Here is a 57,671-nt window from a genome sequence, read left to right as displayed (position 1 = left end):
AGGTTGTTCATCACTGCCAGCGTACCGCCGGAAACCAGGCACGCGCCCTTGTTCCACCAATACAGCCCCAGCGCCGTCGGGCACAGGCCCAGGAACAGCAGCACCAGCCACTGCACATCGGTGCTCGGCAAGTGTTGCGCGTTGCCGAACAACAGGAAGGCCGGCAGCGCCACCAGCAACGCGCCGAGGTAGAAGTAGCCAAAGCGTGCGTAATGCGGCAAGTCGCTGGGGTGGCGTGCGACCAGATGGCGGTACAGCACCTGCCCGGCGGCATAGGTGAAGTTGGCCAGTTGCAGCAGCAGGAAGCCCATGAAGAACTCGCCGCTGATGCTGTCGAAGCGAATCACCGCGGCACCGGCCACGGCAACCAGCGCGGCCAGCAGCGCCCAGGGGTTGAAGCGCCGGTTCATGGCGTCTTCGATCAGGGTCACGTGCAACGGGGTGAGGATGGTGAACAGCAGCACCTCTGGCACCGTGAGCACGCGGAAGCTCAGGTACAGGCAGACGTAGGTGATGCCGTATTGCAGCGCGCCGATCAGCAGCATCGAGCGCATGAAGCGCGGCTCGACCTGGCGCCAGCGAGTCAGCGGCAGGAACACAAGGCCCGCCAGCAGTACCCGTGCGAGCACTGCGAAGTAGCTGTCGACGTGCCCAGCCAGGTACTCGCCGATCAGGCTGAAGGAAAACGCCTGGATCAGCGCGACGATTATCAGGTAGCCCATGGTTGCCTCTCGTGAATCAAGGCCGCGACCTTAGCGGGTTGCGGTAAATGAGTTCAACCATGAGGAATGTAGGGGCTGTACCGGCCTCTTCGCGGCTCGCCCGCGAAGAGGCCGGCTAAGGCGCGCTCAAGATTCCAGGCATAAAAAAGCCCGGCCAATAGCCGGGCAGGTACACCCAAAGGAGCAACAACAGGTGTCAGGGTTGGGAATTCAGTAAACCTCAGGCCACCGCCGCCAGCTTGGCCTTGGCCTGGTTGAGGCCCTTCTCGTGGAACTCGCCGCTCATGTTCAGGCCTTCGGCATGGATGAAATCGACATCGTGAATACCGATGAAGGCCATCACCTGACGCAGGTACGGTTCCTGATGATCGCTGCTGGCACCGGCATGGATACCGCCGCGGGCCGTCAGGACGATGGCGCGCTTGCCGGTCAGCAGACCTTGTGGGCCCGTAGGGGTGTACTTGAAGGTGATGCCGGCACGCAGCACATGGTCCAGCCAGGCCTTGAGGGTGCTGGGGATGGTGAAGTTGTACATCGGTGCGGCCATCACCAGAACATCGGCTGCCAGCAATTCATCGGTCAATTCGTTGGATCGGGCCAGGGCGTCCAGCTCAGCGGCGCTGCGCTGTCCTTCGGGTTTCATCCAGCCACCCAGCAGGTTGGCATCCAGATGCGGCACCGGGTTCACCGCCAGGTCGCGCACAGTGATCTGATCGGTCGGGTGGGCGGCCTGCCATTGCTGGATAAAATCAGCGGTCAGTTGACGGGAAACGGAATCCTGCTGACGGGCGCTGCTTTCGATGATCAGTACGCGGGACATGGGGTGCCTCCATCGGAAAATAGGGTTGCGATTCGATGGAGGTGAGATTAAGGCTTGACCTATCGATAAAAAAGCGTAAAAAGTGGGTTCAATCAATCGATTAATCAGTTTATTCCGCACTGCAGCTCAAGGCGATCCGCAGTTTTATGATCTGCCGGTTGAATTTGGCGGTGACATCGACGCTTTTACCGGCCGGTACGTTCACCCGGCGCACTCGCGGCGCTTCCGGGCCATTGCGAAAGGTCACCTTGCACGCCGCCGGGACCTGCCCATAGTTGTTGAGGGTAATGGCGCCAATGTCGTAGGCCGTGTCATAGGCGGTGTAGTCGAGCTTGACCCCGGTCAGCTCTTTCTCCACATCGATGGGATAAGCCATGGCCCCGAGGGGCAGGCACATCAGTATTGCCGCACAACATTTCTTCATCGGCCGCTCTCCTTGAAAGAGCGCAGCTTAGGACAACAGGAGCGAAAGATGAAAGCGCCGCGCGTAACCCTTGACCAGTGGCGAACCCTGCAAGCAGTGGTCGATCACGGCGGGTTTGCCCAGGCCGCCGAGGCCTTGCACCGTTCGCAATCCTCGGTCAGCTACACCGTGGCCCGCATGCAGGAGCAACTGGGCGTGCCGCTGTTGCGCATCGATGGCCGCAAGGCGGTGCTGACCGAGGCCGGCAATGTGCTGCTGCGCCGCTCGCGCCACCTGGTCAAGCAGGCCAGCCAGCTCGAAGACCTGGCCCACCACATGGAGCAGGGCTGGGAAGCCGAGGTGCGGCTGGTGGTCGATGCCGCCTACCCCAGTGCCCGCCTGGTGCGCGCCCTGGCCGCATTCATGCCGCAAAGCCGCGGCTGCCGAGTGCGCCTGCGTGAAGAAGTGCTGTCTGGCGTGGAAGAAGTGATGCACGAAGGCATCGCCGACCTGGCCATCAGCAGCTACAGCATCGGCGGCTACCTGGGCGCCGAGCTGAGCGCGGTGGAGTTCGTCGCCGTCGCTCACCCCGAACACAGCCTGCATCGCCTGGGCCGCGAACTGACTTTCCAGGACCTGGAAAGCCAGTTGCAGGTGGTGATCCGCGACTCCGGCCGCGCGCAGCCACGCGACGTCGGCTGGCTGGGCGCCGAGCAACGCTGGACCGTCGGCAGCCTGGGTACCGCCGCCACCTTCGTCAGCAGCGGCCTAGGCTTTGCCTGGCTACCCCGGCACATGATCGAGCGCGAACTGCGCGAAGGCGTGCTCAAGCCTTTACCGCTGGATCAGGGTGGCAGCCGCCATCCACTGTTCTACCTTTATTCGAGCAAAGAGAAGACCCTGGGCCCGGCTACGCAGATTCTCATCGACCTGCTGCGCAATTTCGACACCGCGCCACTGGACGTGCCCTTCGCAGCCCCCCCACAAGCCTGAGAGGACCGCGCCCATGGCCTATTTCGAACACGAAGGATGCGCACTGCATTACGAGGAATATGGCCAAGGCGAACCACTGGTGTTGCTCCATGGCCTGGGCTCCAGCTGCCAGGACTGGGAGTTGCAAGTGCCGGAGCTCAGCCGCCACTACCGGGTGATCCTCATGGATATCCGCGGTCACGGCCGCTCCGACAAACCCCGTGATGGTTACCAGATCGCTACCTTCAGTGCCGACCTGCTGGCCCTTCTGGAACACCTGCACACAGGCCCCGTGCACTTCGTCGGCCTGTCCATGGGCGGCATGGTCGGCTTCCAGTTTGCCGTCGATCACCCGCAATGGTTGCGCAGCCTGTGCATCGTCAACAGCGCCCCGGAGGTCAAGCGCCGTACCCGCAGTGACTGGGTATGGTGGCTCAAGCGCTGGGGCCTGGCGCGCGTCCTCAGTGTCGAAACCGTCGGCAAGGGCCTGGCCGAGCGGCTGTTCCCCAAGCCCGAGCAAGCCGACCTGCGGCAAAAGATGGCCCAGCGCTGGGCGCGCAACGACAAACGCGCCTACCTCAAGAGTTTCGACGCCATCGTCGACTGGGGGGTACAGGAACGCATCGGGCAGATTCACTGCCCTACCCTGGTGATCGCCGCCGACCACGATTACACCCCGATACAACTGAAACAGCGCTATGTCGCCCTGATGCCCAACGCCAGGCTGGTCGTCGTCGACGATTCCCGGCACGCTACGCCCCTCGATCAACCCGAGGTCTTCAACCAGACCCTGCTGCAGTTCCTCGCAGCCGCCTCCACCTCTCAAGGATCTTTGAGCCCATGCTGAAAAAATTCCTGCTCACCGCCTGCTCAGTCGCCTTCGCCACCAGCGTCATGGCCTCCGACAAGACCCCGCACGTTCTGCTGGACACCAGCTTCGGCCAGGTCGAAATCGAGTTGAACGCCGAGAAGGCACCGGTCAGTACGAAGAATTTCCTGCAATACGTCGACAGCGGTTTCTACAACAATACGATTTTCCACCGGGTGATCCCCGGTTTCATGGTTCAGGGCGGCGGCTTCACTGACCAGATGGTGCAGAAGAACACCAACGACCCGATCCAGAACGAGGCCAGCAATGGCCTGCTGAACACCCGTGGCACCCTGTCGATGGCGCGCACCTCGGACCCGAATTCCGCCACCAGCCAGTTCTTCATCAACGTGGCCGACAACGACTTCCTCAACCCGGGGCGGGACCGTGGCTACGCCGTGTTCGGCAAGGTGACCAAGGGCATGGAAGTGGTCGACCAGATCGTCAATTCACCGACCACCATCAAGAAAGGCATGCGCGATGTACCGGCGGACCCGGTGTACATCAAGTCGGCCAAACGCATCGACTGACCGCAGGCTTCACAGGGACGTGAAACCGCCTGAGGGCAGGATGGAAAAGGAGTGTCGTTACCCATGCTGTACCGCCGTTTCGAGCAACTGATCGACATTTTTCGCGAAGCCCCCAGCGAGTCGCCGCCGACCACCGTGTGGCCGTTCTACCTGTACTACCTGCGTCAGGTGTGGCCTAGCTTCCTGGCCTTGCTGGTGGTCGGCCTGTTCGCCTCGCTGATCGAGGTGGCGATGTTCAGCTACCTCAGCCGCATCATCGACCTGGCCCAAGGCACGCCCAACGCCAACTTCTTCAGCGAGCACAGTGGCGAACTGATCTGGATGCTGGTGGTAATCCTGCTGCTGCGGCCGGTGTTCTTCGGCCTGCACGACCTGCTGGTGCACCAAACCATCAACCCCGGCATGACCAGCCTGATCCGCTGGCAAAACCACACCTACGTGCTCAAGCAGAGCCTGAACTTCTTCCAGAGCGACTTCGCCGGGCGTATCGCCCAGCGCATCATGCAGACCGGCAACTCGCTGCGTGACTCGGCCGTGCAGGCAGTGGACGCCCTCTGGCACGTGCTGATCTACGCCATCACCTCGCTGGTGCTGTTCGCCGAGGCCGACTGGCGCCTGATGCTCCCACTGCTGTTGTGGATCGTCGGCTATATCGCCGCGCTCTTCTACTTCGTGCCAAGGGTGAAGGAACGCTCGGTAATCTCTTCCGACGCACGTTCCAAGCTGATGGGGCGTATCGTCGATGGTTACACCAACATCGCCACCCTGAAGCTGTTCGCCCACACCGATTACGAACAGCAGTACGCACGCGAAGCGATCCGCGAACAGACCGAGAAAACCCAACTTGCCTCGCGCGTGGTCACCAGCATGGACGTGGTCATCACCACCCTCAACGGCCTGCTGGTGGTGACCACCACCGGCCTTGCACTGTGGCTGTGGAGCCAATCACTGATCACGGTGGGCGCCATCGCACTGGCCACCGGCCTGGTGATCCGTATCGTCAACATGTCGGGCTGGATCATGTGGGTGGTCAACGGCATCTTCGAGAACATCGGCATGGTTCAGGATGGCCTGCAGACCATCGCCCAACCGGTCACGGTCACCGACCAACCCAATGCGCCGCCACTCAAGGTCAGCCGCGGCGCGGTGCGTTTCGATGACGTCGACTTCCATTACGGCAAAGCCGCCAACGTTATTGAAGGGCTTGACCTGGACATCCGCCCAGGCGAAAAGATCGGTTTGATCGGCCCGTCCGGGGCGGGCAAGTCGACCCTGGTCAACCTGCTGCTGCGCCTTTACGACGTGCAAGGTGGGCGCATCCTCATCGATGGCCAGGACATTGCCCAGGTGAGCCAGGCCAGCCTGCGCGCACAAATTGGCATGATCACCCAGGACACCTCGCTGCTGCACCGCTCCATCCGCGACAACCTGCTGTATGGTCGCCCCGGCGCCAGCGAGGCTGAGTTGCTCGAAGCCGTGCGCCGGGCCCGCGCCGACGAGTTCATCCCGCAGCTGTCGGACGCCCAGGGGCGCACCGGCTTCGATGCCCATGTGGGTGAGCGCGGGGTGAAGTTGTCGGGCGGCCAGCGCCAGCGCATCGCCATCGCCCGAGTACTGTTGAAGAACGCACCGATCCTGATCATGGACGAGGCCACTTCGGCACTGGACTCGGAAGTGGAGGCAGCCATTCAGGAAAGCCTGGAGACGCTGATGCAAGGCAAGACGGTGATTGCCATTGCCCACCGGCTTTCGACCATTGCCCGCATGGACCGGCTGGTGGTGCTGGACAAAGGGCGGATTGTCGAGAGTGGCAGCCACAGTGAGCTATTGGAGCAACAAGGCTTGTATGCCCGCCTGTGGCACCACCAGACCGGGGGGTTTGTCGGGGTCGACTGACACCTGCTCCGGCCTCTTCGGCATACCCCCTCACCCCTTCCCGCTCCTGCAGCAGAAAATCCTCCACCGCCCGCCGTAACCCCGGGTGCAGCAGGTAATGCCAGGACCGCGTCAACACCGGCTCGAACCCACGAATCAGCTTGTGTTCGCCCTGCGCCCCGGCATCGAAACGCTGCAAACCTTCGGCAATGGCAAAGTCCATACCCTGGTAGAAACACGTCTCGAAATGCAGCCGGTCGAACGCGTCCAGACAGCCCCAGTAACGGCCAAACAAACTGTCGCCACCCACCAGGCTCAACGCCATCGCCACATCACGCCCACCCTGGCGCGCCATGACCACACGCACAGCCTCGGGCATCCGCTCGGCCAGCATGCTGAAAAACTCGCGTGTCAGGTAAGGTGCACGGCGGCGCACCGCATAGGTGTTGGCATAGCACAAGAAGACGAAATCCCACTGCGCCTCGTCCAGCTCATCACCGCGGTACCAGCGGAAATCGATGCCCTGCCCCACCACCTGCTCGCGCTCCTTGCGCATTTGCTTGCGCTTGCGCGAGCTGAGGCTGTCGAGAAAGTCCTGGAAGTCGCGGTACCCTCTGTTTTGCCAGTGGAACTGGCATCCCAGGCGCTCCATCCAGCCTGGCAGGCCAGCCAACTGCGCGTCCAGCGCCGGGTCGGTGAAGTTGATGTGCGCACCCGACAGCCCGCCTTTGCCCAAGTACTCCGGCAGCGCCTGCAGCAACAGCAGGCCATCGGCAGGGTCGCGGGTGAGCAGGCGCGGCCCGCTGACCGGGCTGAACGGCACGGCACCAAGCAGCTTGGGGTAATAGGCGATACCAGCCCGCTCACAGGCATCGGCCCAACCATGATCGAACACATACTCGCCAAACGAGTGCCACTTGCGGTACGCCGGCAACAGCGCCCGCACCTGTCCGTCACGCTCCAGCACCAGGTGCTCGGCGGCCCAACCGGTATTGCGCGTCACGCTGCCGCTGTCCTCCATGGCACTGAGAAACGCATGGCGCAGGAACGGTTGGCCGGCCGGCACCAGGGCATCCCAGGTGGCCGCCGGAAGATCACGCAAATGGGCAAGGCTGTACAGGCTGGTCACGGTGTCGGCTCGCAATTCGAAGGCCTTCAGTATCCCCAAGGACGGCCCGGCACTCAAATGACGAACGCCGGGCTGATCCTTTTATTCTCAATTACTTAACAACAGTGCCACTAATTAGACATTAATCTGTCATTGCCCCCCGCAATACTTGCGCCTGTTTTCCGGAACCCCAGAACCTGTCTATTCAGGCCCTTTCCGAAGACATGCCAACGCAGGGGCAGGCGCTTGAGCCTCCCCCATTTTTTTCAGTAGGGAGAACCTTATGCGTCTTGTTTCTACACTTACCGGAGTGAGCCTCACCGGCATGATGCTGGCTCTGAGCGCCCCGGCCAGTGCTGCTGTCGACGCCAAGCTGCTCGAAATGCTCCGCGCCAATGGCTCGATCAACCAGGCGCAGTACAACGAACTGCAGGGCGACCTGGCAAAAGAAACCAAGGAAAAGGCCGACCAGAAAGCTCAGTCCGAACGTATGAGCTCCTTCGAACAAAAAGTGGCATGGGCCGCCAAGACCCAGATCAAGGGTGACGTGCGCCTGCGTTACGAAGACGTCAACGTAGACAATCCGATCTCCCGCAGTGGTAACCAGGACCGTGAGCGCGTGCGTGCCCGTGTCGGCTTCTACAGCGAGATCAACCCGCAGGTCGACGCCGGTGTGCGTGTGGCCACCGGCAGCAGCGCCGATGCCCGCTCGACCAACCAGAGCCTGGACAACTACTTCGAGAAGAAATCGCTGTGGGTCGACCTGGCCTACCTCGACTGGCACCCGACTGCGGTGCCGAACCTGCACCTGATCGGCGGCAAGATGATGCAGCCATGGGTGAGCATGGGCGACATCATCTGGGACAGCGACATCAACCCGGAAGGTGTAGCAGCTACCTACAAGACCAACCTCGGCCCGGCCGAAGTGTTCGGCAGCATCGGTCACTACAACCTGAAGGACAACGTCGACGGCGACGGCGTGCAGTTCAAGCACGACGCACAGCTGTACGCGGCCCAGCTGGGTACCAAGTTCAACGCGGCTGACACCGTCAAGGTTACCGTGGGCGGCAGCGTCTACGGCTACGACAACGACAAGGCCTCGGCAGCCCTGCGCTCGCTGGGCAACACCACCGACGAGTTCAACCTGGTGGAAGGCTTCGGTCAGGTCGACTTTACCGGCTTCGCCATCCCACTGTCGGCTTACGGCCAGTTCGTCAAGAACACCGAAAGCACCGATGGCAAGGACAAGGCATGGCTGGCCGGCCTGAAGAGCAAGATCGGCGCCTGGAGCCTGGACTACAACTACCGCGACGTGCAGCGTAACGGTGTCGTCAGCCTGTTTACCGACTCTGACTTCGGTAACGGCTTCACCGGTTCCCGTGGCCACAAGTTCAAAGTGGGTTACGAAATCGACAAGAACTTCGCCCTGGGCGCGGCCTACATGATGGCCAAAACCGACTATTCCAACCTGCCGAACAGCGATGCTGACGTAGACACCCTGCAGGTCGACCTGGAAGCCAAGTTCTAAGCTGCAAACGCCTCTGCTTCACCTGAAGCGGGAAATGCCGACCCCATCCGGCGTTTCCCGCTTTTTTTGCCTGTAAAATTGTGGGGGCCATTCGCAGCACAAGGCTGCTCCTACAGGGGATCGCGATTCCCTGTAGGAGCAGCCTTGTGCTGCGAATGGGCCGCGTTGCGGCCCCGACAATCTCGGACCAGCACGCAATCAGCGTTTGCGCAGGATCACGCTACCAATCGAATACCCCGCACCGAACGAGCTCAAAACACCCAGCGAGCCCTTGGCCAAATCATCCTGGTACAGGTGGAAGGCAATCACCGAGCCCGCCGAGCTGGTGTTGGCGTAACGGTCGAGAATAACCGGTGCATCCTCTTCGGCCACCTCACGCCCCAGCAGCTTCTTGACGATCAGATGGTTCATGCTGAGGTTGGCCTGGTGCAACCAGAAGCGCTTCACGTCGCTCGGTTGCAAGCCATTTTCCTGCAGGTGCTCACCGATCAGCTCGGCCACCTTCGGGCACACCTCGCGGAACACCTTGCGGCCTTCCTGGATGAACAGCTTGTCCGCTGCGCCTTCGCCTTCTTCGGCCGCACGGTTGAGGAAGCCGAAGTTGTTGCGAATGTTGTTGGAGAACTCGGTCCACAGCTTGCTGCTGACGATGTCGAACTGGTGCGCCGAAGTGGCCTTGTCGGCACGCTCGAGCAACACCGCGGTGGCAGCATCACCAAAGATGAAGTGGCTGTCGCGGTCGCGGAAGTTGAGGTGACCGGTGCACACCTCTGGGTTGACCATCAGCACCGCTCGCGCCTGGCCCAGGGCTACGCTGTTGGCCGCGGTCTGGATACCGAAGGTGGCCGACGAGCACGCCACGTTCATGTCGAAGGCAAAGCCCTGGATGCCCAGCGCCTGTTGCACTTCGATGGCGATGGCCGGGTAGGGGCGCTGCAGGTTGGAGCAGGCGACGATCACTCCATCGACATCCGCAGCCGTACGGCCGGCGCGCTCCAGGGCCTGGCGGGCGGCGGCCACGGCCATTTCGCAGAGCACTGAAGGTTCATCGTTGCTGCGTTCCGGCAGGCGCGGCTTCATGCGCTGCGGGTCGAGGATACCGGCCTTGTCCATGACAAAGCGGCTCTTGATACCCGAGGCCTTTTCGATGAATGCCGCATCGGACAGCGGCGCCGCTTCGACTTCACCGCGCTCGATGGCAGCAGCGTTGTCCTGGTTGAACTGCTGCGACCAGGCATTGAAGGAAGCCACCAGTTCTTCGTTGGAAATGCTCTGGGCCGGGGTGTAAAGGCCGGTGCCGCTGATCACGACGTTATGCACGGTCGTTCCTCTGGTCAAAGGCCATCGCCACAGGGCGCTGGCTGGAAATATGACAGGATAATGGCACTTTAGTGCCAATTTAGGGACATACGCTCACCCAGTGGGAGCGGGCGTGCCCGCGAAGGGCCGCAAAGCGGCCCCAAACTCACTGAAGTGTGCCACAAATCAAGGAAGTTAGCCTTCCACCTGGCCCCATTGCTTGCTCAAACGTTTGTCGGAAATCGGCACCTTGGTCCCCAACTGCTGGGCAAACAGCGACACCCGATATTCCTCCAGCCACCAGCGGTACAAGGCCAACTGCTCATCGCGCTTGCCTTCCTGGGCATGCTTGTCGGCACGGGCCTTGTACTGCGCCCACAAGTTGGCCAGCTCGCCGCTCCACACCCGGTCCTTCTGTACCTGCGCACCCAGCTTCTCCAGGCGCAGTTCCACCGCCTTGAGATAACGCGGCAGCTCCTTGAACCAGGCCCCGGGCGATTCGCGCACGAAGCCCGGGTACACCAGGTTGCCCAGTTGCTGCTTGATGTCGTTCAGCGCCACTGCCTGGCTCAGGTCGATCTTGCCCTTGAAGCGCTTCTGCAGCCCATGCCACAACTTCAGCACTTCCAGGGTCTGGCGCGCCAGGCGCTCGGCATGCTCGGCCCAATTGCCGCGCTTGCGCTCGGCCAGCCCGGCCAGAGCCGCGCCATCACGTGGCAACGGTTGCTCGCCTTCGAGGATGCAGCTGTCCAGGCTGGCCAGCAGGATGTCTTCGACCAGTGCCTCGACCCGGCCCATGTCACGGTACAGCAGGCCCAGTTCGGTCAGCCCCGGCAGCTTGCCGCGCAGGAACTTGGCCGGCTCGGCCAACTGCTGCAGCAGCAGCCGCTGCAACGCACGGCGGTGCTGGAACTCGGCTTCGGCCTGGGTCGAGAAACGTCCTTCCCGCACAGTGCCGTTGTCTTCCACCAAGGCCGGGTAAACGGTCATCGACAGGCCGGCGATCTTCTGCTGGGCGGTCTGCTTCACTTCGCTGAAGGCCTTGGCCTGCACCGGCTGATCACTCTTGGCATCACGCGGCACAGCCAGCGCCGCCTGGCTGGCAGCGGCAAAACGCGCAGTCAGCTCGGCCAGGTCGCGGCCTTCACCCAGGAACTTGCCCTGGCCATCGACCACTTCGATGTTCATGCGCAGGTGGCCTTCGACCAGGTTGACCGATTCGTCCCAGGCCTCGTCCGACACGCGCGCACCGGTCATGCGCAACAGCTCCTGGCCCAAGGCCTGCGGCAGCGCCCCTTGGCCGAAGCTCATGCGCGCCAGCGAAGCCTTGACGAAGTCCGGCACTGGCACGAAGTTCTTGCGCAGGGCCTTGGGCAGGTTGCGCACCAGCGCCACGCACTTGGCTTCCAGCAGGCCTGGCACCAACCACTCCAGGCGCTCGCCGGGCAGGTTCGGCAACAGCGGCGCCGGCACCCGCACGGTTACGCCGTCACGCGGGTGGCCGGGCTCGAAGTGGTAGCTCAGCGGCAGGCGCAACTCGCCCACCTGCAGGCTGTCGGGGTACTGCGCGGCGGTGACTTCGCTGGCCTCGCGCGCCAGCACGTCTTCCTCGCGCATGATCAGCAGGTTGGGGTCCTTCTGACTGCCCATGCGGTACCAGCTGTCGAAGGTCGCGGTCTGATGGATTTCCGCCGGCAGACGCGCTTCGTAGAAGGCGTACAGCGTTTCTTCGTCAGCCAGGATGTCGCGCCGGCGAGCCTTGGCCTCCAGCTCGTCGAGTTCTTCGAGCAGGCGCTTGTTGGCCGCCAGGCACTTGGCCCGCGACTGGATTTCGCCACCCACCAGGCCTTCACGGATAAACAACTCGCGCGAGGTCACCGGGTCGATCGGCCCGTAGTGCACCGGCCGCCGGCCAACCAGAATCAGCCCGTAGAGGGTGATCTGCTCATAAGCCACCACCTGCCCGCGCTTCTTCTCCCAGTGCGGTTCGAAATGGTTCTTCTTGATCAGGTGGCCGGCCAGCGGCTCGATCCAGTCCGGTTCGATCCTGGCCACCATGCGCGCATACAGCTTGGTGGTTTCGACCAACTCGGCAGCCATTACCCACTGCGGGCGCTTGCGCCCCAGGCCCGACGACGGATGCACCCAGAAGCGCCGCTGGCGGGCACCCTGGTAGTCGCCTTCTTCGGTCTTCTGGCCGATCTGGCTGAGCAGCCCGCTGAGGATCGCCTTGTGCAGCTTCTGGTAGTCGGTCGCCTCCTTGTTCACCGTCAGCTGCAGATCGCGGCAGATCAGCGCCAGTTGGCGATGGGCATCGCGCCACTCGCGCAGGCGCAAGTAGTTCAGGAAGTGCTTGCGGCACCAGTTGCGCAGCGGGTTGGCGGTCAACGCCTGGCGCTGTTCCTCAAAGCCACGCCACAGGTTGACCAGCGCGGCGAAGTCGGAATCCACGTCCTTCCACTGTGCGTGCGCCTGGTCGGCGGCCTGCTGGCGCTCTGGTGGGCGCTCGCGCGGGTCCTGCACCGACAGCGCACTGGTGACGATCAGCACTTCCTGCAGGCTGCCCAGGCGCGCACCTTCAAGCAGCATGCGGCCCAGCCGCGGGTCGATCGGCAAACGCGCCAACTGGCGGCCGATTGGCGTCAGCTGGTTTTCGCGGTTGACCGCCGACAGCTCCTGCAACAGGTTGAAGCCGTCGCTGATGGCCTTGCCATCCGGCGGCTCGATGAACGGGAAGGCATCGATTGCGCCCAGGCGCAGGTGCAGCATCTGCAGGATCACCGCCGCCAGGTTGGTGCGCAGGATCTCCGGGTCGGTAAACGCCGGCCGGCCGTTGAAGTCCTCCTCGCTATACAGGCGCACGCAAATGCCCGGTTCGACCCGGCCGCAACGGCCTTTACGCTGGTTGGCGCTGGCCTGCGACACCGCCTCGATAGGTAGGCGCTGGACCTTGGCACGGTAGCTGTAGCGGCTGATGCGCGCGGTACCGGTGTCGATCACATAGCGGATGCCTGGCACCGTCAGCGAGGTTTCGGCGACGTTGGTGGCCAGCACCACGCGGCGCCCGGTGTGCGGCTGGAAGATGCGCTGCTGCTCGGCCGGCGACAGCCGCGCGTACAGCGGCAAAATTTCGGTATGGCGCAGTTGCGCCTTGCGCAGGATCTCGGCGGCATCGCGGATCTCCCGCTCGCCTGGCAGGAAGATCAGCACATCGCCCGGGCCCTTGCCCTCGCTGCGCTCGTGCTGCGCCAGCTCATCCAGGGTGGCGAGGATGGCCTGGTCGACGGTGAGGTCGTCCTCGATCTGGTTGCCCTCTTCGTCCTGCTCGCTGGTCAGCGGGCGGTACCAGGTTTCCACCGGGAAGGTACGCCCGGACACCTCGATGATCGGCGCGTCGTCAAAATGCTTGGAGAAGCGCTCCAGGTCGATGGTCGCCGAAGTAATGATCAGTTTCAGGTCCGGCCGACGATGCAGCAACGTCTTCAGGTAGCCGAGCAGGAAATCGATGTTCAGGCTGCGTTCGTGGGCTTCGTCGACGATGATCGTGTCGTAGCGTTCGAGGAAGCGATCGTGCTGGGTCTCGGCCAGCAGGATACCGTCGGTCATCAGCTTGACCAGGGTGTTGGCATCGCTCTGGTCCTCGAAACGCACCTGGTAGCCGACCAGCCCGCCCAGCGGCGTGCCCAGCTCTTCGGCGACCCGCGCCGCCACGCTGCGCGCGGCAATCCGGCGTGGCTGGGTGTGGGCGATCAGCCCATGGCTGCCACGGCCCAGTTCCAGGCAGATCTTCGGCAGCTGGGTGGTCTTGCCCGAGCCGGTTTCGCCAGCGATCACCAACACCTGGTGTTCGGCCAGGGCCTTCTTGATTTCGTCACGCTTGGCGGCGATCGGCAGGTTGTCGTCGTAGCGCACGGTCGGCACGCTCTGCTGACGCGAGGTGACCTGGGCGCAGGAGGCCTGGACCTTTTCCACCCACTGCGCCAGCTTCGCCTCGTCGGGGCGCTTGCGCAGTTCGTGCAGTTGCCGGCGCAGGCGATGGCGGTCGGCAATCATGGCGTGGTCGAGGTTTTGCAGCAGTTTGTCGATGGCGTGGTCAGTCATGGGGCTTTTTAGTGATGCAGGTGAGCCTGCTTTTTCATGATCGGCATTCGGAAAGTTGGGCGATTGTCGCAGATTTGCCGGTTTTCTGCTGCTTGTGCCGGCCCCTTCGCGGGCTTGCCCGCTCCCACAGAGCCCCCACAGGTTTCAGCCCTGATGGAATCCTGTGGGAGCGGGCAAGCCCGCGAAGAGGCCAGCAGCAACAGCACAAATGTTTAGTCAGGTACGATGTAAAGGTTGCCATTCACTGCTTTAATCAACCTTACCGCGCATGTGAGTATCAAAGGCATGACTCCCGCCCAGCCCATCGCCCCACCCTCGTCCCGCCCTTCGCTACCGAAGGCCCGGAGCCGTGCCGGGGAAAATCCGCTGGTGCACATCATCCTCGCCTTCTGGGCCCTGTGGCACTGCCGCCACGCGCGCCCACCGGACACTTCGCTCACGCCAATGTAACCAAACCCGGCCTGCATCTGGCCGTTTGACTCAGCTGGGCCGCCTGCTTGCGCGGTGGCCCTGTGCGCCCGTGAGCGAATTCATCATGCACTTTGCACCCGTAGAGCAGGCTACCCGTTTCCTGGCCGACAACCCCGATATCGAGCTGTTCGAACTGTTCATCCTCGACGCCAACGGCGTACCACGCGGCAAGCTGCTGCACCGCGAGGAACTGCTGGCCGTGTACCAGACCGGCCGGCCACTGCCCAGCACCATCCTCGGCCTGACCCTGAACGGCGACGACGTAGAAAACTCCGGCCTGGTGTGGGACGTCGGCGATATCGACTGCCGCGCCTACCCACTCGACGGCAGCCTGGTACGCCTGCCCTGGCGCCGGGTGCCAACCGCCGCCGTGCAGGTGAGCATGCACCCCAGCGAGGGCCTGCCGGCCAGCATCGCCGACCCCCGCCATGTGCTGCTGCGCACCATCGACGCGCTGAAGGCCGACGGCTACCACCCGGTGATGGCCTGCGAGCTGGAGTTCTACCTGCTCGATCAGCAGCGCGATGCCCAGGGTCGCCCACAACCGGCGCTGGACAACGATGGCGGGCGCCCACGCAGCACCCAGGTCTATGGCCTGCGCGAGCTGGAACAGATCGAACCCTTCCTCGCCGACCTGTACGCCGCCTGCAAGGCCCAGGGCATTCCTGCGCGCACGGCCATTTCCGAGTACGCCCCCGGCCAGGTGGAAATCACCCTTGAGCACGGCGATGCGCTGCAGGCCATGGACCAGGCCGTGCGCTACAAGCGCCTGGTAAAAGGTGTGGCACATGCCCACGGCATGCAGGCCTGTTTCATGGCCAAGCCGTTCGCGCAATTGGCCGGCACCGGCATGCACATGCACCTGAGCCTGGCCGACAGCGCCGGCAACAACCTGTTCGCCAGCGAGGACAAGGCCGGTACCCCACTGCTGCGCCAGGCGGTGGCTGGCATGCTGCGCCACCTGCGTGACTCGCTGCTGTTGTTCTGCCCCAACGCCAACTCGTTCCGCCGCTTCCAGGCCAACAGCTATGCGCCCCTGGCGCCAACCTGGGGCGTGGACAACCGCACTGTGAGCCTGCGCGTGCCAGGCGGCCCGGCCAACAGCCGCCATGTGGAACACCGTATCTGCGGCGCCGACGCCAACCCTTACCTGGCTGCAGCGGCGATCCTCGCTGCCAGCCACCGGGGCATCCGCGAACAGCTGGACCCGGGCGCACCGGTTGAAGGCAACGGCTATGCCCAGGCCACCGAACACCTGCCCACCGACTGGCTGACCGCCCTCGACGCCCTGCAGCATTCCGATTGGGCCCGCGAAGCCTTGGGCGGGGACTTCCTAGGCGTGTACCTGAAGGTCAAGCGCGCCGAGTACCGCCAGTTCATGGCCGAAGTCAGCGAACAGGACTGGCGCTGGTACCTGCACCAGGCCTGAGCCCCTACATAACAAGGAACACCCATGAACGCAGCATTGAACAAAGGCCCGGCGCAACGCGCACCGTCCTACTACAGCGCCTCCCTCAACGACCACACCGAGTACCCGCAGCTCAAGGGCACGGTGCAGGTGGATGTGGCCATCATCGGCGGCGGCTTTACCGGCGTGGCCACGGCGGTGGAGCTGGCCGAGCGTGGCCTGAAGGTGGCCATCGTCGAAACCAACCGCATTGGCTGGGGCGCCAGCGGGCGCAATGGTGGCCAGGTCACCGGCAGCCTGTCGGGCGACGAGGCCATGCGCTCGCAGATGCGCAACCAGCTGGGCAGTGAAGTCGATGATTTCATCTGGCACTTGCGCTGGCGCGGGCACCAGGTGATCGAACAGCGCGTGGCGCGCTATGGCATCGATTGCGACCTCAAGCGCGGCCACCTGCATGCGGCGATGAAGCCCTCGCACATGACCGAGCTACGCGCCTTCGAGGCCGAGGCACGTCGCCGTGGCATGGGCGAGCAGGTGCAGTTGCTTGACCGCGCGGCTGTGGCCGAACACCTGCAAAGCCCGCTGTACCTGGGTGCATTGAAAAACCTGCGCAACTTGCACCTGCACCCGCTCAACCTGTGCCTGGGCGAAGCCCGTGCCGCGCACAGCCTGGGTGCGCTGATTTTCGAAAACTCCGAAGTGCTGGACATCGTCCACGGCCCGCGTCCGGCGGTGGTTACCGCCCATGGCCGGGTGGAAGCACGCCAGGTGATGCTGGCCGGCGATGTGTATCACAAACTGGAAAAGCGCCAGCTCAAGGGCAAGATCTTCCCGGCCATGGGCGGCATTGTCACCACCGCGCCGCTGGGTGAGTTGGCCGAGCAAATCAACCCGCAGGACCTGGCGGTGTACGACTGCCGCTTCGTGCTCGACTATTACCGCCTGACCGCCGACAAGCGCTTGCTGTTCGGCGGTGGCGCCAACTATTCGGGCCGTGACTCACGGGATATCGAAGGCGAACTGCGCCCGTGCATCGAGCGCACCTTCCCGGCATTGAAAGGGGTGCCGATCGAGTTCCAGTGGAGTTGCGCCATGGGTATCGTGGTCAACCGCATCCCGCAGCTGGGCAAGCTGTCGGACAACGTGTGGTATTGCCAGGGCTATTCGGGGCACGGCATCGCCACCAGCCACATCATGGGCGAGATCATGGCCGAGGCCTTGACCGGGACGCTGGAGAAGTTCGACACCTTCGCCCAGTGCAAGCATGTGCGAGTGCCGATGGGGGATTTGCTGGGGAATCCGCTGCTGGCGGCGGGGATGTGGTACTACCAGATGCTTGAAAAACTGCGCTGATTTCACAGACCACATCGCGGGCAAGCCCGCTCCTACAGGTTAGCGCAATACCTGTAGGAGCGGGCTTGCCCGCGATGAGGCCAGCCTAGATTCAGAAGATCAGGCGATCTTCTTCAGGCCTTGCTTCTTCAGTTCTTCATCGCGCAGCTCACGGCGCAGGATCTTGCCCACGTTGGTGGTCGGCAACGATTCGCGGAACTCGATCAGGCGCGGGACCTTGTAGCCGGTAACGTTGGCACGCATGTGCTCCATCACCTGCTCCTTGGTCACGGTCATGCCCGGCTTGACCACGATGAACACCTTGATCACTTCCCCCGACTTCTCGTCCGGCACACCAATGGCTGCGCACTGCAGCACGCCTGGCAAGGCTGCCAGCACATCCTCCAGCTCGTTGGGGTACACGTTGAAGCCCGAGACCAGGATCATGTCCTTCTTGCGGTCGACGATACGCATGTAGCCGTCCGCCTGGATCAGGGCGATGTCACCGGTCTTCAGCCAGCCTTCGCCGTCGAGAATCTCGGCAGTGGCGTCTTCGCGCTGCCAGTAGCCCTTCATCACCTGCGGGCCCTTGACACACAGCTCGCCCACTTCGCCAAGCGGCAGCTCGTTGCCGGCGTCGTCGATGATCTTGCACAGGGTCGACGGCACCGGAATACCGATGGTACCCACCTGGTTGGCCTCTGCCGGGTTCACCGCCGCCACGGGGCTGGTTTCGGTCATGCCGTAGCCTTCGCAGATAGCGCAACCGGTAACGGCCTTCCAGCGCTCGGCCACGCTCAGCTGCAGGGCCATGCCACCGGACAGGGTGATTTTCAGCGCCGAGAAGTCCAGGGCACGGAACGCCTCGTTGTTGCACAGGGCAACGAACAGGGTGTTGAGGCCGACAAAGCCGCTGAACTTCCACTTGCCCAGTTCCTTGACCATGGCTGGCAGGTCACGCGGGTTGCTGATCAGCACGTTGTGGTTACCGATCAACATCATTGCCATGCAATGGAAGGTAAAGGCGTAGATGTGGTAAAGCGGCAGCGGAGTGATGAGGATTTCGCAGCCTTCGTGCAGGTTCGAGCCCATCAGCGCCCGGCACTGCAGCATGTTGGCCACCAGGTTGCGGTGGGTCAGCATGGCGCCCTTGGCCACGCCTGTCGTGCCGCCGGTATATTGCAGCACCGCCACGTCGTTGGCCTGCGGGTTGGCCTCGGTCACCGGCTGGCCCTTGCCCAGCGCCAGGGCGTCGTTGAAGCGCACGGCCTGCGGCAGGCTGTAGGCCGGCACCATCTTCTTCACATACTTGATCACGCTGTTGATCAGCAGGCGCTTGAGAGGCGGCAGCAGGTCGGCCACTTCGGTGACGATGACGTGCTTGACCTGGGTCTTGGGCACCACCTTCTCGGCCAGGTGAGCCATGTTGGCCAGGCACACCAGGGCCTTGGCGCCGGAGTCGTTGAACTGGTGTTCCATCTCCCGCGCGGTATACAGCGGGTTGGTGTTGACCACGATCAGCCCGGCACGCATGGCACCGAATACCGCGACCGGGTATTGCAGGACATTGGGCAGTTGAACGGCGATGCGGTCACCCGGCTTGAGGTCGGTATGCTGCTGCAGCCAGGCGGCAAATGCCCCCGACAACGCATACAACTCGCCATAAGTGATAGTCTTGCCCAGGTTGCTAAAGGCCGGTTTGTCGGCAAAGCGTTGGCAGGATTGCTTGAGTACTGCCTGGATATTGGGGAATTCGTCAGGATTGATTTCCGCCGTAATCCCGGCTGGGTACTTATCCTTCCAAAAATTTTCGATCATGGAAGCCCACTCCTTCAGCAACAGCGAAGTTCGATTCACGCGTCGATGCGCTTATTATTGATATGAGATGACGGTTCGTTGCAAACCGGATCACCTGAAAGCGGGCCGAGAGTAACAGCTTTGCCTGGGGTCGCCTAGAGGCCAAAACAGGCCTCACAGTCACAAAAATGACTCAATGAACAATACAAGTCATTTTTAGAGTTTTTAACCAAAATGTCGCAGATCAGGCTGTAATCGCCTTGTTAGAGCGGCTTTAAAGCATTCGCGGGCAAGCCCGCTCCTACAACGGCCGGTGTAGGAGCGGGCTTGCCCGCGAAGAAAGCAACTCGGTATCAAGCTATATCGCGCAATTCCCGCCGCAGAATCTTGCCCACCGGCGTCATCGGCAACGATTCGCGCAGCACGATGTGCTTGGGCACCTTGTAGCCGGTGAAGTTGGCCTTGCAGTAGGCCTTGAGCTCATCCACGCTCAGGCCGCTTTCGCGCGGCACCACGAACAACTTCACCGCCTCGCCGGAGCGTTCGTCCGGTACGCCGATGGCGGCGCAGTTGGCGACCTTGGGGTGGCCCATCACCACGTCCTCGATCTCGTTGGGGTACACGTTGAAACCCGAGACGATGATCATGTCCTTCTTGCGGTCGACGATGCGGGTGAAGCCGTCCGGGTCGATCACCGCAATGTCACCGGTCTTGAACCAGCCTTCTGCATCCAGGGCCTGGGCCGTAGCCTCGGACTGCTGCCAGTATCCCTTCATCACTTGCGGGCCCTTGATGCACAGCTCGCCGCGCTCGCCCAGTGGCATTTCGTTGCCGTCATCGTCGATCACCTTGAACGCGGTACCCGCCACCGGGATGCCCACCGTACCCAGGCGCGCCAGTTCGCCGTAGGGGTTGGTGCTGGCCACCGGCGAGGTTTCTGTCAGGCCGTAGCCTTCGACAATGCGGCATCCGGTAAGGTCTTCCCAGCGCTCGGCGGTGGCCTTGACCAACGCCGTGCCACCCGAGTTGGTGACCTTCAGCGCCGAGAAGTCCAGTTGCCGAAAACCAGGGTGGTCCATCAGTGCAACGAACAGGGTATTGAGCCCCAGCAGCGCGGAGAAACGCCACTTGCCCAGCTCCTTGATAAAGCCGGGAATATCCCGTGGGTTGGTAATCAATACGTTGTGGTTGCCGGTAACCATCATGCACATGCAGTTCGCGGTAAAGGCATAGATGTGGTACAGCGGCAGCGGCGCGATCATTACCTCCTGGCCGTCCTTGAGCAGCTTCTGCCCATCGGGGCCGTGCTGGGAGAAGCAGGCCAGCACCTGCAGCATGTTCGCCACCAGGTTGCCGTGGGTGAGCATCGCGCCCTTGGCCAGGCCAGTGGTGCCGCCGGTGTACTGCAGCACGGCGATGTCGCTGAGGCTCAGCGACACCGGCTTGAGCGACAGCCCACGGCCCTCGCGCAGCACCTGTTTGAAGGAGACCGCCTGGGGCAATTGGTAGGCTGGCACCATCTTTTTCAGCTTGTCGACCACGGTGTTGATCAGCCAGCCCTTGGCAGTGGGCAGCAGGTCGCCCATTTTCGCCTCGATCAGGTACTCGATGCCGGTATCGGGCAGCACCTCCTGCACGCGCTTGCCGAACATGTTCAGGTACACCAGCGCACGCGCGCCACTGTCCTTGAACTGGTGGCGCATCTCGCGCTCGGTGTACAGCGGGTTGGTGTTGACCACGATCAACCCGGCGCGCATGGCACCGAACACGGCGATGGGATACTGCAGCACGTTGGGCATCTGCACGGCGATGCGGTCGCCCGGCTTGAGGTCGGTGTGCTGCTGCAACCAGGCAGCGAAGGCTGCCGAATGGCGCTCCAGCTCGGCATAGCTCAGGGTCACGCCCAGGTTGCTGAACGCCGGGCGGTCGGCAAAGCGCTTGCAGGAGCGTTCGAACACCTCGACGACCGAGGCGTAGGCATTGATGTCGATGGTGGAAGGCACGCCCGCCGGGCGCTTGTCATTCCAGAAGTCGGCTTGCATTTATTATTGTTCCTCTGCCTGGACCTGCACTGCGTCCTTTAGTCCTTTACCTGATCGCCTGCTGGCGAAAAGGCGTTGATCCGACGTTAGCAGGTAAGCCCAAGGTGGCATATACGCCAAGTGCCGCCATTAACATTGTGAATCTTATTTGTGCCCTTCCTGCAATCCGGCCGGTTGTGCATACACTGTTCGGGTATCCGTGCGCACAAGGACCCGCCATGCCCCACGACGCCTTCTGGCTGCCCGCCAGCGAGCACTGCAGCCTGTACGTGCACCAATGGTTGCCAGCCACACCGGTAAAAGCCGTGGTCCTGCTGGCCCATGGCATGGCCGAGCATGCCGGGCGCTACCAGCGCCTGGGTCAAGCCTTGAGCGAGGCTGGCTTTGCCCTGTTCGCGGCCGACCAACGCGGCCACGGGCGCACCGCCGAATTGGGCAACCTCGGCCTGTTCGCCCGCCATCATGGCTGGAATGCCGTGGTCAACGACCTCGGGCTGCTGGCCCAGCACATCGGCCAGCAGTACCCGTGCACGCCGTTGTTCCTCTTTGGTCACAGCATGGGCAGCTACATCGCCCAGGCTTACCTGCTGCACCATAGCGCCAGCCTGCACGGGGCGATCCTCAGCGGCTCCAACTACCAGCCGGCGATGCTGTACCGTGTGGCGCGGCAGATTGCACGGCTGGAAGCCTGGCGCCAGGGGCCACTGGGCAAGAGTGCACTGATCGAATGGTTGTCGTTCGGGTCGTTCAACAAGGCCTTCAAGCCCAACCGCACAGCATTCGACTGGCTCAGCCGCGACCCGGTCGAGGTCGACCAGTACGTCGACGACCCGTTGTGCGGCTTTCGCTGCAGCAACCAGTTGTGGCTCGACCTGCTGCAAGGCTTGGCGCAGATCAGCCAGCCGGGTAACCTCGCGCAGATCGATCCCAACCTGCCGATGCTGGTGATCGGTGGAGAATGTGATCCGGTCAGTGCCGGCAAGCGTCTCACCCATCTGGCCGACGCCCTGCGCGCGACCGGCAATCGACATGTACAGCTGCGCGTCTATCCTGAAGCGCGGCATGAAGTACTCAACGAAACCAACCGTGACGAGGTCACCGCCGATATTCTCGGCTGGCTTGAACAAGCGCTGGCCCTTGGCCGCCCTGTGCGCAGTGAATGATAGCCGCCCTCGCCCAACGCTTAAGGAAGCACCGATGTCCCAGGTCACCAACACGCCTTACGAAGCCCTCGAAGTCGGCCAGAAGGCCGAGTACAAGAAGTCCGTTGAAGAACGCGACATCCAGCTGTTCGCTGCGATGTCCGGTGACCACAACCCGGTTCACCTGGATGCCGAGTTCGCCGCCAAGAGCATGTTCCGCGAGCGTATTGCCCATGGCATGTTCAGCGGCGCACTCATCAGTGCTGCAGTGGCCTGCACCCTGCCTGGCCCAGGCACCATCTACCTGGGCCAGCAGATGAGCTTCCAGAAGCCGGTGAAAATTGGCGACACCCTGACCGTGCGCCTGGAAATCCTCGAGAAGTTGCCCAAGTTCAAGGTGCGCATCGCCACCAATGTGTACAACCAGAACGATGAGCTGGTCGTGCAGGGTGAGGCCGAAATCCTGGCACCGCGCAAGCAACAGACCGTCGAACTGGTGTCGCCGCCGAATTTTGTGGCTAGCTGAAAACTGATTTAGCCAGTACCGGCCTCTTCGCGGGCAAGCCCGCTCCCACAGGGACCCCACAGCATGCAGCCTTGGCGCGATCCTGTGGGAGCGGGCTTGCCCGCGAAGAGGCCGGTATAGCCAACATCACTCGATGAGTTTCAGCCGCTGCTCGATATACCGCCGCTCCGGCGCTTGCCGGGTCAAAGCCAGCGCTTGTCGCCAGGCCGCACGCGCTTGCTCCACCTGCCCCAGCTGGTAATGAAATTCGGCACGCGCCGCATGCGCCAGGTGATAATCCTGCAATTCCCCCCGCGCCAGAATCCCCTCGACTTCGCGCAGGCCAACCTCCGGCCCATCCCGTTTCGCCAGCGCCACCGCCCGGTTCAACTCCACCACCGCCGATGGCCAATGACGCTGCAACACGTCGTACAGCCCAACGATCTCTGCCCAATCCGTCTCTTCAGCTGTCGCCGCTTCGGCATGCACAGCAGCAATCGCCGCCTGGATGGTATAGATACCGAACGCCCGGCTCTGCAGCGCCTGGCGCACCAGCTCACAGCCTTCGGCAATGTGCTGCCGGTTCCACAGGCTACGGTCCTGCTGCTCCAGCACCACCAAGTTGCCCTGGGCATCGGTACGCGCCCCCTGCCGGGACGCCTGCAGCAACATCAAGGCCAGCAGGCCAACCGCTTCCGGGTCGGGCAGCAACTGCACCAACAGCCGGGCCAGGCGAATGGCTTCATCGCTCAGGTCCTGCTGCAGCAGTGCCTCGCCCGATGACGCCGAATAGCCTTCGTTGAACACCAGGTAGATCACCCGCAACACGCTTTCCAGGCGCTCCGGCAGCTCATTCAGCTCTGGCACCTGGTACGGAATGCCAGCGTCGCGGATCTTGGCTTTGGCGCGGACGATACGCTGGGCGATGGTGGCCGGGCTTTGCAGGAATGCCCGGGCGATCTGCTCGGTGGTCAGGTCGCAGACTTCGCGCAGGGTCAGCGGTACCTGGGCATCGGCCGACAGTGCCGGGTGGCAGCAGGTGAAGATCAGCCGCAAGCGGTCGTCCGCCAGCAGTTCCTCTTCACTGGGGTCCTGCGCCTGGCCTTCCAGCAGCATGCCGAGGTCTGCCTGGGAACGATCGAAACGGGCGCGCCGGCGCAGCGCATCGATGGCCTTGAAACGCCCGGTAGAGACCAGCCACGCGCGCGGGTTGGCGGGGATACCGTCGTGCTGCCAGCGCTCGACGGCAATGAAGAAGGCATCGTGCATGGCCTCCTCGGCCAGGTCGAAATCACCCAGCAGGCGGATCAACGTCGCCAGGATGCGCCTTGACTCGCCCCGGTACACGGCCTCGACTTCGGCGCGTACCTGCGCCAGTGCCGTCATCAGTCGGGCATCCGTTGGGTCACCACTTCCACCAGGCGGTCCAGGCTTTCTCCCCAGCCTTGGTGGAAGCCCATTTCTTCATGGGCCCGGCAGTCAGCGGCATTCCAGTGCCAGGCACGAGCGGTGTAGCGGGTTTTGCCGTTTTCCTCGTCAAAGCTGATCACAGCAGTCATGAACGCCTTGTCCGACGGCACCCAACCGGGGCCGAAGGCATCGGTGAACACCAACCGGCGTGGTGCGGCAATTTCCAGAAATACGCCTTGGTTCGGGTACTCACTGCCATCCGGCGCCCGCATCAGGGTGCGAAACAGGCCGCCGGCCCACAACTGCATCTCGCACTCCGGGGTGGTCATACCGTGCGGCCCCCACCACTGCATCAGCCACTGGGGTTCGGTCCAGGCCCGGAACACTTTGGCCGGTGGTGCGTCGATCAGGCGGCTGATGGACAACTCGTGTTGCGCTTGCGCAGTGGGTGCAAGGCTCATGCTGGTTGTTCTCCGTAGCGGTCAGGGTTGCAGTTCGCGCACCGGGCGCACCTCGACACTGCCGACCCGTGCGGCAGGGATGCCCTTGGCGATGTTCAGTGCTTCGTTGAGGTCGCGGGCCTCCACCAGGTAAAAGCCGGCCAGTTGCTCCTTGGTTTCGGCGAACGGGCCGTCGGTCAGGCTCATGTGCCCGTTGCGCATGCGCACCGTGGTGGCCGTTTGCACTGGCTTCAGCGCCTCAGCCGCCAACATGCGCCCGGAGCCGTGAATGGCTTCGGCGTAGGCCATGCACTCGGCGTCTTCCGGGCTGTCGGGCAGGCTGTGCAGCAGCCCTTCGTCACAATAGACCAGGCACAGGTATTTCATGGTCGCCTCCAGGGCATTGGCAAAGTGCGTTTGGCGATAACGGCTCAGGGCTTGAGATCGAACAGGGCTTTTTGCGTTTCCATGTCGAAGGGCGCCGACCAATGTTCGTGGATCACCTGCCACTGTCCACCTTGACGACGATAGCCCACGGTGGCACGCATGAAGCCGCACTGGCTTTCGTCATCGCCCGGGCCGCAGCGGTTCAACCAGTGGGCCAGGGCCAGGTCGCCAGCGGCGTGTACGGTGAGTTCGGCGCACTCGAAGACCATGGGGCCGGTGCACATGCCCATGCACATTTCCCAGTGCTTGGTGTAGGGGGCCTTGCCTTTGAATTGCAGGGACTGAATGGCATCGAAGGCGACGATGTCATCGGCATAGGGGGCGGTGATGTTGGGGATGTCGCGATCGCGCACGGCCTGCATCCAGCGCTCGATCAGTTGGCGGATTTCGGTTTCGGCTGCGGTGCTCATCGGGGTTCCTCCGACAGTACATAGGGTGTTGACATGCGCTGCAGCATGCCTTCATCCATGGTCGAATACAGGTCGGAGGATTCGACAAAAAGAAGAAATTATTCTGTAACCGTGACGGTTGAGTACCAGCCAGAAACAAAGAAGCAGCCAGGTTCAGGCCATTGCGGCTTGTTCGAAGACTTCATCCGCCCACTGGTTGAGGCTTTTGCCGGCAGCACGGGCAGCGACGCTTGCGGCAGCATGAACTTCGGGCCGTATACGCAACATTACTTTGCCTGAGGCGGGCTTTTCCGGTGCAATGCCCTGCTCTGCACAATCGGCCAGGTAATCTTCCAGCGCATCGCGAAACGCTTCATGCAATTCAGGCACCGAGCTTGCGTGGAAGCTGATGATGTCTCGCATGCCGAGCACACGGCCAACGAAGATGTCGTCACGCTCGTCGTACTCGATACGCGCGGCGTAGCCTTTGTAGCGCATGCAACTCATGTCCTGACTCCTGCCCGCAAGAGGAATTCGCGAGCCTCTTCAATCTGATACCGCTTGGCTTCTTTGCCTGGATGAGGCCGGTGACACCTCCAGGACTGGTCAGCAAGCACTAGCTTCACCCTGGAACCCTGACGCTCCAGCACCTGACCGCCAAGATGGATCACCAATGCCTCAATCTCGGAGAACGCCAACGACACCGTGGTCGGCGTTCGGAAAATAGCGTCGAGAATTTTGCGGTATCGAGTGTTCATCGAAAAATGCTATCAAATTAAGATAGCACTTTTTCCTCGATATTCATTCAGGATTTTTCTTTGCATGCAGCGCGGTCAAGCAAATGGCCTACCGCCAACAACCCGGCGATAGGCCGTCAACCTCAGACAAGAAACTGATCAGCCCTGCTGGCAACCCTCACCCATGGCCCGGTACTGGATGGTGTGCACCTGGCCCTGGTGGTCTTCGTAAGTCATGGTCGCAGGTACCACCTCGCAGACATTGGGGATGGTCGACAGGTTGATCACCCGTTTGATGTCCAGGTTCATGGAGTAGTCGTACTGCTGGGCCACAGGCTGGCTGGAGACAGGTTTGACCTCATCGGCAAGGGCGAACGAGGACATACCGACCAATGCAAGAATCAGTAATGGTTTCATGTGGGTTTGCCTTTTGAGCATTCAAGCTGATCGATTGACTTCTATTGCCGTATTCGGCGCGGAGAAGTTGCCATCTACGGTGAAGATGGCACGAAGTACCGATCCCGCTTCGTACTGCCAGGGGGGATGAGTAAAATTCTACTCCCGGCCAGCAATAGTTGAACCCCGGAGTCGGATATTCACCCTTGCCGGTTTTGCAACAATCTGCGACAAAATGGCCGCAAATCATCAGGCCAGAGCCTTTGGCCACGTTTCAGGGTAGGGCTGACCATTTCTGAAAATTTATGCTGTTCGAAACTTTCGGACACAGAACGCCGGCTGCTGGACCACTTTTACCGCCAGCACGGCTCGCGCATGCGCGCGGCAAGCGACGCCGAACTCTGGGTCGCCAGAGCCCCAGTCATCATCGCCGGGCTGAGCCTGAGTGCGGTGAATGAGGGATTCTGGCTGACCGGCCTGTTCGTCGACCCGCAGCGGCGCAGCCAAGGGGTGGCCGCGCGGTTGGTCGAAGCGGCGCTGGCGCAGGTTGACGGGCCTGTCTGGCTGTTCTGTCATCCCGACCTTGCCCCCTTCTACCAGCGCTTGGGGTTCGACCTGGCCGGACAACTGCCAGAAGCCCTGGCCGGCCGCCTGCAACGCTACCAGCGCAGCAAGCGCCTGGTAGCCCTGCAGCGAGGTCAGTCGTCGCCGACTTCCAGCCCGGGGAACAGCACCTCGGTGTAGCCAAACTTGGCAAAGTCCTGGATACGCGATGGGTACAGCCGGCCGATCAGGTGGTCGCACTCGTGCTGCACCACCCGCGCATGGAAGCCGTCGGCAAAGCGGTTGATCGGCTTGCCCTGGGGGTCGATCCCTTCGTAGCAGATATGCTTGAAGCGCGGCACCACGCCACGCAGGCCGGGCACCGAGAGACAGCCTTCCCAACCATCCTCGACCTCGCTGGAGGTCGGCGTGATAACCGGGTTCAGCAGAATGGTCTGCGGCACCGCCTCGGCATCCGGGTATCGCTCGCTGCGCTCGAAGCCAAAGATCACCAGTTGCAAGTCGATGCCGATCTGCGGCGCGGCCAAGCCCACACCACCCACATGGAGCATGGTTTCGAACATATCGTCGATCAGTTGCTGCAGCTCGGCAGTGCCGAGCATGTGTTCGGGCACTGGCGGGGCGATGCGCAGCAGGCGTTCGTCGCCCATCTTGAGAATGTCACGGATCATCGGGGGTTCGGCTCGACGGTATGAGGCTCGCTCGGTTTCGGGTGCTCGTGGCCCAGTACCGTCAAGGTTTCCTTGGGCTTTTCCCCGTCGAAGTCTTTTTCGCCCGGGTTCTTGCCTTCGGCGGACATGTGCTCGATCACCGCATTCATTTCGGCGCCTAGCAGCAGCACGGCAGCCGAGATATAGAAATACAGCAACAGCACGATGATTGCACCAATGCTGCCGTACATGGCGTTGTAGTCGGCAAAGGTCTTCACGTAGTAGGCAAAGCCCAGTGAGGCCACGATCCACACCACCACCGCCAGCACCGAGCCTGGGGTGATGAAGCGAAACTTCTGTTTCACGTCAGGCATCACGTAGTAAATCAGGGCCACCGCCACCATCAGCAGAATGATGATCACCGGCCAGCGCAGGATGGTCCACAGCGTGACGATGAACTCCTGCATGCCGACCTGAGCAGCGATCCACTCCATCACCTGGGGGCCAAGTACCATCAGCGCAGCGGCCGCCAGCAACATGCCGGCCAGGCCCACGGTGTAGAAGATGGACAGCGGAATGCGCTTCCATACCGGGCGGCCTTCGGGCACGTCGTAGGCAGCGTTCATGGCGCTCATCATCAGCCGCACACCGGCCGAGGCGGTCCACAAGGCGATGACGATACCTACCGATAACAGCCCGCCCTTGGACTGCTGCAACTGGTCGATCACCGGGTTCACCTGCTCCAGCGCCTGGGGCGGCAGTACCAGTTCCGACTGCAGGCGCAGCCAGGAAAAGAAGTCCGGCAAGTGCAGGAAACCGATCAAGGCAATCAGGAACAACAGGAAGGGGAATAGCGAGAACAGCGCCTGGTAGGCCAGCGCTGAAGCATAGGTGGACATCTCGTCGTCGAGGAATTCCTTGACGGTGCGTACCAACACGCGGTGCAGGGGCAGGCCGCGCAGGTCGGGGAAAATCATAGCGTCTCCTTTCGCCGCTTGATCGTTACAACAGGTAAGTCTAATAGACCCTGCCCGTGCTGTGCTGCTCCCGGCCGTACTACAAGAATTTGCTTACAACAGCACCAACCCGTTCGCGGGCTTGCCCGCTCCCACAGACACCGCACAAACCTGAAGTCTCGTGCAGTACCTGTGGGAGCGGGCAAGCCCGCGAAGAGGCCAGTACAGCCCACTCAAATCAAGGCTTTTTAACCGCATCCTTGACATTGCCCTTGATTTGCTGGGCCTCGCCTTTAAGTTCCTGCGCCTTGCCCTCGGCCCGCAGCTTGTCGTTGTCGGTCACCTTGCCAATACCCTGTTTCACGTTGCCAATCGCTTCGTTGGCCAGGCCTTTCGCTTTGTCTTTAGTACCGCTCATGGCAAAACTCCTGCAAATGGGGACACGTGAACCGTGTCGACAGTTGGTGGACCCAACGCTTTCATCAGGAGTTTCAACGAATTTCCCTTGCATGAGCCGAGCGGTAAATCTGCGACGCGGGTTCGCCGGTAAAGCACCGGCCTCTTCGCGGGCTTGCACAGGCACCGCGAGTGACAAACCTTGCCCAGCCCGGTGCCACCCCTCACAATGCAGGCCTTCATAGCGTCAACCCGCAGGAACCTGCATGAAACTCGACAAACCCGCCGCCATTGCCCGGCGCAACGAAGCATTGGCCCGGCCGGTGCTGACCAGCAGCAATACCTTGTTCGCCATCCTCGACCGCAAGCGCAACCTGTGGTGGTTCGAAGTGCCGGTGGCGCTGCTGCGCAAGGGCCAGCCCGACTGGGTCAACCTGCTGCTGCACACCCCTGAAAGCGATGAGTTGCAGCACCTGAAGGTACCCGTCAACTTCCTGCGTGCTCACCAGGAGCAGATGGAAGTGCGCAACCCCGGCAAGCGCCGCTCCACCATCAGCCTGGCCCTCAGCGCCGACCGCGACTCGCTGCTGCGCGACACCCGCCCGGGTGGCGAGCAGCTGGACTTCCGTACCTTCGTGCAGGCCTGATCAGGCCTTTTCGATCCGATCGTCATGGATGACGATCAGGCCCTGCTTGAACAACCCGCCAATGGCCTTCTTGAAGTTGCCCTTGCTGACGTTGAACAGCTTGCTGATCAACGCCGGGTCGCTCTTGTCGCATACCGCCAACACCCCGCCTTCGGCCTCCAGGCGCGCCATGATCTGCTCTTGCAGGGTGTCCGCCAGGGCGGCGCCGACCGGCTGCAGGCTCAGCGAAATCTTGCCGTCCGGGCGCACTTCCTTGATGAAGCCCTTCTCATGCATGCCCGAGCGCAGGAACTTGAACACCTCGTTCTTGTGGATCAGGCCCCAGTGGCGGTTGTTGATGATGGCCTTGAAGCCCATCGGCGTTTCGCCGGCCACCAGCAGCTCGACCGGTTGGCCAACCTTGTAGTCGGCCGGGGTGACGTCGAGGTAGCGGTCCAGGCGCGAGGTGGCGGTGATGCGCCGGGTGCGCTTGTCGAGGTAGACGTGCACCACGCAGTAATCGCCGATCTTCAGCGGCCGCGCCTCTTCCGAGTACGGCATCAGCAAGTCCTTGGACAGGCCCCAGTCGAGGAAGATACCGGCGCCGTTGATGTCCTTGACCTTGAGGCTGGCGAACTCACCCACCTGCACCTTGGGCTTCTCGGTGGTGGCGATCAGTTGGTCTTCGCTGTCCAGGTAGATGAACACGTTCAGCCAGTCATCGACCTCGGTCTCGGCGTTTTTCGGGATGTAGCGCCCAGGCAGCAGGATCTCGCCATCGGCGCCGCCATCCAGGTACAGACCGAAGTCCACGTGTTTCACGATTTGCAAACTGTTGTAACGCCCAAGCAGAGCCATTTCCGATGATCCTCAAGACAAGGGGGTTATTTTCCGGATAGACATGGGGTGGTGTCAAAGCTTCCGGACGGTTGCCCCTGTGCCATTGGCGATTTGGGCTTGCCGATGGAAGGAAACCGCCATTGCCGCACCGCAGTGGAACCGTGCGGCTACCCTTACGTCTACCCACTGGCCGCCACTGCAAGGAACAGCACATGCCGCAACGCCTGTCCAAAGCCCTGCTTATCGCCATCGGCTTCGCCCTGGTCGCCTGCAGCCGCATCGACCTGGCCTACCGTAACCTCGACCGCCTGGTGCCTTGGTCGCTGGGCGATTATCTGGACATGAACCGCGAGCAGAAGGCTTTGCTCGACGACCGGTTGAAGGAACACCTGGCCTGGCATTGCAAGACCCAGCTGCCCGGCTACCTCGACTGGCTGGACCGGGTACGCGGCATGGTAGCCGACGACCAGGTAACCGACCAGGCCCTGCAGCAACGCACCCGCGAGGCCCGCGAAGCAATTGGCCGGGTCGCCGAGGAAATCACCCCGTCGGCGACCGAGCTGCTGCGTGGCATGAGCGACAGCCAGGTAGCGGAAATGCGCGAAGCTTTCCGCGACGACATCAGTGAGCGGCAGAAGCAGTATGTCGATACCCCACTGCCGAAACAGATCGCCCGCCGTACCGAGCGTATGGAAAAGCGCCTGACACCCTGGCTTGGCGAGCTGACCCCGGTGCAGAAGCAACGTGTGCGGACCTGGTCCGAGGCATTGGGCGACCAGAACCGTGAATGGATCGCCAACCGCGCCCACTGGCAGCAGCAATTGCTGCTGGCGATGAACCAGCGCAACGATGCCAGCTTCGAGCCGCGCCTGGCGACCTTGTTGCAGCGCAAGGAAAGTTTGTGGACACCGGCGTATAGGTCGGCCTATCAAAATACCGAGCGGCAGGCGCGCAGCTTGCTGGTGGACCTGGTGCAGCAGAGCACCCCGCAGCAGCGGCGGTTTCTGCAGGAAAGGCTGGGCAAGGTGCGGACTGATTTCAGTGAGCTGAAGTGTTTGAAAGGGTAGTTGTGGACAGCAGGATCACCGCCCCTTGCGCCGGTAAGGAAACACATCGATCACCTTCCCCTCGCGTATCGCCGCCTGCAGCCCTTTCCAGTAATCCGCGTCATACAATTCCCCATGCAAGCGGCTGAACAACCGCCGCTGGCCCATATCGGCAAACAGGAACGGCGGAAACTCCTCGGGGAATACGTCATGCGGCCCGATGGAGTACCACGGCTCGCCCGACATCTCGTCCTCCGGGTAACGCGGCGGCGGGATGTGGCGGAAATTCACTTCGGTCAAGAAGCTGATTTCGTCATAATCGTAGAACACCACCCGACCATGGCGGGTAACGCCAAAGTTCTTCAGCAACATGTCGCCGGGGAAGATGTTCGCGGCCGCCAGTTGCTTGATGGCCAGGCCGTAGTCCTCCAGCGCCTCCAGCACCTGGGCCTCGCTGGCCTGCTCCAGGTACAGGTTCAACGGCGTCATGCGCCGCTCGGTCCAGCAGTGGCGGATCAGCACGGTGTCACCCTCCAGCGCCACGGTCGACGGTGCCACTTCCAGCAGCTCGGCCAGGCACTGCGGCTCGAACTTGCCTAGCGGGAAGCGAAAATCGGCAAATTCCTGGGTATCGGCCATGCGCCCCACACGGTCGACGCTTTTCACCAGCCGGTATTTGTCGATCACCGTGGCCCGGTCGACGGTTTTCGACGGCGAAAAACGGTCCTTGATGATCTTGAACACCGTGTTGAAGCCCGGCAGGGTGAACACGCTCATGACCATACCACGCACCCCTGGCGCCATGACGAAGCGGTCATCACTGTTGGCCAGGTGGTTGATCAGCGCCCGGTAAAACTCCGACTTGCCGTGCTTGTAGAAACCGATCGAGGTGTACAGCTCGGCAATGTGCTTGCCCGGTAGGATGCGTTTGAGGAAATTGACGAACTCCGCCGGCACAGGCACATCGACCATGAAGTACGAGCGGGTGAACGAAAAGATGATCGACACCTCGGCCTCGTCGGTGATCAGCGCATCGGCCTCGACCCCATGGCCTTCGCGGTGCAGCAGCGGGATCACCAGCGGCCACTGCTCATCGCTGTTGTACAGCCGGCCGACCAGGTAGGCGCCCTTGTTACGGTAGAGCACCGGCGAAAACAGCTCCAGCGCCAGCGTCGGGTCCTTGCACACCCAGTCCGGCAGGCTTTCACGCAACTGTTCTTCAAGGCGCGACACGTCGCTTTCAAGATCACCATAGGCAAATGCGTAATCGGCGAAGATCGCCCGCAACAGCGCCTTGAGGCTGCCAGCAGGGCAATAAGTACGGGTTTGCGTCGCACGCTCGTGGCTGCGGATCGACGGCCGGGTGGTGTGGATGAACATGCAGCCGTCGCTGATCTGGTCATGGCTGAACAAACTGCAGAACAACGAGTTGTACCAGGTCTCCGACAGTTCATCGTCCAACCGTGGGTCGATCAGGCGTATATAGGCGCTTTTCACCAAAGGCCACTGCTCGACCTCCAGCAACACCTCGTCATCGAAGGCATCGCGTAACCAACCGTTGACCTCGCCGACCTTCTGTTCATAAAGGTTGATCCGCGTGGCGGCGGCTCGCTGGATATCTTGCCAACGCGCCTGCTCGAAGCGCTCGCGGGCGCCGAGGGTAATGCGGCGAAAATGCTCGCGGTAGTCGTCGAAGCCATCGAGGATCATCCGGGCGATCTCGCCGGCAGGCCAGTGCTGGGTCATTCGGTGAGCCTCGGTGCAGTGTTGAAATACAGAGCTTAGCCGCCCCCGCACAGTATGGGTTACCCCCATACCCGGGTAGGAGCAGCCTTGTGCTGCGAAGAGGCCCGTACAACCAGTAGAGATGCATGGGCAGTACCGGCCTCTTCGCAGCACAAGGCTGCTCCTACAGAATTTACACCGCAAGAAAGCGCAAGAATCCCCCCGCCCCCTGGCGTACACTCGCGCCCCTGCCCTGCTTCTGGAGACCGTTGTGAGCCCCATCGCCCTAGCCCGTCTGCTGACCCTTGCCGCCGTCTGGGGGGCGAGCTTCCTGTTCATGCGCATCATCGCCCCCGAGCTGGGCACGGTGCCGACGGCATTCTTCCGTGTGTCCATCGCCTGCCTGGGCCTGGTCGCCATCGTCGCCGCCGCCCGCGTGCGCTGGGACTTCCAGGGCAAGCTCGGCGCCTGCCTGGTGTTGGGCATGATCAACTCCGGTATCCCTGCCACCTTCTATTCCGTCGCCGCTCAGGTACTGCCGGCCGGCTACTCGGCGATTTTCAACGCCACCACGCCGCTGATGGGCGTTCTGATCGGCGTGTTGTTCTTCCGTGAGCCCATGACCCTGCCAAAGCTGTGCGGCATCTTCCTTGGCCTGTTCGGCGTCGGCATCCTCAGCGGCGCCGGCCCGGTGGCGCTGGACATGGCCCTGCTGCAAGGCGCCCTCGCCTGCCTGGCGGCCACCACCTGCTACGGCTTCGCCGGGTTCCTCGCGCGCCGCTGGGTCAGCGGCCTGGACAGCCGCCTGTCGGCACTGGGCAGCATGCTCGGCGCCACCTTGATGCTGAGCCCGCTGTTCGCCTGGAGCGCGCTCAGCCAGCCACCCGCCAGCTGGGGCGGCTGGCAAGTGTGGCTGTCGTTGCTGGGCCTGGGCCTGCTGTGCACGGCATTCGCCTACATCCTGTACTTCCGCCTGCTCGAAGAAATCGGCCCGGTGAAAGCCAGTACCGTGACCTTCCTGATCCCGGTTTTCGGCGTATTGTGGGGGGCATGGCTGCTGGACGAGCCGCTGTCGATGGCGCACCTGTACGGCGGCCTGCTGATTGGCCTGGCCTTGTGGCTGGTGCTGCGCCCGGCGCGCAACTAAAGCGGGGTGGTGGATGAACAGTGCGTACAAGAAGGTCCTGTTCCGCCTGGAGCAGGACGCCAACGGCTACCCACCGGCCTCGGTCGAGGGCCTGTGGGCCAAGGCCGTGGAAGGCGGCTATGCCGTCGACAACATCCCCTTCCATGTCTACGGCATCGCCCCGGGCGACGTGATCGCCACCCGTGAAGACCAAGGCGAAACCTGGTTCGCCGAACTGCGTTACAGCAGCGGCAGCTCGGTGTTCCGGGTGGTCGTCAAACCACCGGAAACGCTCGACCAGGTACGCGCAGCCTTGCAGGACTTCGGCTGCAACTGCGAAACCGAGCAGGCCGTGAAAATGCTGGCGGTCGAGGTCCCGCCGCAACGCTCGCTCGACACCCTGCTCTACTACCTGCTCACCCAGCGCGAGGCCGGCCTGCTGGACTTCGAGGAAGGCGTACTGCGGCACGCCATCCCCGAAGAGTTCCGCTAAGGCCTACGCCTCGGCCAGACGCGCCGCGGGCTTGCGAAACACGAACAGCAGGCCCACCACGATCAGCCCCATGCCCAGCAGGCTGAGCGGTGCCAAGCGGTTACCGAAGATCAGGAAGTCCATCACCGCGGTCACCGCCGGCACCAGGTAGAACAGGCTGGTGACGTTGACCAGGTTGCCTTTGGCGATCAGCCGGTACAGCAGCAAGGTTGCCAGCAGCGAGACTACCAGCCCCATCCACAGCAGCGCCCCGACGAAGCCGCCGGTCCACGCCACCTGCAGCGGTTGCAGCGGTGCGAACAGCGCGCACATGGCAAAGCCGGCCAGGTATTGCAGCGGCAACGTGCCCATGGGGTTGTCGGTAATGCGCTTCTGCAGGATCGAGCCAACGGTCATGCTGAGCAGTGCCAGCAGGGCGAACAGCATCCCCGCCAGCGACACTCCGCCCAGGTTGATGCCTTGATAGACCACCATGATCAAACCGCCCAGCCCCAACCCCAGGCCGAACAGACGGCTCCACGAGCGCTGACGCTCCATCAGCACCACGGTGAGGATCGGTTGTACCCCCATCACCGTGGCCATCACGCCAGGGGTGACGTGGGTGTTGAGCGCCAGCAAGTAGAAGATCTGGTAGGCGCCAAGCAGCACACACCCAGTACCCAGGGCGCGCAGAATGCCCCCGCGCGTACGCGGCCAGCGCAGCCCCAGCAGCGGGCCGATCAGCAGCAGGCCGGCCAGGGCCAGCGCCGAGCGCAACAGCAGGAAGGCGAACGGGCTGGCATGTGCCAGGCCCAGCTTGGAGACGATCGCCCCGCTGCTCCACAGCAGGACGAACAGGCTGGTAGTGGCCGCCGAGGCCACGGATGCTTTGCTAAAGACAGACATGTGTTGCCACCTGATAGTAGGCAGATAAGCCAAACGGACGGCGTGCGCTTCAGCGAGGGAAGTAGCCGACCGTGTTCAGTAGGTTGCGTGTGCGAAAGGGTGCGGCCAGAGGCCGATCAGCCCAGCACGACCACGCAATGAGGCGGAGCTACGCCGCCTACGACGCCACTGACAGGTGGTGGGTAGTGACTGATCATGACCGGCTGCTGGCAGCCACGCACGACCATGCCCGCGACTGGCGCGATGGCAAAGCCTGTGGTGGAAGGGTTGGCTGGCATGAACAGGTCTTCGGGAAGAGAACAATGGGCTGGACTATAGCCCGGTAGCACATGGCTGGCAACTACTGCCCAAGACCTTCTGCGGAGCGCGAAATCTGGGTTGATCCATTTTCACAAGCTGGCGCGATCCCTGTGGGAGCAACTGTCTTGTGCTGCTTGTGCCGGCCTCTTCGCGGGCTCGCCCGCTCCCACAGGGATTGGGCATGCCTTGAGGTAAGCACTGAACCTGTGGGAGCGGGCATGCCCGCGAACACCGGCGCAGCCGGTGCCATCCACCGCGTCGACTGCTTCGCGGGCTCGCCCGCTCCCACAGGGATCGCGCCAGCCTTCAGGTATCGTGCAAGACGGTGCCCACACTGCTACTGGTTAATTTTCCACCGCCTCGGCTCGTCTGAATGCGAAACGCAGCACGCATTCACCCGTTTCGAGGATCACCGATGAACGTATGCACCTGGCTCTACCGGCCAGCCCAGATCACCTGCCTGCTGCTGGTCAGCGCCTACGCCCACGCCGCCAAGCCCGGCGAGGTGTTCAAAGACTGCAAAGACTGCCCGGAGATGGTCGTGCTGCCCGCCGGCAGCTACGTGATGGGCGCCCCCGACGACGAAGTCGGCCGCCAGCCCGACGAAGGCCCGTTGCACACCGTGACCTTCGCCAAGCCGTTCGCCATGAGCCGCTACCAGGTCACCGCCGGCGAGCTGGATGCCTATATCAAGGCCACCGGTACCGTCATCAAAAGCGGTGACGAGCGCCCCGGTCGCTGGTGCGAGGCCAGCAAGCCGAGCTACAAGCAAGGCCCCCGCCAGCCAGCGGTGTGTGTCGACTACGACGAAGTGCAGGCCTACACCCAGTGGCTGGCCAAGACCACCGGTAAACCCTACCGCATGGTCAGCGAAGCCGAGCGCGAATACGCCGCCCGCGGCGGCTCCACCGGGCCGTTCCCGTTCCCCTTCGACGAGCCGGGCAAGTACGAAATCAGCAAGCACGCCAACACCTACGGCCCCCGCGATGGCTACACCTACACCGCGCCAGTAGGCAGCTACCCGGCCAATGCCTTTGGCATGTACGACATGCACGGCAACGTCTACGAGTGGGTTGCCGACTGCTACCACGAAAGCTACGAAGGTGCCCCCAGCGACGGCAGCGCCTGGATCCAGGACCCCACGTGCATCCGCGCGCACATGCGGGGCAACGACTGGGGCGAGCCGCCGATCTTCTCGCGCTCGGCCAACCGCAACGACCGCCTCAAGACCACCCGCGGCGACTTCCTCGGTTTTCGCGTAGCACGCGAATTGTGAAGTTGTGACGCGGTTAACGCAGTGGCGGTGAAAAATACAGCCAATAAGAATCGTTCCGGTTTTTCACAGTTGCTGCGTCACATACCTGACATAGAAAAAAACCCCTCTGCCAACGAGACCGCAACAGATGTCCAAGTCCTTGCCCGGCCCGCTCAACCCGCTTGCCAAAGCGTTACTGATCCGTCATTCCCTTCGTCCCCGTCACGCGCTGTCGCGCGCTGGCCTGGGCCTGGCTCTGTCCACTGCGCTGGTGGCGCAGGTGCAGGCACAGGAATGGACCTTGGATATTCCAGCACAGTCGATGAACTCGGCGTTACAGGCGCTGGCCAAGCAGACCGATACCCAGTTGCTGTATAGCCCGGAGGACATCAGCGGGCTTCGCTCCAGCGCGCTGACAGGCCGACACGACCTGCAGTCTTCGTTGCGGATTCTGCTGCAAGGCACAGGACTGCGTTATCAGATCGATGGCAATACCGTGACGGTAACTGCCAGCTCCGCCGCAAAGGACGGCCAGGTCGAGCTCTCGGCGACTAACGTTGACGGCGCAGGGCTTGGAGCAACGACCGAGGGCACTGGTTCCTACACCACCGGTGTGACCAGTACGGCCACCAAGATGAACCTGTCGATCCGTGAAACGCCACAAACCATCAGCGTGATCACTCGCCAGCGCATCGAAGACCAGCAGCTCAACAGCATCACCAGCGTGTTGAACCAGACGCCTGGCGTGACCATGTCCCAGGATGGCGGGCAACGCTACAACATCTACTCTCGCGGTTCCGCGATCGACACCTACCAGATCGATGGTGTCACCACCACCCAGGAAAACCAGACCCGCAACATGCCCAGCACCCTGCTGGACACCGCCATCTACGATCACATCGAAGTGGTGCGTGGCGCCACCGGCCTGATGACCGGGGCCGGCAACCCCAGTGGCGTGGTCAACTTGATCCGCAAACGGCCGACCCGCGAGTTCCAGGCCCACGTTCAACAGGGTTTCGGCTCCTGGGATTACTACCGTAGCGAAGCGGATATTTCCGGGCCGCTGAGCGAAAACGGTGGTATACGCGGCCGGTTCGTTGCGGCCAAGCAAACCAACAACAGTTTCCGCGACTGGTACAGCGAAGACAAAGAAGTGCTTTACGGCGTGCTCGAAACTGACCTGGACGATGCTACCCTGCTGCGCTTCGGCATCGACTACCAGAAGCTGAAAGTCAAAGGCTCGCCGGGCGTTCCGCTGCTCTACACCAACGGCCAGCAAACCAACTTTTCCCGTTCCACCTCCAGCGGTGCCCGCTGGTCGTTCGACAACTATGATACGACCAACTATTTCGTCAACCTGGAGCATGTGTTTGCCAACGACTGGCAGCTCAAGTTTGCCGCGAACTATATGGACTCCGAGCGCGATGAATTTTTTGGCTCGGTCCTGACCGCCACCAACCGTGCGTTCCTCGACCAGGAAACAGGCATGGCGAATTTCAACCGCTACCGTGCCATCACCCCGCAGAACCAGACCGGGGTAGATGTGACCTTGCAAGGTCCGTTCGAGCTCGGCGGCCGCACCCATCAGTTCATCACTGGCTACAACTACCAGAACTACAACAACCACCAAGACGGCTTCGAAAGCAGCCCCACCACCGCGAACTTCTACACCTGGGACAACTACCTCGAGCGCCCCAAAAACAAACGTGGCGAAATTGAAGACCGCTTCAACATCGATATCCGCCAGAGTGGCAGCTATGCCGCCTTCCGCTTCAACGTGATGGACGATGTGAATGTGATCCTGGGGGCGCGGGTATCTGATTACCGCTACGACTACTTCTACACCTGGAGTGATCCTTACACCATGAAGAAGCATGGTGAGGTTACGCCGTATGCCGGTATCACTTACGACCTCACCCCCGAACAGACGCTGTATGCCAGCTACACCGACATCTTCAAGCCACAGATCAGCGAAGACCGCAGCGGGAAAATGCTTGATCCGGTCATTGGCAGCAACTACGAAGTTGGCTGGAAAGGCGAATTCTTCGGCGGACGCTTGAATGCGAATGCGGCGCTCTACCTCATTCAACGAGAGAACCTGGCCGTCCAGGACGGCACCGTGCTGGACACCGACCGCACGGCCTACAAGGCCGAAAAAGGCGAAACGAAAGGTATCGACCTGGAAATCAGCGGCGAAATTCTGCCGAACTGGAATGCCCAAGCCAGCTACAGCTATTCACGAACCGAGAACCCGGACGGCGATCGCCTGCTGACTCAACTGCCCATGGACTCCATCCGGCTGTGGAACACCTATCGCTTTTCCGGCGCTTGGGAGAAGTTGACCGTCGGCGGGGGTGTCACTTGGAACTCGGGGATCTCGCTTTACTACCCCAAACCCTACTACAGCAAGATTACCCAGGATGACTACACCGTGGTCAGCCTGATGGCACGCTACAAGGTGAGCGAGCATATAACGGCTACGGCGAACCTCAACAACCTCTTCGATGAGAAGTACTACTCGGGTATCGGCGGCAGTGTCGGCCACTATGGTGACCCTCGCAACGCCTCGCTCAACCTGCGTTACGATTTCTGATCCGCACTCCCTGCCACTTCTCCTCCTCTGCAGCGGCGTTACGCGACAAGCGTAACGCCGCTTTTCATTGGCGCCGGGCTTGAAGCGTTGCCCCCGGTTAATCCCGCCCTGAACGACATCGCCCCGGGCCGGCAGTATCAGACCTGCCAGCCCGGGGCGATGTTCAATGACGCGTGGTCAGTCTGCCTGCCCCCCTCATTCGATCATCGTATCCTCCGCCAACCAGTGCATCGCTAGCCCCTCGATCACTTCGGTGTGCTTGAGAATGTCGTAGTGCCCGGCTTCGACCGCATGGCTTGCGTGCGTGGCAAAGGTCCACGCTGGATCGGCAGCCCGGCCAGCCCACCAGCAGGTCGCCAGGGCCTTGGTCCGAGGCAAGCTGGTCAACTTCAGCGACAGGGCTTTCAGACGCATCGCAACATCGAAGGTATGGGCCAATTCCGCGCTGTCGATATCGGCGTACAACGACTGCCCGGCTTGATCTGCACGAACCTGCTCGACGATCTCCTGAAGCACTGTGACATCGGTACCTACCGCGATTGCTGGCACCACCAGCTGGTGCTTGGGCACGCCCAGCAGCACACTGAGGAAGCCCTGCAGATCGTCTGTCCAGTCCTCGGTCATCTCATCATGCAGCGCACAAGGTACGAAGCTGTCGACCAGGCCAAGCAGCGTCACTGCCTGGCCCTGGCGCTCCAGCTCCTGGGCGACCAGCACGGCCAAGGTTCCCCCCAGCGACCAGCCTGCCAGGCGGTACGGCCCCTCTGGCTGCTTCTGGCGGATGTACTGGGCATAGTCGATGGCCATCGCCTGCAGCGATTCGTCTTGCCATGCGCGGTCAAGCAGCATGCGGCACTGCACGCCATAGACACTGCACACACCCTCCAGGCGACGCGCCAGTGGCTCATAATCGAACACCGTACCGAAGCCTGCGTGCAGGCAGAACAACGGCGTGGCGTTGGCGATACGCGTGTTGAGCAGCAGCACAGGATCAAGGCTGACTTCAGCCTCCGAGTAGCCCGACAACTCAGCGATGGTCGGCTTGGCCATCACGTCTCGCAACTTCAAGTCCAGCTGCAAACCGCTGTGCGCGCGCACCTTGGAGAGCATTTTCAGCACCCGCAGCGAATCACCGCCCAACTCGAAGAAGTTGTCTTCGATACCCACCTCTTCAACACTCAACACTTCCTGCCAGATCTGCGCCAAGGCCTGCTCGGCCTCGTTACGCGGCGCCACGCGCTGCCGCTGTGCGATGAAGTCTGGTGCTGGCAAGGCATTGCGGTCGATCTTGCCATTGGGCGTCAGCGGCATGGCGTCAAGCAGTACCAGTTGTGTCGGCACCATGTAGTCCGGCAGTTCGGCTCGCAGGGCCTCACGCAACTGGGCAGGCGTGTTAGCCACACTGCTGCTGACCACATAGCCAACCAGTTGCTTGCCCGTGGCGGTATCTCGCGCCACCACCACGGCATCACGGATATCGGCCAGGTTGCGCAGGCGTGCCTCGATCTCGCCAGGCTCGATGCGGAACCCGCGAATCTTCAATTGGTTGTCCAGCCGGCCAATGAAGTCGAGGGTGCCATCGGCACGACGGCGCACACGGTCACCGGTACGGTAAAGGCGCGCACCTTCAGCGAATGGGTCGGCAACGAAGCGCTCGGCGGTAAGCGCCGCACGCTGGTGATAACCCCGGGCCACACCTTCGCCACCGATGTACAACTCACCTGCCACCCCATCGGGCAGCGGGTTGAGATCCTGGTCGAGCACCTGCAAGGTACGTTGGCCAACCCGGTCGCCAATCGGTGCATACACCGCCTGGCAGGACTGATCGGCCGCGACCTTCCACAGCAAAGGTGTGACCACTGTCTCGGTAGGCCCGTAACCGTTGGTCAGGTACTGTGGCCGCAACGTACGCTTGACCAGTTCGAACAGGGCATCGGGCACCGCGTCGCCGCCAAAGCAGTAGATGCGCACCGGCGGTGCAGCCTGTTGCTGGCTCTCGCCAAACTCGGCCAACTGTTGCAGATAGGCCGGCGGGAAGCAGGCGATATCGATGCGCTGCTCATGCAGCACTTGCCAGGTTTCCTCCGCCGTCCACAAGCGGTTGCCGCGGATCACCAGGCAACCACCCGAGGACAGCGTCGACAGCCATCGCTCTTGCGCACCGTCGAAAGCGAACGACATGAACAGCAGTTCGCGCGTGCGCTCATCCATTTCGTAAAGCTGAGCAATGGCCTGGCAGTGCATGCGGATCTGCCCATGGCTGACCGCAACGCCCTTGGGCTTGCCCGTCGAACCCGAGGTGTAGATCAGGTACGCCAGGTTGTCGTCCAGCACCTCGGCCTGCGGCATGCTGGCACTCAGGCCAGCCAGCTCCAGGCGGTCAAGTTCGACAATGTGCCCAACCGCGTCGAAGCGCTGACGCAAGGTACTGCTGGTCAGCAGCAGATGCATGGCCGAGTCTTCGACGATCCATTGCAAGCGTTCCTGCGGATACTCGATATCCAGCGGTACATAGGCCGCACCCGTCTTCATCACCGCGAGGAAGGCGACAATCACCTCCACCGAGCGCTCCAGGGCAATACCGACGGTGGTCTCCGGCTTGGTCCCCAGGGCGATCAGGTGATGCGCCAGGCGGTTGGCGCGCAGGTCAAGCTGCGCATAGCTCAGTTGCTCATCGCCACACACCACGGCCACAGCATCGGGACGCAGACGGGCATGCTCGGCGATGTGCTGGGCCAGGCGCGGAGCATCCGCAGTGTCTGCCACCAGGTGGTTACGCTGGCACGCCTGCTGAACTTGCTCTGGGGTCAGCATATCCAGGCTGCCCAAGGTGGCTTGCGGGTTGTCCAGCATGCCTTCGAGCAGGCGTTCGAAACTGCCGCGAATAACGGCGGTAGCCGCTTCGCTGAAGCAGTTGCGCAAGTACATGAACTCGACCGAGAAGGTATCGTTGAGCAGCACTGCCAGGTCCATGGCATAGTTGGTTACACCGCGCTCGGCCACTGCACCGAACTGCAGAGCGTCACCGCCGCCATCGTGCAAACGATCGTCCAGTGGGTAGTTCTCGAACACGATGATGCTGTCGAACAGCGGTTGCCCAGGGCGCCCGGCCCAACGTTGAACATTCGACAATGCCGCATGTTCGTGGTCACGCAGTTCGAGGTTGTAGTCCTGCAGTTGCTGCAGCCAGTCGCTGACGCGCCAATGCGCAGCCGGTGCCTGCACGACAGGCAAGGTATTGATGAACAAGCCAAGCATGTTGTCCACCCCAGGCAGGTTCGCCGGCCGACCGGCCACGGTAGCGCCGAAGCAGACCGTCTGCTGCCCGCTGTAGCGTTGCAGCAGCAGCAACCAGGCGGCCTGCACCAAGGTATTGGGCGTGACGCGCAGGCGTTGCGCCAGATTACGCAGGCGCTGGGTGCGCTGGGCATCCCAGTGCAGGTAGAGCGCAGCATGCCCTGACAAGTTGGCATCCGGCCGCGGCGATAGCGCCTGCTCCAGCAGGGTCGGGCTTTCGAGGGCGGCAAGTTTTTGCGTCCAGAACGCCTCCAGCTCAGCCTGAGGTTGCGCCTGGAGCCAGCGAATGTAGTCACCGAAGCGCGGTACACGCGTGTCCAGCGCCTGCCCGTGATAAGCCTGGAACACCTCGCCCAACAGGCGCGAGTTGCTCCAGCCATCCATCAGGATGTGATGGCGGGTCCAGATCAGTTGCATGCGCAGGTCATCCAGGCGCACCAGCGTGACCCGCATCAACGGCGGCTGCGCCATGTCGAAGGCCTGCTCGGCGTCAGCGTCGATCAAGGCCTGCAACGCCTCGGCCTGGTCGTCACGGTGCCGCCAGTCGAGCACGTGGATCGGCAGCTCGACATGGCGATGAACGATTTGCAGCGGTTGTGCCAGTTGCGCATCGGAGCAGAAGCCCGTGCGCAGGATGTCATGCCGCGCCACCACTTGCTTCCAGGCCTCGGCGAAACGTTGGATATCCAGGCCGTCGACCGTTACCGAGGTCTGGTTGAGGTAGAGCGCCGCGTCCCCACCCTGAGCGCTGTAGAACAGCATGCCTTGCTGCATCGGTGACAGCGGGTACACATCGTCTATCTGTTCCCTAGGCACCGGCAACCGCGCAAGCTGCGCCTCGGTCAGGCCTGCCAGCGGCGCTGGCTGTGTGCTTGCGACCTGGTCGCTGGCAACGTGTTCGCCAACCTCGGCAACAGCAGCCAACTGCTCCACGGTCTGGTGCTGGAACAATTGTTTGGGCGTGAACAGGATGCCCGCCTGGCGCGCGCGGCTGACCAGCTGAATCGAAATGATCGAGTCACCACCCAACTCGAAGAAGTTGTCGGTAACCCCGACTTGCGCCACTTTCAAAACGCCGGCCCAGATTTCCGCCAGCTGCCGCTCGAGCGCATTGCGCGGAGCCACATACTCGCTCTGCGCTTGCGCCTGATCGATACTCGGCAGGCGCTTGCGATCGAGCTTGCCACTTGGGGTCAGAGGCATGTGTTCGAGCAGCATCAAGTAAGTCGGCACCATGTAGTCCGGCAGGCTATCTTTCAACGCCTGTTTCAATGCCGCTGGCAAGCCCTCCTGATCAACGGCTTCGTCCTCGGGGACCACATACCCGCACAGTTGCTTGACGCCCGCATGATCGACCGCGATGACGGCGGCCTGGCGCACATGTGGGTGCGCTTGCAGGTGTTGCTCGATTTCGCCCAACTCGATGCGGAATCCCCGCACCTTCACCTGATGGTCGGCCCGACCACGGTACGCCAGTTCACCCTGCTCGTCGAAATACCCCAGGTCGCCGGTACGGTACAGGCGCGCGCCGGGTGTTTCAGCCAACGGGTCCGGAATGAAGCGCTCGGCGGTCAGCGCTGGGCGCTGGTGGTAGCAACGTGCCAGGCAGCCTTCACCACCGATGTACAACTCCCCCGGCACGCCGATTGGCGTCGGCGACAAGCCGTCATCCAGGGCGCGCATGATGCGCCCGGCCAATGCCCGGCCAATCGGCACACCGCTCTGCGCCGCTGGTACCTGCGCCAGCCGCGAGCAATCGTAGGTGGTTGCGACGACGGTGGCTTCGGTGGGGCCGTAGGTATTGAGCAGGCGTACCTGCGCCGGCCCATCCTCCAGCCATGCCTGCAGGCCGTCCAAGGCGACGGCTTCACCGCCGACGTGAATCTGCTTCAACTGGCCATAGGCGTGCGCAGGGCGACGATCCAGCGCCAGCAAGCGCCAGTAAGCCGCTGGCAGGTCAGCCACGGTAATGCCATGGTGGATGACTTGCGCGCTGAAGGTGTCGGTGTCCCACAGGTGTTGATCACGCATCACCACGCAGGCGCCACGCGACAACGGCGGGAAGAACTGCTCGATGAACCCGTCGAAGCTGAACGTGGCGAACTGCAGCACCCGGTCCTGCGGGGTCAACCGCGAGTAGCCACTGGCGACTTCACAGAACACCGACAGCGCCTGGTGAGCAATTGCCACACCCTTGGGCATGCCCGTGGAGCCTGAGGTGTAGATGACATAGGCGAGGCTGTCGAGGGTAACCGTGCAAGGTAGCGGCTGGTCACTGAACCCTTGCAGCCACTGCTCATCCTGCTGCAAGTCGATGCACGGCAGGCCATTGGGCAATGGCATACGCGCCATGGACTGCGCGTCACCCAGCAGCAGGCCGATGCCGCTGTCCTCGATCAAGTAGGCCAGTCGATCCTGCGGGTATTCCGGGTCCAGCGGCACGTAAGCCGCGCCGGCCTTGTGGATAGCAATCAACGCCACGGCCAGCGCAAGGCCACGCTCGGCGGCAACCCCCACCAGGCTGTTGGCGGTAACGCCACGCGAAACCAGAAGGTGTGCCAGGCGATTGGTGCGCAGGTCCAGCTCGCGGTAAGTCAGTTGCTGCTCACCGAACACCAGCGCCGTCGCGTCGGGGCGTTCGCCTGCCTGCGCCTGGAACAACTGGTGGGCGCACTTGCCGGAAGGGGTAATGGCTTCGCTACGGTTCCAGTCTTCCAGCAGCAGCTGGCGCTCGGCATCCCCCAGCAAAGACAGCTCACCGAGCGCCGCGCTGGCATCAACGATCAGCGCCTGCAGCAAGTGGCCGAAGTGTTCGGCCACGCGCTGAATTGCCGCGTCGTTCCAATTGGCCCGGTTGTGGCTGTACTGGATAGCCAGCGTGTCACCCAGGGTGGCCGCCAGGGTCAGCGGGTAGTTGGTCTGCTCCAGGCTGGCCACCTGGCCGAAGCGCAAGCCATCGGGCGCACCCTCCTGCAAGGCCTGCGAAACCGGGTAGTTCTCGAACACCAGCAAGCTGTCGAACAGGGCTTCACCGCCCAAGCCGGCCCAGCGCTGTACCTCGTTCAAGGGGGTATGCTCGAACTCGCGCAAGGCCAGGTTGCAGTCTTGCACCTGGGCGATCCATTCGGCCACGGTCTGCTCGCTGCGCGGTGCACCCACGACCGGCAGGGTATTGATGAACAGACCGATCTGCTCTTCCACCCCCGGCAGGTCCGCAGGGCGCCCCGCCACGGTGGCGCCAAAGCACACGGCAGGTTGCCCGGTATAGCGTTGCAGCAACAGCAGCCAGGCCGACTGCACCAAGGTGTTGACCGTGACCCGGTTGGCACGCGCAAAACTGTCGATACGCTGGGTCGTCGCGCGGTCGAACACCTGGAAGTGCTCACCCTGGCCTGGCTGTGGGGCAGCGTTTGAACGTAGCACCTGAGCCAGTCGGGTCGGTTCTTCCAGCGGTGCCAACTGGCCTTTCCAGAACGCTTCGGTGGCCGCTGCGTCCTGGCGCTGCAGCCAGGCGATATAGTCGCGATACGGCGCCGCCGACGCCATTACCGGCTGCCCGGCGTAACGCTGCAATACCTCGCCCAGCAGGCGCGAAGTGCTCCAGCCATCCATCAGGATGTGATGGTTGGTGTAGATCAGGTGGTGGCTGTCATCCGCCGTGCGCACCAGGGTAAGCCGCTGCAACGGTACTTGGTCCAGTGCGAACCCGGCTTGCCGGTCGCCATCGGCCAAGTCTTGCAGCGCCTGCTCCAATGCCGGTTGGCCACGCCAGTCGTGCTCGGCCAGCGCCTGCTCGACGTGCTTGTGTACCACTTGCACGGCCTGGTCGAGTTCACCTTGCCAGATGAAGCCACTGCGCAAGATCGCATGGTTATCCACCGCAGCCTGCCAGGCCTGGCGGAAGCGCTCCACGTCCAGCCCGTGGACATCCACACGCAGCTGGTTGATATAGTCGCCGGACTGCTGTTCATAAAGGGTATGGAACAACATCCCCTGTTGCATCGGCGACAGCGGGTACACATCGGCAATCTGTTCGACCGCCACAGGCAGGTTGTCCAGCTGCGTTTGGCTAAGGTCTGCCAACGGGAAGTCCGAAGGTGTCACCCCACGGTGCTGCGGCTGACGGCAATGGTCGATCAGCAGCGCCAGTTCCTGCGCATAGTCATCGGCCAGCTGCGCAATGGTGGATTCATCGAAGATATCCCGGCTGAAGCTCCAGCCCAGTTTCAGTTCGCCGCCATACACCTGCCCGTTCAGCGCCAACAGGCTGCCCAACGGCGCATCTTCATCCTGGGTGGCACCGGCGTATTCCTTGGCCGGCAGCAACAACCCCGCGTGCTGGTCGAAGCTGGCGTCGAACTGGCCAAGGTAGTTGAACACGATTTCGCCACGTGGCAATGCCGCCAGCGTTGCCTGTGCTTCAGCGTTGCCCAGGTAGCGCAGCAGCCCATGGCCAAGCCCTTTGTTGGGCACCGCGCGCAACTGCTCCTTGATCGTCTTGAGTGATTCGACCAGGCCGGCCTGCGGGCTGAGCCGCACGGGGTACATGCTGGTGAACCAGCCCACGGTGCGGCTCAGGTCGACGCCCTCGAACAGGTCCTCACGGCCGTGGCCTTCCAGGCGTACCAGCACCTCGCCGCGTCCGGTCCAGCGGCTGATCACACGGGCCAGCGCGGTCAGCAGCAAGTCGTTGATCTGCGTGCGGTAGGCGGCAGGTGCCTCCTGCAGCAGTTGCCGGGTCAGTTCACGGTCCAGACGGGTGCTGACCGAAGTGACATGGCGCTCCAGGTTGCGGCCTTGTGGGCGGTCGCACGGCAAGGCATCGCTGCTGCCTTGCAGTTGCGCCGTCCAGTAGCCCAGTTCGGCCTGCAGGGCTGCGCTGGTCGCATAATCCTGCAACTGCTCGGCCCAGGCTTTGAACGAGGTGGTCTTGGCTTGCAGTTTCAGTGGCTGGCCGCTGCGCATCGCCTGGTAGGCCTGCTGCAGGTCCTCCAGCAGCACACGCCAGGAAACACCGTCCACCACCAGGTGATGGATGACCACCAGCAGGCGCTGGCTGCCATCGGCACACTCGGCCAATACCGCCCGCAGCAGTTGCCCCTGTTGCAGATTCAGGCTGCGCTGCGCTTCGCTGGCAAGCGCTTGCAATGCCTGGGCATCAGCCACCTCACGGTGCCAGAGCACTTCGCTGTCGGCTTCGCTGAACGTGCCCGACCAACCGGCATCACCCTGCTCGAAACGCAGGCGCAATGCATCGTGTTGCAACACCAGCGCCTGCAAAGCCTGGGCGAGCAACGTGGGCTGCAGCGGCTCGCTCGGCACCAGCAGCACAGACTGGTTCCAGTGGTGGCGCTGCGGAATCTGCGCTTCGAAGAACCACTGCTGAATCGGCAGCAATGGCAGGTTCCCGTTGACGGGCCCTTGTTCGATTCGTGTGCTGGCCGCACGCCGGGCTACCGCCGCCAAGGCCTGCACCGTCTGGTTCTGGAAAAGCTCTTTGGGGGTGAACTGGATATCCAGCTGGCGTGCTCGGCTGACCACTTGGAGCGAAATGATGGAGTCACCCCCGAGCTCGAAGAAGTTATCGCTCAAGCCGACCTTGTCCAACTTCAGAACATCGGCCCAGACGCCGGCAATCTGCTGCTCCAACACACTCTGCGGCGCGACGTACTCACCTTGAAGAAGGCTGGCATCCGGCTTTGGCAGGGCCCTGCGGTCAAGCTTGCCATTACCCGTCAGTGGCAGGCTGGGCAAGAACAGCATATGGGCCGGTACCATGTAGTCCGGCAGATTGACCCTGAGCGCCTCGCGCAAGGCCTCACGCAATGGCGCCTGCGCCTGAAGGCTATCGCTCACCGCCGCATCGGCAGGCACCACATAGGCCACCAACTGCTTGCCGCTCGGGCCATCCTGGGCCAGCACCACGGCCTGGCGCACCGGTTCGAGCTCCTGCAGACGCGCCTCGATCTCACCCAACTCGATACGGAAACCACGAATTTTCACTTGGTGGTCGATACGCCCAAGGTATTCGATCACCCCTTCCTCCGCGTAGCGCGCCAGGTCGCCGGAGCGGTACAGGCGCCCGCCCTGCTGATCGAACGGGTTGGGCACGAAACGCTCGGCGGTCAAGGCAGGGCGGCCATGGTAACCACGTGCCAGGCCGTCCTGGCCGATCATCAGTTCGCCCTGGCTGCCCGGTACCACCGGGTTCAATGAGCCGTCGAGCAAATACCAGCTCAGGTCCGGTATCACTTCACCAATCGGGCTGCTGCCGACATTTTTCAGGTCGTCGCGGTTGATCGGCCGATAGGTCACGTGCACCGTGGTTTCGGTAATCCCATACATGTTGATCATGCGTGGCTTGCAATCACCGAAAACGTCGAACCATGGCTTGAGGCTGCTGACATCCAGCGCCTCACCACCGAACACGACATGCCGCAACGCCAGCTGGCTGCCCGCGGCAGCCGCCTCGCAGGCAATCGGGATCAACTGCTGGAACGCCGATGGCGTCTGGTTGAGCACCGTCACCTGTTCGTTCGACAGCAAGGCGTGGAAGTCCTGCGCAGAGCGCGCCACATCCTTCGGTACGATGACCGCCCGGCCGCCATACAGCAGCGCGCCGTACAACTCCCATACCGAGAAGTCGAAGGCATAGGAGTGGAACACCGTCCACACGTCGCTGGCATCGAACTGGAACCAGTCTTGAGTCGCGGCGAACAACCGCAACACGTTATGGTGCGTCAGCAATGCACCTTTGGGTTTACCGGTGGAGCCGGAGGTGTAGATCACGTAGGCCAGGTTTTGCGGCGACATCGCCACACACGGGTTCTCATCGCTGTACCCGGCAAGCACCTGGTCATCCAGGGCTACGCAGCGAAGGCCAGGTGGGGTTGGCAGACCATCACGCAGATGCCCCTGGGTCAGCAGCAGGGCGATGCCGCTGTCTTCGAACTGGTAGGCCAGACGGTCCTGGGGCGATTCAGGGTCCAGCGGCACGTAAGCGCCACCCGCCTTGAGGATGCCCAGCAAGCCAACGACCATTTCCAGGCTGCGTTCTACCGCAAGCCCGACCAGCACATCCGGGCCCACACCCGCTTCGCGCAGCCGATGGGCCAGGCGGTTGGCGCGACGATTGAGCGCGTCGTAACTCAACGTCTGGCCGGCAAAGCTGATCGCCAGCGCATCTGGGGAGGCGGCTGCTTGTGCTTCGATCAACGCATGGATGCAGTGTTCACTTGGGAAGTTCGCTTGGCTGCGGTTCCAGTCGTGCAAGATTGCCAACTGCTCCTGCTGCCCGGCCAACGGCAAGTCACCGATGGGCTGCGTGGCGTCACCGGTCAATGCACGCAGCAAGTTGCCGAAGTGCTCGGCAAGCTGGCACACGGCAGGCTGCCCCCAATGGGCTTGGTCATGGTTGTACTGCAGCGACAGGGTGGCACCGAGGTTGACCAGAACGGTCAGTGGATAGTTGGTCTGCTCATGGTTGGCCACTTCACCGAAGCGCAGCCCAGCCGGCGCGCCTTGCTGCAGGGCCTCGGAAACGGGATAGTTTTCGAACACCAGCAAACTGTCGAACAGCGCCTCGCCGCTCAAGCCAGCCCAGCGCTGCACCTCGTTCAGCGGCGTATGTTCATATTCACGGGCAGCCAGGTTGGCCGCCTGTACTTGTGCAATCCACTGAGCGACCGTTTGCTCGGCGCGTGGTGAGCCGACCACCGGCAAGGTGTTGATGAACAGACCGATCTGCTCTTCCACCCCCGGCAAGTCAGCCGGGCGGCCAGCGACGGTTGCACCGAACGCCACGGTGGGCTGGCCAGTGTAGCGCTGCAGCAACAAGAGCCAGGCCGACTGCACCAGCGTGTTGACGGTCACCCGATTGGCCCGGGCAAAGGCCTCGATTTTCGCCGTCTGTTCCTGATCGAAGGCCTGGTGATGGATCTCATGGCCAACAGCGATCGCTTTGCCTGTCTTGCGCACCGCCAACGCCAGCCGGGTGGGCTCCTGAAGCTCGGCCAGCTGGGACTTCCAGAAGTGCTCGGCCGCACCGCTTGGCTGACGCTGCAACCAGGCAATGTAGTCGCGGTAGTGGGTGGCCTGATTGGACAACCCCTGGCCGGCATAACGTTGAAGCACTTCACCCAACAACCGCGACGTGCTCCAGCCATCCATCAGGATGTGATGATGGGTGAACATCAGATGGTGTCGGTTTTCGCCCGTGCGCACCAACACCAGGCGCAACAGCGGGGCGCTACTGACCTCGAAGCCACGCTGCCGTTCGCTATCGGCCAGCGCCTGCAGCGCCTGCTCCGGTGAAGGATGATGGCGCCAGTCATGCTCGACGAACGGCAGTTCGACGTGCTTGAGCACCACTTGCACAGCCTGCTCCAGCGCCCCTTGCCAGACAAAGCACGTTCGCAAGATGGCATGTGCGTCCAGCGCGCCCTGCCAGGCGTGAATGAAACGCTGCACGTCGAGCCCTTCCACATCCACGCGCATCTGGTTGATGTAGTCGTCGCCCGAATGCTCGTACAGGGTATGGAACAGCATGCCCGACTGCATCGGTGCCAATGGGTAGACATCGGCGATAGCGGCGGTCGGTATGGGCAGGCTGTCCAGCTGTGCCTGGCTCAAGCTTGCCAGCGGGAAGTCCGACGGCGTAACGCCGCACTGATCGGCCTGGCAGCAATGGCTGATCAAGACCTTGAGCTCTTCGGCGTACTCCTCTGCCAGGCGCTCGATTGTGGCGGTGTCGAAGCGTTCCCGGCTGAAGGTCCAGCCCAGCTTCAACTCGCCTGCATAAACCTGCCCGTTGATAGCCAGCAAGCTGCCCAGCGAAGCGTCCTCGCTGTGGTTGGCGCCGCCGTGCTCCTTGGCAGGCTTGAACAGGTTGCCCTGCTCCTGGAACATACCGTCGAATTGGCCCAGGTAGTTGAAGACAATCTCACCTTGTGGCAACGCTTGCAGCACTTGCCGGCTGTGATCGCCGCCCAGGTAACGCAATACACCGTAGCCGATGCCTTTGTTGGGCACCGCGCGCAGTTGCTCCTTGATGGTCTTGATCGCGTTGTCGAGCTGGCCGTGGGCACTCAAGCGCACCGGGTAGATGCTGGTGAACCAACCCACGGTGCGGGTTAGGTCAAGGTCGTCGAACACGTCTTCACGGCCGTGCCCTTCCAGGCGTACCAGTACTTCCGTGCGGCCGGTCCAGCGCGCCACCACGCGTGCCAGGGCTGTCAGCAACAGGTCGTTGATCTGGGTGCGGTAGGCACTCGGTGCTTCATGCAGCAGCTTGTGCGTCCACTCCCGGTCCAGGCTGGTACTGGCATAGGCAGCATGACGTTGCAGGTTGTCGCCTTGCGCACGATCGCAGGGCAATGTGTCATCGACAGCCTGCAACTGTGCCTGCCAGTAGCCCAGTTCGGTGGCCAGCGCCTCACCCTTGCCATAGGCCTGCAAGCGCTCGGACCACGCCTGGAACGAGCTGGTCTTCGCCGGCAAATGCAGTGGCTGACCGGCAGCGCTCGCCAGGTAAGCCTTTTGCAGGTCTTCCAGCAGTACGCGCCAGGACACACCATCCACCACCAAGTGATGAACCACCAGCAGCAGGCGCTGCTGGCCATCCGGCAGTGTGCCCAACAGCGCACGCACCAACGGACCATTCAAGGTGAAGCTGCGCTGGGCTTGTGCGGCTTCGCGCTGCAGCTCGTCGAGGCTGGCGAAAGCACGCTCCCACAGCACGTCCTGGGGCACCACGGAATTGAAGCTGCCCTGCCAGCTGCCCGCCACCTGGTCGAAGCCCAGGCGCAGTGCGTCATGTTGCTGCAGCACGGCTTGCAGCGCGGCTTGCAGATGCTGCGGGTCGATGGCTTGCTCCGCCGCCAGCAATACCGACTGGTTCCAGTGGTGCGGCTGGGCCAGTGACTGCTCGAAGAACCAATGCTGCACCGGGGTCAGTGGCAGGACGCCCGTCACAGCGCCCTGATCGATCGCCACACTGTCGGCTCGCCGCGCCACCGATGCCAGGCCTTGCACGGTCTGGTGCTGGAACAACTGCTTGGGTGCGAACTGAATACCCGCCTGACGCGCACGGCTGACAACCTGCAGCGAAATGATCGAGTCGCCGCCCAGTTCGAAGAAGTTATCGGTAATGCCCACCTGCTCAAGTTTCAGCACATTGGCCCAAACGGCCGTGATATCGCGCTCCAGTTCGCTTCGCGGCGCGACATACTGTGCCTGGAACTGGCTGACGTCAGGCTTGGGCAACGCCTTGCGATCCAGCTTTCCGTTGGGGGTCAGCGGCAACTGTTCAAGGAACAACAACTGGCTGGGGACCATGTACTCCGGCAGGCTCTGCTTCAGCTGGCCACGCAATACCTCACGCAGTGCCGACTGCCCTGCAGGGGTAGCGATGACCGCGCCATCCGCGGGCACCACGTAGGCAACCAGTTGTTTTCCAGCGGGGCCATCCTGGGCCAGCAACACCGCTTCGCGAACCGTTTCCTGCGCCTGCAGGCGGGCCTCGATCTCCCCTAGCTCAATACGGAAACCACGGATCTTGACCTGGTGGTCGATCCGCCCGGCATATTCGATCAGCCCATCGTTCTGGTAACGGGCAAGGTCGCCGGTACGGTACATCCGGCCGCCCCCCTGCTGATCGAACGGATCGGGCAAAAAGCGCTCGGCTGTCAAGCCTGGGCGCCCAAGGTAGCCCCGCGCCAGGCCTGCGCCGGCCATGTACAACTCGCCCACCACGCCCACCGGGACCGGCGCCACCGCCTCGCTCAGCAAGTAAACGGCGCTGTTGCTGATTGGCCGGCCGATGTTGGCCTTGCCATGGGCAGACCTGAGCGTGAAGGTGGAGTAAGTGGTGTCCTCGGAAGGGCCGTACAGGTCGTAGACCCGCTGTACATGGCCAGTCGCGTACAGGTCGTCGACCAGCGACTGCTTCAAGGCTTCGCCGGCCAGGTTGATGGTATGCACGCCCTCCGGCAGCTCGCCGGTCTCGTGCAACATCTTGATCGCCGATGGCACGGTGTTGATCAGGCGCACTTGCGCTCTGGCGGCCAGATGCGGCAGCTCCAGTGCGTTGGCAGCCAGCACCGCGTAACCACCGGCCGAAAGGGTGACGAACAGCTCCCACACCGACAGGTCGAAGCAAATGGATGTGGATGCCAGCACGCCACACAGGTCTTCCTGGCTGTAGCTGGCCAGCGCCCAGCCGATCAGGGCGGTCACGTTGCGGTGCTCGATCAGCACGCCCTTCGGTTTGCCTGTGGAGCCCGAGGTGTAAATGCTGTAGGCCAGGTTGCTCGGTTGGTTGATGCAGCTCAGATCACTGTCCGGGTAGGCCTCCAGTGACAATTGGTCGACCAGCAGCGTGCGCGAATGAAACTCTTCAGGCATGCGCGCAAGCAGGTGCGATTGCGACAACAGCACAATGGCCTGGCTGTCCTCGAGCATGTACTCCAGGCGATCCTGCGGATAGTCCGGGTCCAACGGCACATAGGCGCCGCCAGCCTTGAGAATCGCCAGCAAGCCGATCACCATCTCCGGGCTGCGCTGCATGGCGATACCCACCAGTACATCCGGCCCCACGCCCTCGTCACGCAGCTTGTGCGCCAATTGGTTGGCCCGCCGGTTCAAGGTTTCGTAGCTCAGCACCTGATCTTCGAACAGCAGCGCAGGCGCCGAAGGTGATGCCTGCACCTGTGCCTCGAACAGCTGCTGCATGCATTGCTCGGCAGGGTACTCAGCCTGCGTGTCATTCCAGTCGCGGATGACTTGCTGCAGCTCATGCTGGCCCAGCATCGCCAGGTCGGCCACACGCTGCTCAGGCTGGGTGACAATGCTCTGCAGCAGGTTCAACCAGTGTTGCGCCATGCGCTCGATGGTCGCGAGATCGAACAGGTCGGTGGCAAAGGTCAATGCGGCGCTGATACCGGCTTCATGTTCGAAGGTATCCAGCGCCAGGTCGAACTTGGCCACGTGGCTGGTCAGTGCCAGCTCTTCCATTGCCAAGCCGGGGAGGCTCTGTTGCCCAGGCTTCTTCGCTTGGGTCTGATGGTTGTACATCACCTGGAACAGGGGGCTGTGGCTCAGGCTACGCTCGGGTTGCAGCACTTCGACCAATTGTTCGAAAGGCAGGTCCTGATGAGCCTGAGCGCCTAGCGCACGCCCCTTGACCTGTTCCAGCAAGCCCATGAACGTCGTGCCAAGGTCGAACTCGGCACGCAAGACCTGGGTATTGACGAAGAAGCCCATCAAGCGCTCGGTCTCGACACGATTGCGGTTGGCAACCGGCACGCCGACCCGTATGTCCGACTGCCCCGAATAACGGTGCAACAGCGTTTGAAAACTGGCCAACAGCAACATGAACGGGGTAACGCCCCGCTGTTGTGCCAGCCGCTTCAATGAACCGACCAACTCTGCCGCCAGGGGAATTTCCAGCCGTGCGCCGTGCTGGTTGTAAACCGCCGGGCGCGGCCGGTCAGTCGGCAACTCCAGAACCGGTTGCTGGTCGCCGAGCTGCGCTTTCCAGTAGCTCAGCTGTCGATCCTGCTCACCCGCTTCCATCCAGGCACGTTGCCAGATGGCATAGTCGGCGTACTGGATGGCAAGCTCGGGCAGTTGCACCTGCTGCTGCTGGCTGAAGCCGGCGTAGAAGCGAACCAGGTCATCCACCATCACAGGCATTGACCAACCATCGGACACGATGTGGTGCAGCGTCAGTGCCAGTACCTGCTCTTGCCCGCCAAGTTGCAGCAGGGTCGCCCGCAACAGCGGGCCATGTTCCAGGTCGAAGGGCCGCTGCGCCTCGGCCTCCAGGCGCGCCTGCACAGCGGCGGCATTGGCCGACGGCATGGGCTCCACTGCCAGCTCGAATGGCAGGTGAGGATGAATGACCTGCACCGCCTGTTCGCCTTCCAGACGGAACGTAGTGCGCAACGTTTCGTGGCGGGCGATCAACGCTTCGAAGCTGCGCTGCAGGGCGGCGATGTCCAGTTCGCCGGTGAACTTCAATGCGGCCGGCAAGTTGTAGGCCGCACTTTGCGGCTCCAACTGCCAGAGAAACCATTGCCGCTGCTGGGCATAGGAAAGCGGCGGTTGGGCGAAGCCCTCACGCGTAAGCGGAATGGGCAACTGCGCAAGGCTCATGCCCTTGGAGGCGAGTTTTTCGAGGAACAGCTTGCGCTGCGGCAGGGGCAGGCCAATGAAGCGCGTTACCAGGTCCATGTTTCTGTTATCCGTTTGCATCTCAAACTGCCTCGAGCTCGCTCATGAAGTCCTGGAGGTCGTCCAGGTCTGCATCGGTATTGGTATTCAAGCCACTGATCATGGCTGCGTAGGCCTGCAGGTTTTCCGCCTGGAAAAGCCAGGCAAGCGGTAGGTTTATGCCCAGCGCTACCTGCAGGCGCGCCATCACTTGGGTCGCCAACAGCGAGTGGCCACCCAATTCGAAGAAGTTGTCGTGCAGGCCGACCCGCTCCAGCTTCAGCACATCCGCCCAAAGCGCTGCGATCTGCTGCTCCAGCGCGCTCTGCGGGGCGATGTACTCACGCTGCAGCAGGCTGGCATCCGGCTGCGGCAGGGCCTTGCGGTCCAGCTTGCCGTTCGGCGTCACCGGCAGCTTGCCGAGCAGCAGCAGGTGCGCCGGCACCATGTAGTCCGGCAGGCCAGCCTTGAGGGCTTCGCGCAGGCTGTCGCGCAATGCGCTTTCGTCTTGCGCGCTGTCGGCAGGCACCACGTAGCCCACCAGTTGCTTGCCGTTCGGCCCGTCCTGGGCCAGCACCACGGCTTCCTGCACGCTCGGCAGCTCCAGCAGGCGCGCTTCGATCTCGCCCAGCTCGATACGCAGGCCGCGGATCTTCACCTGGTGGTCGATACGCCCGGCGTAGTCGATCACGCCATCGGCGCAGTAACGCGCCAGGTCGCCAGTGCGGTACAGGCGGCCACCGTTGTCGCTGAACGGGTCCGGCACGAAGCGTTCGGCGGTCAGTGCTGGCCGCTGGTGATAACCACGGGCCAAGCCCACGCCGCCCAGGTACAGCTCACCAGCACTGCCGCGCACGGCGGGTTGCAGGCTGCCTTCCAGGATGTGGGTCTTGAGGTTGTCGATTGGCTGGCCGATCGGCACGCTGATGCTTTCGTCCGCCTGGCAGGTCCAGTGAGTGACGTCG

39 protein-coding genes and 1 pseudogene (1 of these 40 running past the window's edge) are annotated in these 57,671 nt (G+C 62.5%); 16 read left to right on the top strand and 24 right to left on the bottom strand.

The genetic code is table 11. The features are described from left to right. From ACNFBR_RS24740 to ACNFBR_RS24730, 3 genes are all read right to left on the bottom strand, one after another. On the bottom strand, positions 1 to 722 hold the 5' portion of the coding sequence (locus ACNFBR_RS24740) for a carboxylate/amino acid/amine transporter (protein ID WP_416737185.1). The gene continues 154 nt to the left of window position 1, outside the view; 722 of the gene's 876 nt are visible here — the first part of the coding sequence; the start codon lies at positions 720 to 722; the stop codon falls past the left edge of the window. Between the two features lie 220 nt (positions 723 to 942). Next, positions 943 to 1,542: an FMN-dependent NADH-azoreductase gene (locus ACNFBR_RS24735; RefSeq protein ID WP_416737184.1), complete on the bottom strand. Its 600-nt coding sequence runs from the start codon at positions 1,540 to 1,542 to the stop codon at positions 943 to 945. A 109-nt stretch (positions 1,543 to 1,651) separates the two neighbouring features. Further along, on the bottom strand, positions 1,652 to 1,966 hold the full coding sequence (locus ACNFBR_RS24730) for a hypothetical protein (RefSeq protein ID WP_025753884.1): 315 nt from the start codon (positions 1,964 to 1,966) through the stop codon (positions 1,652 to 1,654). Positions 1,967 to 2,014: 48 nt separating this feature from the next. Here ACNFBR_RS24730 and ACNFBR_RS24725 point away from each other — a divergent pair, with 48 nt between their 5' ends. The 4 genes from ACNFBR_RS24725 to ACNFBR_RS24710 all read left to right on the top strand — a co-directional run bounded on the left by ACNFBR_RS24725 (position 2,015) and on the right by ACNFBR_RS24710 (position 6,211). Continuing rightward, complete coding sequence (locus ACNFBR_RS24725) at positions 2,015 to 2,938, top strand: LysR family transcriptional regulator (protein WP_012273620.1); 924 nt, start codon at positions 2,015 to 2,017, stop codon at positions 2,936 to 2,938. 13 nt (positions 2,939 to 2,951) lie between these two features. After that, positions 2,952 to 3,764 carry an alpha/beta fold hydrolase gene (locus tag ACNFBR_RS24720; protein WP_416737183.1) on the top strand — a complete coding sequence of 271 codons (813 nt, stop codon included), beginning with the start codon at positions 2,952 to 2,954 and terminating at the stop codon, positions 3,762 to 3,764. Then, positions 3,758 to 4,315 (top strand): peptidylprolyl isomerase, encoded by a 558-nt coding sequence (locus ACNFBR_RS24715; RefSeq protein ID WP_416737182.1) that lies wholly within the window; start codon positions 3,758 to 3,760, stop codon positions 4,313 to 4,315. Before ACNFBR_RS24720 ends, ACNFBR_RS24715 begins: the two co-directional genes overlap by 7 nt. Positions 4,316 to 4,378: 63 nt before the next feature. Further along, entirely contained in the window at positions 4,379 to 6,211 is a 1,833-nt protein-coding gene (locus ACNFBR_RS24710; protein ID WP_416737181.1) for an ABC transporter ATP-binding protein, read from the top strand. A 10-nt stretch (positions 6,212 to 6,221) separates the two neighbouring features. Here ACNFBR_RS24710 and ACNFBR_RS24705 read toward each other — a convergent pair. After that, positions 6,222 to 7,319, bottom strand: a pseudogene (locus ACNFBR_RS24705) (GNAT family N-acetyltransferase); the annotation flags it as partial. Between the two features lie 262 nt (positions 7,320 to 7,581). On the opposite strand from ACNFBR_RS24705, the gene ACNFBR_RS24700 reads away from it, so the two are divergent. Further along, positions 7,582 to 8,826: a putative porin gene (locus ACNFBR_RS24700; RefSeq protein WP_264360345.1), complete on the top strand. Its 1,245-nt coding sequence runs from the start codon at positions 7,582 to 7,584 to the stop codon at positions 8,824 to 8,826. A 198-nt stretch (positions 8,827 to 9,024) separates the two neighbouring features. Here the strand turns inward: ACNFBR_RS24700 and ACNFBR_RS24695 are convergent, their stop codons facing one another. After that, complete coding sequence (locus tag ACNFBR_RS24695; protein WP_416737180.1) at positions 9,025 to 10,146, bottom strand: beta-ketoacyl-ACP synthase III; 1,122 nt, start codon at positions 10,144 to 10,146, stop codon at positions 9,025 to 9,027. A 174-nt stretch (positions 10,147 to 10,320) separates the two neighbouring features. Then, positions 10,321 to 14,226 carry an ATP-dependent RNA helicase HrpA gene (hrpA, locus tag ACNFBR_RS24690; RefSeq protein WP_416737179.1) on the bottom strand — a complete coding sequence of 1,302 codons (3,906 nt, stop codon included), beginning with the start codon at positions 14,224 to 14,226 and terminating at the stop codon, positions 10,321 to 10,323. A gap of 535 nt (positions 14,227 to 14,761) precedes the next feature. On the opposite strand from hrpA, the gene ACNFBR_RS24685 reads away from it, so the two are divergent. Beyond that, positions 14,762 to 16,126 (top strand): glutamine synthetase family protein, encoded by a 1,365-nt coding sequence (locus ACNFBR_RS24685; RefSeq protein WP_416737178.1) that lies wholly within the window; start codon positions 14,762 to 14,764, stop codon positions 16,124 to 16,126. A 24-nt stretch (positions 16,127 to 16,150) separates the two neighbouring features. Continuing rightward, complete coding sequence (locus tag ACNFBR_RS24680; protein WP_416737177.1) at positions 16,151 to 17,458, top strand: NAD(P)/FAD-dependent oxidoreductase; 1,308 nt, start codon at positions 16,151 to 16,153, stop codon at positions 17,456 to 17,458. A 99-nt stretch (positions 17,459 to 17,557) separates the two neighbouring features. On the opposite strand, the gene fadD1 is transcribed toward ACNFBR_RS24680, so the two are convergent. Then, on the bottom strand, positions 17,558 to 19,255 hold the full coding sequence (fadD1, locus tag ACNFBR_RS24675; protein ID WP_416737176.1) for a long-chain-fatty-acid--CoA ligase FadD1: 1,698 nt from the start codon (positions 19,253 to 19,255) through the stop codon (positions 17,558 to 17,560). Positions 19,256 to 19,587: 332 nt separating this feature from the next. After that, positions 19,588 to 21,276, bottom strand: a complete 1,689-nt coding sequence (gene fadD2, locus ACNFBR_RS24670) for a long-chain-fatty-acid--CoA ligase FadD2 (protein ID WP_416737175.1) — start codon at positions 21,274 to 21,276, stop codon at positions 19,588 to 19,590. A gap of 218 nt (positions 21,277 to 21,494) precedes the next feature. Here fadD2 and ACNFBR_RS24665 point away from each other — a divergent pair, with 218 nt between their 5' ends. Continuing rightward, on the top strand, positions 21,495 to 22,439 hold the full coding sequence (locus tag ACNFBR_RS24665) for a lysophospholipase (protein WP_416737174.1): 945 nt from the start codon (positions 21,495 to 21,497) through the stop codon (positions 22,437 to 22,439). 34 nt (positions 22,440 to 22,473) lie between these two features. Continuing rightward, positions 22,474 to 22,944 (top strand): MaoC family dehydratase, encoded by a 471-nt coding sequence (locus tag ACNFBR_RS24660; RefSeq protein ID WP_012273633.1) that lies wholly within the window; start codon positions 22,474 to 22,476, stop codon positions 22,942 to 22,944. 126 nt (positions 22,945 to 23,070) lie between these two features. Here ACNFBR_RS24660 and ACNFBR_RS24655 read toward each other — a convergent pair whose 3' ends face one another. From ACNFBR_RS24655 to ACNFBR_RS24625, 7 genes are all read right to left on the bottom strand, one after another. Next, a complete protein-coding gene (locus ACNFBR_RS24655; protein ID WP_416737173.1) occupies positions 23,071 to 24,309 on the bottom strand; it encodes an RNA polymerase sigma factor in 1,239 nt (412 codons plus the stop codon). Continuing rightward, entirely contained in the window at positions 24,309 to 24,794 is a 486-nt protein-coding gene (locus ACNFBR_RS24650) for an SRPBCC family protein (protein WP_416737172.1), read from the bottom strand. Before ACNFBR_RS24650 ends, ACNFBR_RS24655 begins: the two co-directional genes overlap by 1 nt. Before the next feature lie 21 nt (positions 24,795 to 24,815). Continuing rightward, positions 24,816 to 25,160, bottom strand: coding sequence for a YciI family protein (locus ACNFBR_RS24645; protein ID WP_172233190.1), 345 nt, complete (start codon positions 25,158 to 25,160; stop codon positions 24,816 to 24,818). Between the two features lie 44 nt (positions 25,161 to 25,204). Then, positions 25,205 to 25,630: a YybH family protein gene (locus ACNFBR_RS24640; protein WP_416737171.1), complete on the bottom strand. Its 426-nt coding sequence runs from the start codon at positions 25,628 to 25,630 to the stop codon at positions 25,205 to 25,207. Between the two features lie 153 nt (positions 25,631 to 25,783). Further along, positions 25,784 to 26,116, bottom strand: coding sequence for a type II toxin-antitoxin system HicB family antitoxin (locus ACNFBR_RS24635; protein WP_416737170.1), 333 nt, complete (start codon positions 26,114 to 26,116; stop codon positions 25,784 to 25,786). Next, positions 26,113 to 26,367 (bottom strand): type II toxin-antitoxin system HicA family toxin, encoded by a 255-nt coding sequence (locus ACNFBR_RS24630; RefSeq protein WP_416737169.1) that lies wholly within the window; start codon positions 26,365 to 26,367, stop codon positions 26,113 to 26,115. The genes ACNFBR_RS24635 and ACNFBR_RS24630 overlap by 4 nt, the downstream gene beginning before the upstream one ends. Before the next feature lie 138 nt (positions 26,368 to 26,505). Continuing rightward, positions 26,506 to 26,763, bottom strand: coding sequence for a DUF2790 domain-containing protein (locus tag ACNFBR_RS24625; protein ID WP_416737168.1), 258 nt, complete (start codon positions 26,761 to 26,763; stop codon positions 26,506 to 26,508). 354 nt (positions 26,764 to 27,117) lie between these two features. Here ACNFBR_RS24625 and ACNFBR_RS24620 point away from each other — a divergent pair, with 354 nt between their 5' ends. Further along, on the top strand, positions 27,118 to 27,486 hold the full coding sequence (locus ACNFBR_RS24620) for a GNAT family N-acetyltransferase (RefSeq protein ID WP_416737167.1): 369 nt from the start codon (positions 27,118 to 27,120) through the stop codon (positions 27,484 to 27,486). On the opposite strand, the gene def is transcribed toward ACNFBR_RS24620, so the two are convergent. The 3 genes from def to ACNFBR_RS24605 form a co-directional block, all read right to left on the bottom strand. Continuing rightward, positions 27,441 to 27,977: a peptide deformylase gene (def, locus tag ACNFBR_RS24615; RefSeq protein ID WP_416737166.1), complete on the bottom strand. Its 537-nt coding sequence runs from the start codon at positions 27,975 to 27,977 to the stop codon at positions 27,441 to 27,443. The two genes, ACNFBR_RS24620 and def, sit on opposite strands and share 46 nt — an antisense overlap. Next, a complete protein-coding gene (locus ACNFBR_RS24610) occupies positions 27,974 to 28,933 on the bottom strand; it encodes a YihY/virulence factor BrkB family protein (RefSeq protein WP_416737165.1) in 960 nt (319 codons plus the stop codon). Before ACNFBR_RS24610 ends, def begins: the two co-directional genes overlap by 4 nt. Positions 28,934 to 29,150: 217 nt before the next feature. Continuing rightward, positions 29,151 to 29,330 (bottom strand): CsbD family protein, encoded by a 180-nt coding sequence (locus ACNFBR_RS24605; protein WP_274906786.1) that lies wholly within the window; start codon positions 29,328 to 29,330, stop codon positions 29,151 to 29,153. A 244-nt stretch (positions 29,331 to 29,574) separates the two neighbouring features. Between ACNFBR_RS24605 and ACNFBR_RS24600 the strand changes: the two genes are divergently transcribed. After that, complete coding sequence (locus tag ACNFBR_RS24600; protein WP_416737164.1) at positions 29,575 to 29,955, top strand: hypothetical protein; 381 nt, start codon at positions 29,575 to 29,577, stop codon at positions 29,953 to 29,955. On the opposite strand, the gene ACNFBR_RS24595 is transcribed toward ACNFBR_RS24600, so the two are convergent. Then, positions 29,956 to 30,792 (bottom strand): S1 RNA-binding domain-containing protein, encoded by an 837-nt coding sequence (locus tag ACNFBR_RS24595; protein WP_416737163.1) that lies wholly within the window; start codon positions 30,790 to 30,792, stop codon positions 29,956 to 29,958. 194 nt (positions 30,793 to 30,986) lie between these two features. Between ACNFBR_RS24595 and ACNFBR_RS24590 the strand changes: the two genes are divergently transcribed. Then, a complete protein-coding gene (locus tag ACNFBR_RS24590) occupies positions 30,987 to 31,841 on the top strand; it encodes a DUF6279 family lipoprotein (protein WP_416737162.1) in 855 nt (284 codons plus the stop codon). 15 nt (positions 31,842 to 31,856) lie between these two features. Here the strand turns inward: ACNFBR_RS24590 and aceK are convergent, their stop codons facing one another. Beyond that, on the bottom strand, positions 31,857 to 33,566 hold the full coding sequence (aceK, locus tag ACNFBR_RS24585; RefSeq protein ID WP_416737161.1) for a bifunctional isocitrate dehydrogenase kinase/phosphatase: 1,710 nt from the start codon (positions 33,564 to 33,566) through the stop codon (positions 31,857 to 31,859). Between the two features lie 250 nt (positions 33,567 to 33,816). On the opposite strand from aceK, the gene ACNFBR_RS24580 reads away from it, so the two are divergent. Both ACNFBR_RS24580 and ACNFBR_RS24575 read left to right on the top strand, forming a co-directional pair. After that, complete coding sequence (locus ACNFBR_RS24580; protein WP_416737160.1) at positions 33,817 to 34,692, top strand: DMT family transporter; 876 nt, start codon at positions 33,817 to 33,819, stop codon at positions 34,690 to 34,692. 13 nt (positions 34,693 to 34,705) lie between these two features. Beyond that, entirely contained in the window at positions 34,706 to 35,164 is a 459-nt protein-coding gene (locus tag ACNFBR_RS24575) for a DUF4265 domain-containing protein (RefSeq protein ID WP_416737159.1), read from the top strand. 3 nt (positions 35,165 to 35,167) lie between these two features. On the opposite strand, the gene ACNFBR_RS24570 is transcribed toward ACNFBR_RS24575, so the two are convergent. Both ACNFBR_RS24570 and ACNFBR_RS24565 read right to left on the bottom strand, forming a co-directional pair. Further along, positions 35,168 to 36,049, bottom strand: coding sequence for a DMT family transporter (locus tag ACNFBR_RS24570; RefSeq protein ID WP_416737158.1), 882 nt, complete (start codon positions 36,047 to 36,049; stop codon positions 35,168 to 35,170). Positions 36,050 to 36,165: 116 nt separating this feature from the next. Beyond that, on the bottom strand, positions 36,166 to 36,327 hold the full coding sequence (locus ACNFBR_RS24565; RefSeq protein ID WP_416737157.1) for a hypothetical protein: 162 nt from the start codon (positions 36,325 to 36,327) through the stop codon (positions 36,166 to 36,168). 437 nt (positions 36,328 to 36,764) lie between these two features. Between ACNFBR_RS24565 and ACNFBR_RS24560 the strand changes: the two genes are divergently transcribed. Both ACNFBR_RS24560 and ACNFBR_RS24555 read left to right on the top strand, forming a co-directional pair. Next, positions 36,765 to 37,625, top strand: coding sequence for a formylglycine-generating enzyme family protein (locus ACNFBR_RS24560; protein ID WP_416737156.1), 861 nt, complete (start codon positions 36,765 to 36,767; stop codon positions 37,623 to 37,625). 127 nt (positions 37,626 to 37,752) lie between these two features. Then, positions 37,753 to 40,197, top strand: a complete 2,445-nt coding sequence (locus tag ACNFBR_RS24555) for a TonB-dependent siderophore receptor (RefSeq protein ID WP_416737155.1) — start codon at positions 37,753 to 37,755, stop codon at positions 40,195 to 40,197. 195 nt (positions 40,198 to 40,392) lie between these two features. Here the strand turns inward: ACNFBR_RS24555 and ACNFBR_RS24550 are convergent, their stop codons facing one another. Together ACNFBR_RS24550 and ACNFBR_RS24545 are read right to left on the bottom strand one after the other, a co-directional pair. After that, a complete protein-coding gene (locus tag ACNFBR_RS24550) occupies positions 40,393 to 56,679 on the bottom strand; it encodes a non-ribosomal peptide synthase/polyketide synthase (protein ID WP_416737217.1) in 16,287 nt (5,428 codons plus the stop codon). A 70-nt stretch (positions 56,680 to 56,749) separates the two neighbouring features. Further along, positions 56,750 to 57,671 (bottom strand): phosphopantetheine-binding protein (locus ACNFBR_RS24545; protein WP_416737154.1); only part of this gene is annotated, 922 nt, incomplete at its 5' end.

This window comes from Pseudomonas sp. NY11955 (assembly GCF_048068035.1).
In the GTDB taxonomy this organism is placed as follows: domain Bacteria; phylum Pseudomonadota; class Gammaproteobacteria; order Pseudomonadales; family Pseudomonadaceae; genus Aquipseudomonas.
Note: the sequence above shows the minus strand (reverse complement) of the source record. Positions and strands in the feature narration are given on the sequence as shown.

Bases quoted from the DNA above. Each gene is read 5' to 3' on its own strand.
- ACNFBR_RS24735 (WP_416737184.1), bottom strand. From the start codon at position 1,542: ATGTCCCGCGTACTGATCATCGAAAGCAGCGCCCGTCAGCAGGATTCC.
- ACNFBR_RS24730 (WP_025753884.1), bottom strand. From the start codon at position 1,966: ATGAAGAAATGTTGTGCGGCAATACTGATGTGCCTGCCCCTCGGGGCC.
- ACNFBR_RS24725 (WP_012273620.1), top strand. From the start codon at position 2,015: ATGAAAGCGCCGCGCGTAACCCTTGACCAGTGGCGAACCCTGCAAGCA.
- ACNFBR_RS24720 (WP_416737183.1), top strand. From the start codon at position 2,952: ATGGCCTATTTCGAACACGAAGGATGCGCACTGCATTACGAGGAATAT.
- ACNFBR_RS24715 (WP_416737182.1), top strand. From the start codon at position 3,758: ATGCTGAAAAAATTCCTGCTCACCGCCTGCTCAGTCGCCTTCGCCACC.
- ACNFBR_RS24710 (WP_416737181.1), top strand. From the start codon at position 4,379: ATGCTGTACCGCCGTTTCGAGCAACTGATCGACATTTTTCGCGAAGCC.
- ACNFBR_RS24700 (WP_264360345.1), top strand. From the start codon at position 7,582: ATGCGTCTTGTTTCTACACTTACCGGAGTGAGCCTCACCGGCATGATG.
- hrpA (WP_416737179.1), bottom strand. From the start codon at position 14,226: ATGACTGACCACGCCATCGACAAACTGCTGCAAAACCTCGACCACGCC.
- ACNFBR_RS24685 (WP_416737178.1), top strand. From the start codon at position 14,762: ATGCACTTTGCACCCGTAGAGCAGGCTACCCGTTTCCTGGCCGACAAC.
- ACNFBR_RS24680 (WP_416737177.1), top strand. From the start codon at position 16,151: ATGAACGCAGCATTGAACAAAGGCCCGGCGCAACGCGCACCGTCCTAC.
- fadD1 (WP_416737176.1), bottom strand. From the start codon at position 19,255: ATGATCGAAAATTTTTGGAAGGATAAGTACCCAGCCGGGATTACGGCG.
- fadD2 (WP_416737175.1), bottom strand. From the start codon at position 21,276: ATGCAAGCCGACTTCTGGAATGACAAGCGCCCGGCGGGCGTGCCTTCC.
- ACNFBR_RS24665 (WP_416737174.1), top strand. From the start codon at position 21,495: ATGCCCCACGACGCCTTCTGGCTGCCCGCCAGCGAGCACTGCAGCCTG.
- ACNFBR_RS24660 (WP_012273633.1), top strand. From the start codon at position 22,474: ATGTCCCAGGTCACCAACACGCCTTACGAAGCCCTCGAAGTCGGCCAG.
- ACNFBR_RS24655 (WP_416737173.1), bottom strand. From the start codon at position 24,309: ATGACGGCACTGGCGCAGGTACGCGCCGAAGTCGAGGCCGTGTACCGG.
- ACNFBR_RS24650 (WP_416737172.1), bottom strand. From the start codon at position 24,794: ATGAGCCTTGCACCCACTGCGCAAGCGCAACACGAGTTGTCCATCAGC.
- ACNFBR_RS24645 (WP_172233190.1), bottom strand. From the start codon at position 25,160: ATGAAATACCTGTGCCTGGTCTATTGTGACGAAGGGCTGCTGCACAGC.
- ACNFBR_RS24640 (WP_416737171.1), bottom strand. From the start codon at position 25,630: ATGAGCACCGCAGCCGAAACCGAAATCCGCCAACTGATCGAGCGCTGG.
- ACNFBR_RS24635 (WP_416737170.1), bottom strand. From the start codon at position 26,116: ATGAGTTGCATGCGCTACAAAGGCTACGCCGCGCGTATCGAGTACGAC.
- ACNFBR_RS24630 (WP_416737169.1), bottom strand. From the start codon at position 26,367: ATGAACACTCGATACCGCAAAATTCTCGACGCTATTTTCCGAACGCCG.
- ACNFBR_RS24625 (WP_416737168.1), bottom strand. From the start codon at position 26,763: ATGAAACCATTACTGATTCTTGCATTGGTCGGTATGTCCTCGTTCGCC.
- ACNFBR_RS24620 (WP_416737167.1), top strand. From the start codon at position 27,118: ATGCGCGCGGCAAGCGACGCCGAACTCTGGGTCGCCAGAGCCCCAGTC.
- def (WP_416737166.1), bottom strand. From the start codon at position 27,977: ATGATCCGTGACATTCTCAAGATGGGCGACGAACGCCTGCTGCGCATC.
- ACNFBR_RS24610 (WP_416737165.1), bottom strand. From the start codon at position 28,933: ATGATTTTCCCCGACCTGCGCGGCCTGCCCCTGCACCGCGTGTTGGTA.
- ACNFBR_RS24605 (WP_274906786.1), bottom strand. From the start codon at position 29,330: ATGAGCGGTACTAAAGACAAAGCGAAAGGCCTGGCCAACGAAGCGATT.
- ACNFBR_RS24600 (WP_416737164.1), top strand. From the start codon at position 29,575: ATGAAACTCGACAAACCCGCCGCCATTGCCCGGCGCAACGAAGCATTG.
- ACNFBR_RS24595 (WP_416737163.1), bottom strand. From the start codon at position 30,792: ATGGCTCTGCTTGGGCGTTACAACAGTTTGCAAATCGTGAAACACGTG.
- ACNFBR_RS24590 (WP_416737162.1), top strand. From the start codon at position 30,987: ATGCCGCAACGCCTGTCCAAAGCCCTGCTTATCGCCATCGGCTTCGCC.
- aceK (WP_416737161.1), bottom strand. From the start codon at position 33,566: ATGACCCAGCACTGGCCTGCCGGCGAGATCGCCCGGATGATCCTCGAT.
- ACNFBR_RS24575 (WP_416737159.1), top strand. From the start codon at position 34,706: ATGAACAGTGCGTACAAGAAGGTCCTGTTCCGCCTGGAGCAGGACGCC.
- ACNFBR_RS24570 (WP_416737158.1), bottom strand. From the start codon at position 36,049: ATGTCTGTCTTTAGCAAAGCATCCGTGGCCTCGGCGGCCACTACCAGC.
- ACNFBR_RS24565 (WP_416737157.1), bottom strand. From the start codon at position 36,327: ATGCCAGCCAACCCTTCCACCACAGGCTTTGCCATCGCGCCAGTCGCG.
- ACNFBR_RS24560 (WP_416737156.1), top strand. From the start codon at position 36,765: ATGAACGTATGCACCTGGCTCTACCGGCCAGCCCAGATCACCTGCCTG.
- ACNFBR_RS24555 (WP_416737155.1), top strand. From the start codon at position 37,753: ATGTCCAAGTCCTTGCCCGGCCCGCTCAACCCGCTTGCCAAAGCGTTA.